Source organism: Streptomyces sp. NPDC104106 (genome assembly GCF_055584345.1).
On record NZ_JBVJMF010000013.1, the window covers coordinates 1 to 54,700 of the forward strand.

The 54,700-nt window shown below is 71.5% G+C and carries 57 protein-coding genes, 1 tRNA gene and 2 pseudogenes (1 of these 60 cut by a window edge); 26 read left to right on the forward strand and 34 right to left on the reverse strand.

The window, feature by feature from the left end:
• The 4 genes from ACZ60X_RS27345 to ACZ60X_RS27360 all read left to right on the forward strand — a co-directional run.
• Positions 1-533, forward strand: a 533-nt coding sequence (locus ACZ60X_RS27345) for an FAD-dependent oxidoreductase (RefSeq protein ID WP_469603678.1), incomplete at its 5' end; no start/stop codon positions are given.
• A 139-nt stretch (positions 534-672) separates the two neighbouring features.
• On the forward strand, positions 673-1,149 hold the full coding sequence (locus ACZ60X_RS27350; RefSeq protein WP_469603681.1) for a helix-turn-helix domain-containing protein: 477 nt from the start codon (positions 673-675) through the stop codon (positions 1,147-1,149).
• Between the two features lie 78 nt (positions 1,150-1,227).
• Complete coding sequence (locus ACZ60X_RS27355) at positions 1,228-1,821, forward strand: hypothetical protein (protein WP_469603685.1); 594 nt, start codon at positions 1,228-1,230, stop codon at positions 1,819-1,821.
• 130 nt (positions 1,822-1,951) lie between these two features.
• Positions 1,952-2,269 carry a DUF2516 family protein gene (locus ACZ60X_RS27360; protein WP_469604323.1) on the forward strand — a complete coding sequence of 106 codons (318 nt, stop codon included), beginning with the start codon at positions 1,952-1,954 and terminating at the stop codon, positions 2,267-2,269.
• Between the two features lie 93 nt (positions 2,270-2,362).
• Here the strand turns inward: ACZ60X_RS27360 and ACZ60X_RS27365 are convergent, their stop codons facing one another.
• From ACZ60X_RS27365 to ACZ60X_RS27380, 4 genes are all read right to left on the reverse strand, one after another.
• Positions 2,363-3,664: a PP2C family protein-serine/threonine phosphatase gene (locus ACZ60X_RS27365; protein WP_469603688.1), complete on the reverse strand. Its 1,302-nt coding sequence runs from the start codon at positions 3,662-3,664 to the stop codon at positions 2,363-2,365.
• A gap of 380 nt (positions 3,665-4,044) precedes the next feature.
• Complete coding sequence (locus ACZ60X_RS27370) at positions 4,045-5,136, reverse strand: C40 family peptidase (protein ID WP_469604326.1); 1,092 nt, start codon at positions 5,134-5,136, stop codon at positions 4,045-4,047.
• 259 nt (positions 5,137-5,395) lie between these two features.
• Positions 5,396-6,244, reverse strand: coding sequence for a class I SAM-dependent methyltransferase (locus ACZ60X_RS27375; protein ID WP_469603692.1), 849 nt, complete (start codon positions 6,242-6,244; stop codon positions 5,396-5,398).
• 191 nt (positions 6,245-6,435) lie between these two features.
• Positions 6,436-6,804 carry a hypothetical protein gene (locus ACZ60X_RS27380; RefSeq protein WP_469603695.1) on the reverse strand — a complete coding sequence of 123 codons (369 nt, stop codon included), beginning with the start codon at positions 6,802-6,804 and terminating at the stop codon, positions 6,436-6,438.
• Between the two features lie 225 nt (positions 6,805-7,029).
• On the opposite strand from ACZ60X_RS27380, the gene mshA reads away from it, so the two are divergent.
• Positions 7,030-8,367, forward strand: coding sequence for a D-inositol-3-phosphate glycosyltransferase (gene mshA, locus ACZ60X_RS27385; protein WP_469603698.1), 1,338 nt, complete (start codon positions 7,030-7,032; stop codon positions 8,365-8,367).
• On the forward strand, positions 8,360-8,905 hold the full coding sequence (locus ACZ60X_RS27390) for a type III secretion system chaperone family protein (protein WP_469603700.1): 546 nt from the start codon (positions 8,360-8,362) through the stop codon (positions 8,903-8,905). Before mshA ends, ACZ60X_RS27390 begins: the two co-directional genes overlap by 8 nt.
• Positions 8,906-9,531: 626 nt before the next feature.
• On the opposite strand, the gene ACZ60X_RS27395 is transcribed toward ACZ60X_RS27390, so the two are convergent.
• Positions 9,532-10,341, reverse strand: a complete 810-nt coding sequence (locus ACZ60X_RS27395) for a helix-turn-helix transcriptional regulator (RefSeq protein ID WP_469603704.1) — start codon at positions 10,339-10,341, stop codon at positions 9,532-9,534.
• A gap of 49 nt (positions 10,342-10,390) precedes the next feature.
• Here ACZ60X_RS27395 and ACZ60X_RS27400 point away from each other — a divergent pair, with 49 nt between their 5' ends.
• Positions 10,391-10,834: a DUF2000 family protein gene (locus tag ACZ60X_RS27400; RefSeq protein WP_469603707.1), complete on the forward strand. Its 444-nt coding sequence runs from the start codon at positions 10,391-10,393 to the stop codon at positions 10,832-10,834.
• Positions 10,835-10,871: 37 nt separating this feature from the next.
• On the opposite strand, the gene ACZ60X_RS27405 is transcribed toward ACZ60X_RS27400, so the two are convergent.
• Entirely contained in the window at positions 10,872-11,348 is a 477-nt protein-coding gene (locus ACZ60X_RS27405; protein ID WP_469603710.1) for a carboxymuconolactone decarboxylase family protein, read from the reverse strand.
• A 537-nt stretch (positions 11,349-11,885) separates the two neighbouring features.
• On the opposite strand from ACZ60X_RS27405, the gene ACZ60X_RS27410 reads away from it, so the two are divergent.
• Complete coding sequence (locus ACZ60X_RS27410) at positions 11,886-12,095, forward strand: hypothetical protein (protein ID WP_469603713.1); 210 nt, start codon at positions 11,886-11,888, stop codon at positions 12,093-12,095.
• 181 nt (positions 12,096-12,276) lie between these two features.
• Here ACZ60X_RS27410 and ACZ60X_RS27415 read toward each other — a convergent pair whose 3' ends face one another.
• Positions 12,277-13,533, reverse strand: coding sequence for an MDR family MFS transporter (locus ACZ60X_RS27415; protein ID WP_469603716.1), 1,257 nt, complete (start codon positions 13,531-13,533; stop codon positions 12,277-12,279).
• A gap of 150 nt (positions 13,534-13,683) precedes the next feature.
• On the opposite strand from ACZ60X_RS27415, the gene ACZ60X_RS27420 reads away from it, so the two are divergent.
• The gene (locus ACZ60X_RS27420) at positions 13,684-14,445 is read left to right on the forward strand and encodes a phosphoglyceromutase (RefSeq protein WP_469603718.1); all 762 of its coding nucleotides are present in this window, start codon (positions 13,684-13,686) and stop codon (positions 14,443-14,445) included.
• A gap of 78 nt (positions 14,446-14,523) precedes the next feature.
• On the opposite strand, the pseudogene ACZ60X_RS27425 reads toward ACZ60X_RS27420, so the two are convergent.
• Positions 14,524-15,329, reverse strand: a pseudogene (locus tag ACZ60X_RS27425) (tyrosine-type recombinase/integrase); the annotation flags it as partial.
• 361 nt (positions 15,330-15,690) lie between these two features.
• Between ACZ60X_RS27425 and ACZ60X_RS27430 the strand changes: the two are divergent.
• Positions 15,691-16,395 (forward strand): type 1 glutamine amidotransferase domain-containing protein, encoded by a 705-nt coding sequence (locus ACZ60X_RS27430; protein ID WP_469603720.1) that lies wholly within the window; start codon positions 15,691-15,693, stop codon positions 16,393-16,395.
• Positions 16,396-17,023: 628 nt separating this feature from the next.
• Positions 17,024-17,503 (forward strand): hypothetical protein, encoded by a 480-nt coding sequence (locus ACZ60X_RS27435; RefSeq protein WP_469603723.1) that lies wholly within the window; start codon positions 17,024-17,026, stop codon positions 17,501-17,503.
• A 379-nt stretch (positions 17,504-17,882) separates the two neighbouring features.
• Here the strand turns inward: ACZ60X_RS27435 and ACZ60X_RS27440 are convergent, their stop codons facing one another.
• The 3 genes from ACZ60X_RS27440 to phoU all read right to left on the reverse strand — a co-directional run bounded on the left by ACZ60X_RS27440 (position 17,883) and on the right by phoU (position 19,947).
• A complete protein-coding gene (locus tag ACZ60X_RS27440) occupies positions 17,883-18,116 on the reverse strand; it encodes a hypothetical protein (RefSeq protein ID WP_469603726.1) in 234 nt (77 codons plus the stop codon).
• A gap of 407 nt (positions 18,117-18,523) precedes the next feature.
• Positions 18,524-18,679, reverse strand: coding sequence for a hypothetical protein (locus tag ACZ60X_RS27445; protein WP_469603729.1), 156 nt, complete (start codon positions 18,677-18,679; stop codon positions 18,524-18,526).
• Between the two features lie 590 nt (positions 18,680-19,269).
• A complete protein-coding gene (gene phoU, locus ACZ60X_RS27450) occupies positions 19,270-19,947 on the reverse strand; it encodes a phosphate signaling complex protein PhoU (RefSeq protein ID WP_469603730.1) in 678 nt (225 codons plus the stop codon).
• Positions 19,948-20,127: 180 nt separating this feature from the next.
• On the opposite strand from phoU, the gene phoR reads away from it, so the two are divergent.
• Entirely contained in the window at positions 20,128-21,438 is a 1,311-nt protein-coding gene (gene phoR, locus ACZ60X_RS27455) for a two-component system sensor histidine kinase PhoR (RefSeq protein WP_469603731.1), read from the forward strand.
• Between the two features lie 5 nt (positions 21,439-21,443).
• Complete coding sequence (gene phoP / locus ACZ60X_RS27460) at positions 21,444-22,115, forward strand: two-component system response regulator PhoP (protein ID WP_466437636.1); 672 nt, start codon at positions 21,444-21,446, stop codon at positions 22,113-22,115.
• 86 nt (positions 22,116-22,201) lie between these two features.
• Here the strand turns inward: phoP and ACZ60X_RS27465 are convergent, their stop codons facing one another.
• On the reverse strand, positions 22,202-22,903 hold the full coding sequence (locus ACZ60X_RS27465; RefSeq protein WP_469603734.1) for a copper chaperone PCu(A)C: 702 nt from the start codon (positions 22,901-22,903) through the stop codon (positions 22,202-22,204).
• Positions 22,904-23,532: 629 nt separating this feature from the next.
• On the opposite strand from ACZ60X_RS27465, the gene ACZ60X_RS27470 reads away from it, so the two are divergent.
• The 7 genes from ACZ60X_RS27470 (at position 23,533) to ACZ60X_RS27500 (ending at position 30,735) form a co-directional block, all read left to right on the forward strand.
• Positions 23,533-24,015 (forward strand): CarD family transcriptional regulator, encoded by a 483-nt coding sequence (locus ACZ60X_RS27470; RefSeq protein ID WP_003953493.1) that lies wholly within the window; start codon positions 23,533-23,535, stop codon positions 24,013-24,015.
• Positions 24,016-24,410: 395 nt separating this feature from the next.
• Positions 24,411-25,163, forward strand: a complete 753-nt coding sequence (gene ispD / locus ACZ60X_RS27475; RefSeq protein WP_469603737.1) for a 2-C-methyl-D-erythritol 4-phosphate cytidylyltransferase — start codon at positions 24,411-24,413, stop codon at positions 25,161-25,163.
• On the forward strand, positions 25,153-25,683 hold the full coding sequence (gene ispF / locus ACZ60X_RS27480) for a 2-C-methyl-D-erythritol 2,4-cyclodiphosphate synthase (RefSeq protein WP_469603739.1): 531 nt from the start codon (positions 25,153-25,155) through the stop codon (positions 25,681-25,683). Before ispD ends, ispF begins: the two co-directional genes overlap by 11 nt.
• A gap of 134 nt (positions 25,684-25,817) precedes the next feature.
• On the forward strand, positions 25,818-26,222 hold the full coding sequence (locus ACZ60X_RS27485) for a PPOX class F420-dependent oxidoreductase (protein ID WP_469603742.1): 405 nt from the start codon (positions 25,818-25,820) through the stop codon (positions 26,220-26,222).
• Positions 26,223-26,316: 94 nt separating this feature from the next.
• Complete coding sequence (gene cysS, locus ACZ60X_RS27490) at positions 26,317-27,717, forward strand: cysteine--tRNA ligase (RefSeq protein WP_469603745.1); 1,401 nt, start codon at positions 26,317-26,319, stop codon at positions 27,715-27,717.
• A gap of 99 nt (positions 27,718-27,816) precedes the next feature.
• Positions 27,817-28,758: a 23S rRNA (guanosine(2251)-2'-O)-methyltransferase RlmB gene (gene rlmB / locus ACZ60X_RS27495; RefSeq protein ID WP_469603747.1), complete on the forward strand. Its 942-nt coding sequence runs from the start codon at positions 27,817-27,819 to the stop codon at positions 28,756-28,758.
• Between the two features lie 210 nt (positions 28,759-28,968).
• Positions 28,969-30,735 carry a DoxX family protein gene (locus tag ACZ60X_RS27500; protein ID WP_469603750.1) on the forward strand — a complete coding sequence of 589 codons (1,767 nt, stop codon included), beginning with the start codon at positions 28,969-28,971 and terminating at the stop codon, positions 30,733-30,735.
• Between the two features lie 106 nt (positions 30,736-30,841).
• On the opposite strand, the gene ACZ60X_RS27505 is transcribed toward ACZ60X_RS27500, so the two are convergent.
• The 3 genes from ACZ60X_RS27505 to msiK all read right to left on the reverse strand — a co-directional run bounded on the left by ACZ60X_RS27505 (position 30,842) and on the right by msiK (position 34,094).
• Positions 30,842-31,573 (reverse strand): nucleotidyltransferase family protein, encoded by a 732-nt coding sequence (locus ACZ60X_RS27505; RefSeq protein WP_469603752.1) that lies wholly within the window; start codon positions 31,571-31,573, stop codon positions 30,842-30,844.
• 713 nt (positions 31,574-32,286) lie between these two features.
• Entirely contained in the window at positions 32,287-32,748 is a 462-nt protein-coding gene (locus ACZ60X_RS27510; RefSeq protein ID WP_469603755.1) for a hypothetical protein, read from the reverse strand.
• 209 nt (positions 32,749-32,957) lie between these two features.
• Positions 32,958-34,094: a diacetylchitobiose ABC transporter ATP-binding protein MsiK gene (gene msiK / locus ACZ60X_RS27515; RefSeq protein ID WP_469603758.1), complete on the reverse strand. Its 1,137-nt coding sequence runs from the start codon at positions 34,092-34,094 to the stop codon at positions 32,958-32,960.
• A 220-nt stretch (positions 34,095-34,314) separates the two neighbouring features.
• Between msiK and ACZ60X_RS27520 the strand changes: the two genes are divergently transcribed.
• A tRNA-Thr gene (locus ACZ60X_RS27520) sits at positions 34,315-34,388 on the forward strand.
• A gap of 77 nt (positions 34,389-34,465) precedes the next feature.
• Here ACZ60X_RS27520 and ACZ60X_RS27525 read toward each other — a convergent pair.
• The 14 genes from ACZ60X_RS27525 to ACZ60X_RS27590 form a co-directional block, all read right to left on the reverse strand.
• Positions 34,466-35,605 (reverse strand): site-specific integrase, encoded by a 1,140-nt coding sequence (locus tag ACZ60X_RS27525; RefSeq protein WP_469603761.1) that lies wholly within the window; start codon positions 35,603-35,605, stop codon positions 34,466-34,468.
• Positions 35,605-35,805 (reverse strand): helix-turn-helix domain-containing protein, encoded by a 201-nt coding sequence (locus ACZ60X_RS27530; protein WP_469603763.1) that lies wholly within the window; start codon positions 35,803-35,805, stop codon positions 35,605-35,607. Before ACZ60X_RS27530 ends, ACZ60X_RS27525 begins: the two co-directional genes overlap by 1 nt.
• A gap of 185 nt (positions 35,806-35,990) precedes the next feature.
• Positions 35,991-37,139, reverse strand: coding sequence for a DUF3631 domain-containing protein (locus tag ACZ60X_RS27535; RefSeq protein WP_469603766.1), 1,149 nt, complete (start codon positions 37,137-37,139; stop codon positions 35,991-35,993).
• 349 nt (positions 37,140-37,488) lie between these two features.
• Positions 37,489-38,412, reverse strand: coding sequence for a bifunctional DNA primase/polymerase (locus tag ACZ60X_RS27540; protein ID WP_469603768.1), 924 nt, complete (start codon positions 38,410-38,412; stop codon positions 37,489-37,491).
• A 149-nt stretch (positions 38,413-38,561) separates the two neighbouring features.
• Positions 38,562-39,218, reverse strand: a complete 657-nt coding sequence (locus ACZ60X_RS27545; RefSeq protein ID WP_469603771.1) for an XF1762 family protein — start codon at positions 39,216-39,218, stop codon at positions 38,562-38,564.
• A gap of 12 nt (positions 39,219-39,230) precedes the next feature.
• Positions 39,231-39,716, reverse strand: coding sequence for a hypothetical protein (locus ACZ60X_RS27550; RefSeq protein WP_469603774.1), 486 nt, complete (start codon positions 39,714-39,716; stop codon positions 39,231-39,233).
• A 239-nt stretch (positions 39,717-39,955) separates the two neighbouring features.
• Positions 39,956-42,127, reverse strand: a complete 2,172-nt coding sequence (locus ACZ60X_RS27555) for an FtsK/SpoIIIE domain-containing protein (protein WP_469603777.1) — start codon at positions 42,125-42,127, stop codon at positions 39,956-39,958.
• 127 nt (positions 42,128-42,254) lie between these two features.
• Positions 42,255-42,572, reverse strand: a complete 318-nt coding sequence (locus tag ACZ60X_RS27560; RefSeq protein ID WP_469603779.1) for a hypothetical protein — start codon at positions 42,570-42,572, stop codon at positions 42,255-42,257.
• Position 42,573: 1 nt separating this feature from the next.
• Positions 42,574-42,921, reverse strand: a complete 348-nt coding sequence (locus ACZ60X_RS27565) for an RRQRL motif-containing zinc-binding protein (RefSeq protein ID WP_469603781.1) — start codon at positions 42,919-42,921, stop codon at positions 42,574-42,576.
• On the reverse strand, positions 42,921-43,778 hold the full coding sequence (locus tag ACZ60X_RS27570; protein WP_469603784.1) for a protein spdB: 858 nt from the start codon (positions 43,776-43,778) through the stop codon (positions 42,921-42,923). The genes ACZ60X_RS27565 and ACZ60X_RS27570 overlap by 1 nt, the downstream gene beginning before the upstream one ends.
• The gene (locus ACZ60X_RS27575) at positions 43,775-44,059 is read right to left on the reverse strand and encodes a hypothetical protein (RefSeq protein WP_469603787.1); all 285 of its coding nucleotides are present in this window, start codon (positions 44,057-44,059) and stop codon (positions 43,775-43,777) included. The genes ACZ60X_RS27570 and ACZ60X_RS27575 overlap by 4 nt, the downstream gene beginning before the upstream one ends.
• Complete coding sequence (locus ACZ60X_RS27580; protein ID WP_469603790.1) at positions 44,056-44,505, reverse strand: Pycsar system effector family protein; 450 nt, start codon at positions 44,503-44,505, stop codon at positions 44,056-44,058. Before ACZ60X_RS27580 ends, ACZ60X_RS27575 begins: the two co-directional genes overlap by 4 nt.
• The gene (locus ACZ60X_RS27585) at positions 44,502-44,771 is read right to left on the reverse strand and encodes a DUF6284 family protein (RefSeq protein WP_469603793.1); all 270 of its coding nucleotides are present in this window, start codon (positions 44,769-44,771) and stop codon (positions 44,502-44,504) included. The genes ACZ60X_RS27580 and ACZ60X_RS27585 overlap by 4 nt, the downstream gene beginning before the upstream one ends.
• A 118-nt stretch (positions 44,772-44,889) precedes the next feature.
• Complete coding sequence (locus ACZ60X_RS27590; RefSeq protein WP_469603795.1) at positions 44,890-45,048, reverse strand: hypothetical protein; 159 nt, start codon at positions 45,046-45,048, stop codon at positions 44,890-44,892.
• Positions 45,049-45,776: 728 nt separating this feature from the next.
• Here ACZ60X_RS27590 and ACZ60X_RS27595 point away from each other — a divergent pair.
• The 3 genes and pseudogenes from ACZ60X_RS27595 to ACZ60X_RS27605 all read left to right on the forward strand — a co-directional run.
• A complete protein-coding gene (locus ACZ60X_RS27595; RefSeq protein ID WP_469603798.1) occupies positions 45,777-46,550 on the forward strand; it encodes a GntR family transcriptional regulator in 774 nt (257 codons plus the stop codon).
• A complete protein-coding gene (locus ACZ60X_RS27600; RefSeq protein ID WP_469603801.1) occupies positions 46,547-47,107 on the forward strand; it encodes a GNAT family N-acetyltransferase in 561 nt (186 codons plus the stop codon). The genes ACZ60X_RS27595 and ACZ60X_RS27600 overlap by 4 nt, the downstream gene beginning before the upstream one ends.
• 495 nt (positions 47,108-47,602) lie before the next feature.
• Positions 47,603-48,188: pseudogene (locus tag ACZ60X_RS27605) on the forward strand (mobilization protein); the annotation flags it as partial.
• Positions 48,189-48,311: 123 nt separating this feature from the next.
• Here the strand turns inward: ACZ60X_RS27605 and ACZ60X_RS27610 are convergent.
• Positions 48,312-49,538, reverse strand: coding sequence for a hypothetical protein (locus tag ACZ60X_RS27610; protein ID WP_469603803.1), 1,227 nt, complete (start codon positions 49,536-49,538; stop codon positions 48,312-48,314).
• A gap of 287 nt (positions 49,539-49,825) precedes the next feature.
• Between ACZ60X_RS27610 and ACZ60X_RS27615 the strand changes: the two genes are divergently transcribed.
• A complete protein-coding gene (locus ACZ60X_RS27615; RefSeq protein WP_469603805.1) occupies positions 49,826-50,161 on the forward strand; it encodes an STAS domain-containing protein in 336 nt (111 codons plus the stop codon).
• Positions 50,162-50,461: 300 nt separating this feature from the next.
• On the opposite strand, the gene ACZ60X_RS27620 is transcribed toward ACZ60X_RS27615, so the two are convergent.
• Positions 50,462-50,722, reverse strand: a complete 261-nt coding sequence (locus ACZ60X_RS27620) for a hypothetical protein (protein ID WP_469603808.1) — start codon at positions 50,720-50,722, stop codon at positions 50,462-50,464.
• Positions 50,723-50,967: 245 nt separating this feature from the next.
• Between ACZ60X_RS27620 and ACZ60X_RS27625 the strand changes: the two genes are divergently transcribed.
• The gene (locus ACZ60X_RS27625; protein WP_469603811.1) at positions 50,968-52,209 is read left to right on the forward strand and encodes a PP2C family protein-serine/threonine phosphatase; all 1,242 of its coding nucleotides are present in this window, start codon (positions 50,968-50,970) and stop codon (positions 52,207-52,209) included.
• Here the strand turns inward: ACZ60X_RS27625 and ACZ60X_RS27630 are convergent.
• The 3 genes from ACZ60X_RS27630 to ACZ60X_RS27640 form a co-directional block, all read right to left on the reverse strand.
• Positions 52,160-53,425, reverse strand: coding sequence for a cation:proton antiporter domain-containing protein (locus ACZ60X_RS27630; protein WP_469603813.1), 1,266 nt, complete (start codon positions 53,423-53,425; stop codon positions 52,160-52,162). The two genes, ACZ60X_RS27625 and ACZ60X_RS27630, sit on opposite strands and share 50 nt — an antisense overlap.
• 27 nt (positions 53,426-53,452) lie before the next feature.
• Positions 53,453-54,088, reverse strand: coding sequence for an HdeD family acid-resistance protein (locus ACZ60X_RS27635; protein ID WP_469603816.1), 636 nt, complete (start codon positions 54,086-54,088; stop codon positions 53,453-53,455).
• Between the two features lie 272 nt (positions 54,089-54,360).
• Positions 54,361-54,700, reverse strand: partial view of a hypothetical protein gene (locus ACZ60X_RS27640; protein WP_469603819.1) — the 3' end only. Its footprint extends 1,634 nt past the window's final position; 340 of the gene's 1,974 nt are visible here — the last part of the coding sequence; its start codon lies off the right edge, out of view; it ends in the stop codon at positions 54,361-54,363.

Here is a 54,700-nt window from a genome sequence, read left to right on the forward strand (position 1 = left end):
CCGTGGCCGTGTACGGCGTGAACCGGAACCTCGTCGCCCAACGCAACAGCGGCGGCCACGTCAAGGTGTACGCCCAGTTCCGCGCCCCACTGGACTGGCACGCACACCTGGACCCGGCCGACGCCGACGCCGTGCGAGCGAGCCTGCTCGCCCTGTTCGACGGCTGGGCCGCTTCCGTCCTCGACCTCCTCCGCCACGGCACCTCTTTCGTCCACCGCCCCCTCCACGGCCTGCCCGTGTCCCACACCTGGACCCACGTCCCCGGGGTGACGCTCCTGGGTGACGCCGCCCACCTGATGCCCCCACTGGGGGCGGGCGCGAACCTCGCGATGCTGGAAGGCGCCGAACTCGCCGAGGCCATCGCCGCCGCCCCGGGCCCTGGAGACCTGGACGAGGCCGTCCGCGCCTTCGAGGAACGGATGTGGGCACGGGCCGGTACGTGGGCGAAGATCACGACGGCCGGTCTGGAACGCCTCGTGAGCCCCGACCCCGCCGAAGCCCTCGCCCTCTTCGACCAGGTCCAGCCGTCCTGACCGCCGAGTCGAACCCGGGGGCGCCCGCACCGAACCGCCCCTCGGCCCGCTACCGGGGAAACGGCGGGCAACCGCAGGCGACACACTTTTGCAAGCGGGGTGCTTGCAATTGTTAGCGAAGGTGGGGCAAGGTGGAGGCATGGCATCGCTGAACGTCGGCAATCTCGGTGAGTACTTGCGCGAACAGCGGCGGAACGCCCAGCTGTCGCTGCGGCAACTCGCCGACGCCGCCGGGGTGTCCAATCCGTACCTGAGTCAGATCGAGCGCGGGCTGCGCAAGCCGAGCGCGGAGGTGCTCCAGCAGGTCGCCAAGGCCCTGCGCATCTCCGCCGAGACGCTGTACGTCCGCGCCGGCATCCTCGACGCCGAGCGGGACCTGGACGAGGTGGAGACCCGGGCGGTCATCCTCGCCGATCCCTCGCTCAACGAGCGGCAGAAGCAGGTGCTGCTCCAGATCTACGAGTCCTTCCGCAAGGAGAACGGATTCGGGGTCGGCGAGCCCCTCGCGGGCGAGGACGGCGCGGGCGGTGCGGACCACGACACCGGCGGCGCCGGCGGCCCGGGTGCGGCCGGCGGCGGCGATGCCGACACGGGTCCGCGGCGGACGGCCGGGTAACCGGACCAGGGCACCGGCCGCCGCACCGCGGACCACACCAACCTCAGCCGAACGCGAATCCGGGAGGACCAGATCACCATGGCCATCAGCGACGACCTGCGCAAGACCCTCAGCGACCCGACTCCGCTCTACTTCGCCGCCGGCACCGCCGACCTCGCCCTCCAGCAGGCCCGGAAGGTGCCCGCCCTGGTCGAGCAGCTGCGCTCCGAGGCCCCGGCCCGCATCGAGGCCGTGCGCAACACCGACCCGAAGGCCGTGCAGGAGAGGGCCGCCGCCCGCGCCAAGGAGGCGCAGGAGACGATCCAGACCAAGGTCAACGATTTCCTCGGCACGCTCGACGTCGACCTCAAGAAGCTCGGCGAGCAGGCGCAGGACCTCGCCCTGCGCGGCGTCGGCGTCGCCGCCGAGTACGCCGTCAAGGCCCGGGAGACCTACGAGAAGGTCGCCGAGCACGGCGAGCAGGCCGTGAAGACCTGGCGCGGCGAGGCCGCCGAGGACATCGAGGAACTCGCGATCGCCGTCGAGGGCAAGCCCGAGCCGGCCGGGGCCGAGGAGGAGGAGCCGAAGCCCGCTGACGCCGACGCCGACGCCGAGAAGAAGCCGGCCGCCAAGAAGGCTCCGGCCCCGCGCAGGACCACCCCCGCGAAGAAGACCACCCCGCCCGCGAAGTGAGCACGGGCGACGAGTCGGCAACGGGCCGGGCACCTTCGGGGTGTCCGGCCCGTTGTATGGGTACGGTGGCTGTACGGACGACGTGACTTGGGTGGTGGGTACTGTGCTGACGACGGCAATCGGCGGAGTGATGTGGCTGATCTTCACCGCCATGCTGGCCCTCGCCATCGTGGCGTTCGTGATGGCCGCGATCTACCGCGAGGACGCCTACCGCGCCGCGAACAAGAACAACAAGGGCTTCTGGCTGATCATCCTCGGCCTCGCGGTCGCGGTGAACCTGTTCGTTCCGTGGCTGTTCCTCCAGCTCGCGGGCCTGGTCGCCACGATCGTCTTCTTCGTGGACGTACGGCCCGCGCTCCAGCAGGTCGGAGGCGGACGAGGCTTCCGCCGCCGCGGCCGCGGAAGCAGCAGCGACGGTCCGTACGGGCCCTGGAACGGCGGCCGTTGACCGCCGTCGGCACCGCGGGCACCGTCCCGCCGCCGACCGGCGCGCCCCGGGGCGGCCCACACCGCCTGTGACGCCCCGCCTGTGACGCTCCGGCTATGACGCCCGGTCCAGCAGCACGACGGCCACGTCGTCGGTCAGCTCGCCGCCGTTCAGCTCGCGGACCTCGGTGACCGCGGCCCGCAGCAGCGCCTCGCCCCGCAGCCCTGCCGAGAGCTGCCGGCGGATCATCTCCACCATCCCGTCCTGGCCCAGCCGCTCCCCGCCGTCGCCGATGCGCCCCTCGATCAGCCCGTCGGTGTAGAGCATCAGGCTCCACTCGGCCCCCAACTGCACCTGCATCCGCGGCCACCGAGCCCCCGGCAGCAGCCCGAGCGCGGGGCCGTTGTTGTCGTACGGCAGCAGTCGCGCCTCCCGCCCGGGACGGGCGAGCAGCGGCGCCGGGTGTCCGGCCAGGCACAGGCCCGCGCTGCGGCCGTCGGGCGCTATGTCGACCGTGCACAGCGTCGCGAAGATCTCCTCGTCGGCGCGTTCGTGCTCCAGCACCTGCTGCAGCGTGCCCAGCAGCTCGTCCCCGCACAGCCCGGCCAGCGTCAGCGCCCGCCAGGCGATGCGCAGCTCCACGCCGAGCGCGGCCTCGTCCGGGCCGTGGCCGCAGACGTCACCGATCATGGCGTGCACGGTGCCGTCGGGCGTGCGGACGGCGTCGTAGAAGTCACCGCCGAGCAGCGCCCGGGAGCGGCCGGGGCGGTAGCGGGCGGCGAAGCGCAGCTCGGAGCCGTCCAGCAGGGGCGTGGGCAGCAGGCCGCGCTCCAGCCGGCGGTTCTCCTGCGCGCGCAGCCGGCCCTCCGCGAGGCGCCGCTCGGCGGTGTCGGAGCGCTTGCGCTCGACCGCGTACCGGATGGCGCGGCTCAGCAGCCGGCCGTCCAGCTCGTCCCGGAAGAGATAGTCCTGGGCGCCCACGCGCACGGCCTCGGCGCCGCGCTCGGCGTCCGCGGAGGCGGTCAGCGCGAGCACGGCGTGCCGGGGCGCGAGCCGGAGCACGTGCTTGAGCACGGCCAGCTCGTCGTCCGCGCTGCCGCCCGGCGCGGGCAGCGCGAGGTCCAGCAGGATGCAGTGGACGTCGTCGGTGAGCAGCCGCTCGGCCTCCGTGAGGTTACGGGCGGTGCGCACGCGGATCGGCTTGCCGGCCGGGTCCAGCAACTCGGGCACGATCGGCGAGCCTGCCGGATCGTCCTCGATCAGCAGCAGTGTGAGAGTGGCGCCGGTGCCGCTCGTGGGCGTGGCGTCGCGGTGGGCCTCTTCCTTGAGGGGGCCGCCGACTGCGGAGACGGCGGCCTCAGCCTGACCACTCTCCACGGCCGGGATCGCTCTCTGCCGCGGTACGGGTACGGGCATCGTCTTGGGTTCCTTCCCTCCCCCCGAGGGCACGGCGGCATCGAGGGTCTTCAAGGCCACCGACGGGTGACCATAGCGGCATTGCCCACCTGGACGGAATGGTGTGAGCCGCGTCGCTCCCGCGCAGGCCGCTGTCATATGCCGCGTTCCGTACGACAGTTGGACACCGTGACGCGGCTTCCGGGATGACGAAGCTCACGTCCCCGCGGGTTCGGGCGGGGAGGGGGTGCCGTGCGTCACATGCGGGGCGTCACATGACGTGGGTCACGCGGACTCCCTGACGGGGCGCGGGAACTGCGCGAGCGACCACGCCGGACCGGCACCCGACGCACGAGCGCCGAGCCCGGCGACGCCACACCGCCCGCGCGGCCGCCGGAGGCCTACGCGTCGGGCCGTACGACGCCCAGGATCGGCATCGAGCCGGCGCCCGCGACGGTCACGTTCCGGCCCGGGCGCGGGGCCTGGATGATCGCGCCGTCGCCGATGTAGAGGGCGACGTGGCTGGCGTCGTCGAAGTAGATGATGAGGTCGCCGGGCCGCATGTCCTTGATGTCGACGTGCTTGAGCTGCTGCCACTGCTCCTGCGAGGTGCGCGGGATGGGGCGGCCGGCCGCCGCCCAGGCCTGGGAGGTCAGGCCCGAGCAGTCGAAGGAGTCGGGGCCCTCGGCGCCCCACACGTACGGCTTGCCGAGCTGGGCGGTGGCGAACGCGACGGCCTTCTTGCCCTGCTCGGTGGCCTTGCCGTTGATCTCCTTGAGGATGCCGGTGTCCAGCCAGGAGGTCTGTGCCTTCAGCGCGGCCTGGTCCTCCAGTTGCCTGAGCCGCTCCTGGTCCCTCTTCGCCAGCTCGGACTCCAGCTTCTTGGCGGCGGAGATCTGCTGCTCGATCTTCTTCTTGGCCGCCGCCTTGGCCGTGCGCTCGGCGTCCAGCTTCTTCCACTGGGCGGCGGCGTCGTCGGCGTAGTCCCGCAAGTCCCGCTGGATGCCGGTCAGTTCGCCGATGAGGCTCTTCGTCGCGCGCTGGCCCTGGAGCACCAGCCCGGCGCCGTCCAGCACCTGGCCCGGGTCGTCGCTGAGCAGGAACTGGGCGGTGGGCGGGATGCCCCCGGTGCGGTACTGCTCGCGGGCCGCCGCGCCCGCCTGGTCCTTGAGCCGGTCGAGCCTGCGCTGTCCCTCGTCGATCTTCTTGGCCAGCGCGACGATCTCGGCGGACTGCTGCTTGGTCTTCTCCTCGGCCGCGTTGTAGGCGTCGGTGGCGACGGCCGCGTCGTGGTAGAGCTGGTCGAGCTTCTCGCGGACCTTCTCAAGGTCCTTGCCGGGCGCGGGAGTCGGCGAGGGGGTGGGGGAGGGCGTCGGGGACGCGCTCGGCGTGGGCGCCGGAGCGGCGAAGGCCGTGCCGGATGCCGACAGCGCGGTCACCGCGCAGACCACGGTCACGGCGGCCGCCAGGATGCCGTGCTTGCCCCAGCCCATCACACGCTCCCCCAAACTGATTTACCGTCAGTAACTTACGGTGCCTGGGGGATCGTGCCACGTGATGGCGCGAAACGACAGAGGCAGTGACAGGCGCATGGAAACGCCACAGGAAGCAATCCCCCGCACCCGTCCCCGCACTCGCCCCCTACGACGATCTCCCGCCGATGTGACGAACGACGCGGGGAGATCGTTCCCCTGCGGCTCCCGCGGTCCGGCTCCGGCTCCCCCTTCCCGTCCGGCGGCCCTGGCCCGTACGTCAGCGGCGCGGCGCCAACGCCCCCCACGCGACCGTCACTTCGCCCTGCCGCCAGCGCGCCGGGGTGTCCGTCACCGGCCAGTCGGCCGTCAGGTCCCGTACCGCGCGCAGCCAGCGCTGTCGGGCGCCGTAGGAGGCGTAGGGCGCGGCGGCGGCCCAGGCGCGGTCGAAGTCGCGCAGGAACGCGTGCACCGGCTCGCCGGGGACGTTGCGGTGGATGAGCGCCTTCGGCAGCCGCTCGGCGAGGTCGGACGGCCGCTCCAGTGAGCCCAGCCGGGTGGCGAACGTCACCGTCCTCGGCCCCTCGGGCCCGAGCGCCACCCACACGTGCCGCCGCCCGATCTCGTCACACGTCCCCTCGACCAGCAGCCCGCCGCTCGAACAGGCCCCCGCCGGGGCGAGCCGCGCGCACAGCCGCTCCCAGACGGCGGCCACCCGGTCCTCGTCGTACTGGCGCAGCACATTGGCGGCCCGGACGAGGACCGGGCGCCCCGGGACGGGGATCTCGAACCCGCCGTGCCGGAAGACGAGGCCGTCGCGCTCGTACGGCTTGGCGGCCGCGACCCGCTCCGGTTCGATCTCGACGCCGACCACACGCGTGCGTGGCGCCGCCGTCCGCAGCCGGCCGAGCAGTTCGACGGCGGTCCAGGGCGCGGCGCCGTAACCCAGGTCGACCGCCAGCGGCTCCACGGCCCGGCGCAGCTCGCCGCCGTGCGTGGCGGCGATCCACCGGTCCATACGGCGCAGCCGATTCGGATTGGTCGTCCCGCGCGTCACCGTTCCCACGATGCGGGTCCCGCCGCCGGAGGGAAGCCGAGAGTGCGGGAGGGTCGCTGCGCGGGCTGTCATGCCTACGAGGGTAAGCGGGCCCCCGACGGCGCCGGCCCGCCCGGAGCGGTCGCGGGCGGGTGGGGGCGGGTCGTGGGAGGGGCTCGGGGCGGCGCCCACCCCAGCGGCCCCAACCGGCCCCCTGACGGCGGGGCGGCGCGCCGGATCGGCCGGAGGGGAGTCCCGGGGGTCAGCCGGAGCGTCCTGCCGGCCTACGGCGCGCCGCGAGGACGCCGGTGCTCGCGGCGAGTAGGGCCGCCGCCGCGCCGGCGATCAGCGTTGTCGCCCGCCTTGGCATGGATCACGAACGTCTCCCCGGCGCCCTGCGCGCTCGCGTGCTCGACCGTCCCCCGGTCGATGTTCCGCTCCCCGCCGGGCATGCTCGGCTCCAGCTTCAGGGGGAGCGTGGCCGGAGTCCCGGACGCGTCCTTGTCGGTGACCCGGACGACGGGCTCGCCGGCGCTGTCGCAGGCGGGCGCGGCGGAGGAGGCGCTGATGTCGCAGGCGAACGCGGGCTGGGCGGCGGCTACGCGGAACGCGGCCGCGGCAGTGGACGCACGGATGGCACGAGGCGCTGTCAAAGGTTGTATTGCCGCAGGTCGAACCCCGTTTTACGGGGTGCCGGCGAGGAGTGGGGGCGCGCTGTCCGGGGACTCGGAGCGGACCCGGACGGTTGACCGCTCCAAGGTCATGATTGGGTAAAGCGGTCTGTTCGGGAAATGGCGGCCCCCCGGCCGCTGTTGCACCCCCGTGGAGGGCTCGGCGGTCCTCCGCCTGGCATGCCCGCAGCCGAGGAGGAACTCCACGTGAGCCAGTACGTCAGCAGGCTCGGGCGCCGCTCCCCCGCGGCCGCCCCCCGGCTCCGACTGCACCGCAGGCCGCGCCGGGTCGCCATGCTCTCCGTGCACACGTCCCCGCTCCACCAGCCCGGCACCGGCGACGCCGGCGGCATGAACGTCTACATCGTGGAACTGGCCCAGCGGCTCGCCGCACAGGGCATCGAGGTCGAGATCTTCACCCGCGCCACCTCCGGCGGCCTCGACCCCGCCGTCCAGCTCGCCCCCGGCGTCCTCGTCCGGCACGTCGACGCGGGCCCGTACGAAGGCCTCAACAAGGAGGACCTGCCCGCCCAGCTGTGCGCCTTCACGCACGGCGTGATGCAGGCCTGGGCCGGGCACCGCCCCGGCTACTACGACCTCGTCCACTCCCACTACTGGCTCTCCGGCCACGTCGGCTGGCTCGCCGCCCAGCGCTGGGGCGTGCCCCTCGTGCACGCCATGCACACCATGGCCAAGGTCAAGAACGCCAACCTGGCCGACGGCGACACCCCAGAGCCCCCCGCCCGCGTCATCGGCGAGACGCAGATCGTGGCCGCCGCCGACCGCCTCATCGCCAACACGGCGGAGGAGGCCGACGAGCTGGTGCGGCACTACGACGCCGACCACGCCAAGGTCGCCGTCGTCCACCCCGGCGTGAACCTGGACCGCTTCCGCCCCGCCGACGGCCGTGCCGCCGCCCGATTGCGCCTGGGCCTGCCGCAGGACGCCCTGATCCCGCTCTTCGCGGGCCGCATACAGCCCCTGAAGGCCCCGGACGTGCTGCTGCGCGCCGTCGCAGTCCTGCTCGAGGAGCGCCCGGAGCTGCGCTCGCGCATCCTCGTGCCGGTCGTCGGCGGCCCGAGCGGCAGCGGGCTCGCCAAGCCGGAGGGGCTGCAGAAGCTCGCGGCACGGCTCGGCATCGCGGACGTCGTACGGTTCCGCCCGCCGGTCGGCCAGGAACAGCTCGCGGACTGGTTCCGGGCCGCGTCCCTGCTGGTCATGCCGTCGTACAGCGAGTCCTTCGGCCTGGTGGCCATCGAGGCACAGGCCGCCGGCACCCCCGTGCTGGCCGCCGCGGTCGGCGGGCTGCCGGTGGCGGTGCGCGACGGCGAGACCGGCTTCCTGGTCCAGGGCCACGACCCCGCCGACTACGCGCGCGTGCTGGGCCGGTTCGCCGACGAGCCCGCCCTCGCCGGCACCATGGGCCGCGCCGCCGCCCGGCACGCGCAGTCCTTCGGCTGGGACACGGCGGCCGCCGCCACCGCCGACGTCTACACGGCCGCGACCCAGTCCCACCGCCGTCGCGTACGCTCGCCCCATGGGTGAAGTCGCGGGTGGCGCGCAGAAGGCGGAAAAGGCGGCCGGGCAGGTCCTGGAGGACGTCCTCAAGGACGCCGAACTGGAGTGGGAGAGCCCCGAGCCCGGGAACTACGTGGTCAAACTCCCCGGCACCCGCAAGCTCTCCACCACCGTCTCCTTCCTCGTCGGCCGCCACTCCCTCTCCCTGAACGCCTTCGTCGTCCGCCACCCCGACGAGAACGAGGCGGGCGTCCACCGCTGGCTGCTGGAGCGCAACCTCAAGCTGTACGGCGTGAGTTACGCCGTCGACCGCCTCGGCGACGTCTACGTCACCGCCCGCCTGCCGCTCGCCTCCGTCACCCCGGACGAGATCGACCGCCTCCTCGGCCAGGTCCTGGAAGCGGCCGACGGCGCCTTCAACACCCTCCTGGAGCTGGGCTTCGCCTCCTCGATCCGCAAGGAGTACGCCTGGCGGGTCTCGCGCGGCGAGTCCACACGCAACCTGGACGCCTTCCGACACCTCATCGACCGCCCCGAGGACACCTCGCCGCACCCGGCGGACTGACCAACCCTGGCGCGGGCCCATTTTTTCCCCTCGCCAAGCAACCTGCCACGCCCGGCGGGCCGCCCCCCTCACCTCGCGGCGTGACGCCCGGACGCTGCCCCACCGCCCCGCGAAGCGACCGCCCTGCCCCGCAGGCCCAGCGCCCCCTCGGCAGTCCCGCCCACCGGCGCCCGGGCGCTGCCCCGCCGCCCCGCGAAGCGACCCCCGGCCCCGCAGGCCCAGCACGCCCTCGGCAGCCCCGCGCGCCCGCGCCCGGGCGCTGCCCTGCGAAGCGACCCCCTGCCCCACCGGCCCAGCGCCCCCTCGGCAGTCCCGCCCACCGGCGCCCGGGCGCTGCCGCGCCGCCCCGCGCGACCCCCGGCCCCGCAGGCCCAGCACGCCCTCGGCAGCCCCGCGCGCCCGCGCCCGGGCGCTGCCCTGCGAAGCGACCCCCTGCCCCGCAGGCCCAGCGCGCCCCCGGCAGCCCCGCGCGCCCGCGCCCGGGCGCTGCCCCGCGAAAGCAACCCCCCGCCCCGCAGGCCCAGCACACCGCCACAGACCCCGCGCACTACCACAGGCCCAGCGCACCCCGGCAGACCAGCGCCCCGAAGACTCGCGCGCCCTGCTCACTGAACCTCGCGTCGGCCCTACGACGCTTCGCGCGTGCTGAGGCGGTAGCGGCCGGGGGTGGTTCCGACCAGCTTCTTGAAGTGCCGGGTGAGATGGGCCTGGTCACAGAATCCGGTGGCCGCCGCGACCTCGCCCGGTGCGAGCCCGTCCAGCAGCAACCGCCGGGCCCGCCCGACCCGCCGTGACATGAGGTACTGGTGCGGGGCGATGCCGTACGCCCCGCTGAACGCCCGTACCAGATGGGCGGGATGGGCGTGCAGCAGCCGCGCGGCCTCTTCCAGCGGCACTCCGTCGACGACCCGCGCGTCGAGGAGTTCGCGCAGCCGCCGGGCGAGCAGCGGATCGGCCCGGTGCGCCGCCGTCGCCTCCCGGCCCCGCAGATGGTCCCGCAACCGCTCCCCGACGAGGGTCAGCCGGCTCTCCGCCTCCAGTTCGTCACCGGGCCGGGCGAGGGCGGAGTGCAACTGCCCGACGCGCCGCCGCAACAGCGGATCGGCGAGATCGGGGCCGTCGACGGCCGGCCCGATGAGGTCGGCGCCGAGCCGGCTGGTGTCGAGGTACAGGACCCGCTTGCGGAAGCCGTGCGGGGTGGCGGGGGAGCCGTTGTGCGGGACGTGCGGCGGCAGCAGCGTCACGGTGCCGAGCGGCGTGCCGTGCTCGTGCCGGTCCAGGTCGTACCGTACGGCCCCGTCGTCCACGATGAGCAGCGTCCACACGTCGTGGACGTGCATCGGGTAGGCGTACTCCGTGAAGCGGGCGTGGAAGACCTCCACGACGCCCGGGACGCGCGGGCGCCAGGCGGAGACTTCCGGCTGAGCTGCGGCCACGCAAAGAACGTACAAGACCCGGTGTCCGCTCGCCCGGCAGTCTCACTGCATGAACAACGTGGACACCCTGGCCGCCGAACCGATCCGCTTCGACACGAAGATCGCCGTACTGCTCCGCGAGGACCTGGAACCCTGGCAGCGCCTGAACGTGACGGCGTTCCTGGTCAGCGGCCTGGGCAGCCGGCTCCCCGAGGTGATCGGCGAGGACTACGAGGACGCGGACGGGGTCGGCTACCTGCCCATGTTCCGCCAGCCGGTGCTGGTCTTCGAAGGCACGAAGGAGACTTTGACGGCGGCCCACACGAAGGCGCTGAGCCGGGCCCTGCCGCACGCGGTCTTCACCGCGGACCTGTTCACGACGGGCAACGACCGTGACAACCGCGCGGCCGTGCGCGCCGTACCCACGGCGGAGCTGGACCTGGTGGGGCTGGCGGTGTACGGCCCGCGGAGCGGGGTGGACAAGGTGCTGAGGGGGGCGCGGATGCACCCGTGAGGCGTCGGCGCCCCCGCACCTCGGAAACCATGGCCGGCTACTGCTGGAACTGGTCCGGCTGGTAGTCCCCGGCGGGCATCCGGACGATGACGTTGAGACGGTTGTAGGCGTTGATGAGGGCGATCAGCGTCATCAGGCCGAACAGCTGGTTCTCGTCGTAGTGCTTGGCGGCGTTCGCCCACACCTCGTCCGGGACGCCGCCGGCCGCGTCGGCGATCCGGGTGCCCTCCTCCACCAGCTCCAGCGCGGCCCGCTCGGCCTCCGAGAAGACCTTGGCCTCGCGCCAGGCCGCGACCAGGTTCAGCCGCTGCGCGGTCTCACCGGCGGCGGCCGCGTCCTTGGTGTGCATGTCGGTGCAGAAGCCACAGCCGTTGATCTGGCTGGCCCGGATCTTCACCAGCTCCTGCGTGGCGGCGGGCAGGCCGGACTCCGCGACCACCAGGCCGATGGCGTTCAGGTGCTTGACCGCCTTGCCGGCGAGCGGGTTGGCGAAGAGGTTCAGACGCGCTTCCATGATCGGCTCCTGTGTGGTCGTCGATGACTGCACACCTCTGACGAGGGGGACCGCCGAGATGTGACACGGGCCGAGTGTGACGGCCGCCACCTCTTGCGGCCATGTCGACTCGACGCGCTCCACGGTGTTCGTCGAGCGGAACGAAGGCGGCCGCCGGGCCGGGGCGTCCGTGAACCGAATCTGCACAGGCCGTGCGCAACTGGGGGGCGGGTGGGTTCGGTTGGTCCTGAGTTGTCCCGGTCGGGGCGGCGATGGCAAGAGCTGTGGGGTGTCTGTGTGGCGGAGTCTGTGGAGGAAACCCCGTCAACCCGTGACCGGTTACGCACGGATGAGTCACCTGGTGGCGCCAATGGACCGGGTGTGAGCGTCGGTTGACTGGCTGCCGGGAGCGCTCCGTGGTTTGATCGCTGGCGCCGCCGGGTTCGCGCCAAGGTGTCCTGAAAAGGCTGACGCCTGCCCGCGGCCGCGGCCCGTCGTCTGTCCCCAGCGGGGGCCGCTCCCCCCTTGTGGACCATCCATGCGAAGGGCAGTTTCCCCATGAACTCCGCTCCCCAGGTGCAGACCGCCGAGATCTCCGACGCCGAGCTCGACACCGTCTCCGGCGGCCTGAGCCCCGAGGCGAACATCAGCCTCGGCGCCACCAGCGTCAACAGCACCGAGCTGCTGTCCCAGGCCAACGGCGTCACGGGCGAGGCGCTGAGCGTCCTCGGCCAGTACCGCCAGGTCGGGATCAACGTCTCCTTCTGAGCGACCTGAGCGCCCCGAGCGACTTGAGCGAGCCGAGGACCTGAGTGCCTGAGTGCCTTGGGCGCTCCGATCGCCTTGATCGCCGCTCCGAGCCCCTTGCCCTGCCGAAGGGCAGGGGGCTCGGTCGCGTGTGCGGGGGAGGCCACCGCCGGGGCCCGGCCGTCGCGGGCGTGGCGCCCGCTCAGGCGGTGCGGACCTCGGCCTCGGCTTCCACCGGCGTGGCGGCCACCGCCGCGCTCTCCTTCGGCAGCCCCCGCATGAGCACCCCGTATCCCAGTCCCGCGACCGTCCCCACCGCCGCGCACATCGCCCACAGCCACCGCGCGCCCCACCGGTCGATGACCGCGCCGGACATCAGCGGGGCGACCAGCGCGGCGACGGACCAGGACAGCGTGTACACGCCCTGGTAGCGCCCGCGCCCGTGCACCGGGGAGAGCCGTACGACGAGTCCGGTCTGGGTGGGCGCGTTGACGATCTCGGCCAGGGTCCACACGCAGACGGTGACCATGAAGACGCCGACCGACCCGGCGAACGCGGTCAGCCCGAAGCCGTAGCCGGCGAGGAGCGAGGAAGCCACCAGCAGGCTGCGCGGGTCGCGGTGTTCGATGAACCGGGTGACCGGGATCTGGAGGGCGACGATCAGGACGCCGTTGACGGCGATGGCCAGGCCGTAGTCGGCGGGCGAGAACCCCGCCCGCCCCATGGCCACCGGCAGTCCCACGGACCCCTGCTGGAAGACCAGGGCCACCAGGAAGGACAGCCCGACGACGGCCATGTACCGCCCGTCGCGCAGCACGGTCCCGAGGCTGACGGCGTCCTCCGCGCGCCCGTCGCCCGTGGCCGCGGGCCGGGACTCGGGCACCCTCAGGAACACGACGAGCGCGCAGGCCAGGGTCATCCCGGCCTCGATCAGGAACCCGGCGAGGTAACTGAACTCGGCGATGAAGCCCGCGGCCGTGGAGGAGACGGCGAAGCCGAGGTTGATGGCCCAGTAGTTCAGCGAGAACGCCCGCACCCGGTCCTCGGGCCGCACGATGTCCGCCATCATCGCCTGCACCGCCGGCCGCGAGGCGTTGGAGGCCATGCCGACGAGGAAGGCGACGGCGGCGATGGCGACCGGATCGGTCATGAAGCCGAGCAGGGCGACGGAGGCGGCCGTGGCGGTCTGGGCGATGAGCAGGGTCGGCCGCCTGCCCAGCCGGTCGGCCATCACCCCGCCGCCCAGCGAGGAGACGACCCCGCCGAGGCCGTGCAGCGAGGCGACGAGACCGGCGTACGAGGCCGAATAACCTCGGTCGAGGGTGAGGTAGAGGGCCATGAAGGTGGCCACGAAGGCGCCGAGCCGGTTGACCAGGGTGCTGGTCCACAGCCACCAGAACTCGCGGGGTAGCCCGGAGACGGTCTCCCGGGCGGCATGTCGGAGACTGGTGACGGACATGACAGGAGACCCCCCGGTAAGTAGCGCAAGCGGTAAGCGCACCTTACTGGCCGGGCTTCCCGGTGGCCACTCGTTTAACAGACGCCGTCAACCGTCCACCCATCGGCCGGGCCGGGCGGTGCCCCGATCGTGTGGATTACGCTCTTTCCCATGGCCGACGCACCGTACAAGCTGATCCTCCTCCGCCACGGCGAGAGCGAGTGGAACGCGAAGAACCTGTTCACCGGCTGGGTGGACGTCAACCTCAACGAGAAGGGCGAGAAGGAGGCAGTCCGCGGTGGCGAGCTTCTGAAGGACGCCGGTCTCCTGCCCGACGTGGTCCACACGTCCCTCCAGAAGCGCGCGATCCGCACGGCCCAGCTGGCCCTCGAGGCCGCGGACCGCCACTGGATCCCGGTCCACCGCAGCTGGCGCCTGAACGAGCGGCACTACGGCGCCCTGCAGGGCAAGGACAAGGCGGCCACGCTGGCCGAGTTCGGCGAGGAGCAGTTCATGCTCTGGCGCCGCTCCTACGACACCCCGCCGCCCCCGCTCGCGGACGACTCCGAGTTCTCCCAGGCGCACGACGCGCGCTACGCGACCATCCCCCCGGAGCTGCGCCCGAACACGGAGTGCCTGAAGGACGTCGTCGTCCGGATGCTCCCCTACTGGTACGACGGGATCGTCCCCGACCTCCTGGCCGGCCGCACGGTCCTGGTCGCCGCCCACGGCAACTCGCTGCGCGCCCTGGTCAAGCACCTGGACGGCATCTCCGACGCCGACATCGCGGGCCTCAACATCCCGACGGGCATCCCGCTCTCCTACGAACTGGACGAGGACTTCCGCCCGATCACCCCCGGCGGCACCTACCTCGACCCGGAAGCCGCCGCTGCCGCGATCGAGGCGGTCAAGAACCAGGGCAAGAAGAAGTAGGTTACGTGATCATGCCTCCCACCTGCGCAGACGGCGCGGGCGGGAGGCATTTTCGTGCGCCGGAACCTCCCTGGAACCTCAGCCCGAGTGATCTTGGGGCCGGAGTGCCCTGCCGAGAGCCTTCCGGGCCCGGTCCCGACTGCTCGGCATGAGGTGCGCGTACACCTTGAGTGTCAGCCCCGGATCGGAATGCCCGAGGTACTCCGCGAGAGCCTTGATGCTCTCTCCGGCGTCCAGGAGCACGGACGCGTAGAAGTGCCTCAGGGCGTGCATGCCGTGCTCGCGGGCGGCAGCGTGCTCACGGCTCTTGGCCTTGGGAATGACGCCCGCCTTGGTGAGCGCGGGCTTCCAGTGGTCTTCGTTCAGGGACGTACGCCAGACGTGCCCGCCGTTGGGGCCCGTGATGATGAGCCGCCGGGTCACCGGCTGGCCGTTCGCTCGCATCCACGGAAGCTTGATCTCCACGGGCGGGAACCGCTTGATGTGCTCCTGTAGCGCCTCCGCCACGGGATCAGGCAGCGGCACGTCACGCAGCTTGCCGCCCCTGCGGGGGCGCGAAGACGGCCTTGCTCAGGCTCAGCCTGAGTTGCTGCACCACGTGCAGGGTGCCGCTGTCGAAGTCGATGTCATCGACGGAGAGGCCCAGGATCTCGCCTCGCCGCAGGCCGCATCCGGCGCCCACGTCGACCATGGGCCGGAAAGCGCTCGACCATGGCGGCGCGTACGGCGAAGACACGCTCAGGCTCCCAGGGGACGACGCGGCGCGTGCCCATGGCCGGCGGGGTGACCGTGCGCGAGTTGCAGGGGTTCCGGCGTAGGCATCCGTCCTCCACGGCGGCGGAGAGCACTGCGCGGACGTTGGAGAAGATGACGCGGGCGTACGAGAACGCCCGCCCGAAGGGCGGTCCTTCTTGCTCTTCCCGAGAGGGGGGCGCGCTCGGGAGCTCTCCCAACTCCGCCCGGTGGCGAGGTGTACTTGCCGCATTGCTTGTCGCCTCCCTTGTCGTGCGGCTTGTCGCTTGTCGCTTGTCGCGTCCCAGGGCAGAGCCGGTTTCGGGCGGCGGCAAGCCGACGAGTGGCCCTTGTCTTACCAGGACGACAAGGTCGGCCAGCCGCATGGAGGGAGTGTCGCGGTGCGCTGACGCGCGAGCGATAGCGGGCCCGGCCGGCGCCCCGCCGAAGGTGCCCACCGACTCCCCCAGGCCTACGGTCGAAGGGGAGGGAGACAATCGGAGGCGCGTCATTATGGCTGCAACCACAAACAAGATCCTGGTCATCGTCACCAATGTCGACGAATATCAGAAGGCCGGCATGCGGACGGGGCTCTGGCTCGGGGAGCTGACCCACTTCTGGGACGTCGCCGAGCAGCGTGGATTCACGATGGACATCGCAAGCCCATCGGGCGGCAAGGTTCCCATTGATCCGGAGAGCCTGTCGCACGAGGTCCTGGCGGAGCTGGGCACTGAAAAGCGCTACGCGGACAGGAAGTTCATGGACCTCCTTGAGGACACCAAGAAGATCTCAGAGGTGAGCAGCGAGGACTACGACGCCATCTACCTCACCGGTGGCCATGGGGTCATGTTCGACTTCCCGCAAAGCCAGGAGTTGGAAGACCTGATGGCCAGGTTCTACGAGACCGGCCGAGTCGTGTCGACCGTCTGCCACGGCGCCACCGGCCTGCTCAACGTGACTCTGAGCAACGGGGAACCCCTGGTCAAGAACAAGAGGGTCACCGGGTTCTCCTGGCCAGAAGAGGAACTGGCGCACAGGGCACAAGCGGTCCCCTACAACCTGCAAGAGGAGCTGAAGAAGCTTGGCGCCAACTACAGCACGGCCGACGAGCCGTTCGCCCCGCATGTCGTCGAGGACGGGCTCCTGATTACGGGCCAGAATCCGGGCAGCGCCAGGGCGGTGGCCGAGGCAGTCGTCAAGCAGCTGATCCCCGCGTGAGCAACCAAAACCCCGCCTCACGGCCATCACACCAACTCAGCCGCCCGTAGCAAAACGGGGAGGCCAGGGAGGGCAGCCGTGTCTTGTCGCTTGTCGCACACCCCGTGTCAGAGCCGGTTTTCAGATGGCGGCAAGCCGATGAGTGGTGCTTGTCCTCGTCAGGGGGACGAGCATCGGCCAGCCGCGAGGTAGGGAGTACCGCGGTGCGCTGACGCGCGAGCGATAGCGGGCCCCGCCGGCGCCCGCCGACGGTGCCCAACGGGCCGAATCCGGTCGACGGCACCGACAGCGTGGCTACGGCCAGTGGGGTGCAACGAGGTCCATCGGCAGCCCTGATCTGCTCCAGGCGAACCGGCTGCCCGAGTGCACCGCCACCGACCGGGAGGACGGGAGCGCACGTGCCCCGGCGTGCATAGTCGCGCAGGAGATCCGTTCACGAGTCGGCGGGAGCCGCCGCTCCGGCCTCCGGTGTGGCGTCCGAATGATGACCCGTGCTCCGGAATATGCAGGCTTCGCCCGTAGTGCTCGGGTAGGAGATAGAGACCGTATCTGGGGGTAACTCCACCGGAGCCGTGCGGCCTTGGAGCGACACTGGAATTGACATGATGCACCATCAGGGGGGTTGGCCATGGTTCAGGCCATCGGACAAGACAGCGCGCACCAGGAACAACCCGGTGACGAGCCACCCGCGCACGCCACCGATCAGGCGGTGCTCATGGGCACCGCACTCGCGGCGGTCTTCTCGGTGAACAACGAATCGAGCAGCTGGGACTTCTCCGACTTCATGATCGGATCAGCGCTGGTACTCATTCTGGCTGCCTACTACCGGCCTCAACGGCCGAGACAGCGCTGGGAGCGGCAACTGAAGGCCGGCGCATTCGCATCCGTGGCAGCCATGTGCCTGTGCGTGATGCTCGGTTATTTCGAAAGGCTGACGTTCGGCGACCACACCACCGACACCTGGCTCTTCCCGTGCGGCTGGGGCGCCTTCGCAGTGGCCCTGTATCTACTGCACTTCGTCCAGCATGGCAGCGGCGGTGTGACCAGGCGCCTCACTGAGTTCCATGGGATAGACCGCCTCTCCCGGATCGTCGTCCGGCGCAGGTGACCACGGCACCCGGCCACCGGACACCTCCACACGTATCGACCGCTACGGCCGAGGCGGCCAGATCATCACCACTGCACAGATCCACCACGCCAAGTAGCCCCCCGGCGCGGCAGGAAGCCGGGGCCGTCAACCTGGCTATCTCGAACGGTCCTCGCCAGTGAAGGCCCTTGAGGGGTGCCTGGCTAGCCCATCCCGCCGGGCGAGGATCCTGCCGTACAGCAGCCGCATACAGCAACCACAGCAACCGGCCCCACCCCGCCGCATCCCCTTGAGTCCGAAGCGCGACCTGTATGACCGTCTCCGACCGATCTCTGTAGACCTACGGCTCAGAAGGTGATGCCCTCGGTGCCGTACACGCCCAGGGCATCACCACTGGTCTTCACGCGAGTCGCGACCACGGTCCCGTGGTGTCGGACTTCGGGATCCAGAGCAGCGGTTGACTCGTACGGCAGTAGTCGTCCGCTTCGTCCTCCCAGGGGAAGCGTCCGGCCTGGCCTCCGCAGGCCCGCGGACCGGTGTTGATCGGGGCGGCGGCCATGGTGAAGGGATGCGGCAGGACAAGTGCCAGCTGCGGGTAGCGGCGCGCCAGCTCCTCCTGGCTGCCGATCCACACCAGGCCTCGCTTGCCGCACCGCGTCGCTCACCGGGGTCGCGGCCGGCAGCGGGACTCGCGCCCAGGGAGCAGCGATCCGTCCGGAGATCCCGCTCAGTACCGCGAGCCGCAGTACCCGCCCGTCCGGGGACAGTACGTAGAGGGCGCTGGCGTAGGCACCGGTCTCCCGCGCGCACCGGTCGAGGACAGCGTCCAGTGCGTCAGGGCCGAAACCCGGGGGAGTGAGCGTCAGTGGCTGTGGTGCACACGCTTCACCTCCCTGTGAAGCGCCAACCGGCGGTCCCGGTGTCTCCACTGTAGTCAGGGCCCGGTGCGTCGTTTACGACAGCGCTGGGGCGCGCTTTAGCGCAGGCAAAGGGCCGGTGTGAAGGGGCTTCACACCGGCCGGGTGTTTCGTCAGGTGTTCGTCAACCGCACTGGCAGGGGTTGCCCTGCTGGCACCCGCAGCCGCAGCCCGAGCCGCAGCCGCACGCGCCGAACAGCGGAAGGCTCCTGATCTCGGCGGGCTGGTCGGTCTCGCGCTCCTGCGTGGGGTCGGGCGTGGTGCTGGGGGATTCGGCCATCGGTCCCTCCTAGACGCTGGGGCAGGAATGCCCTCGCCTATTTCATGCCCGCTCCCCAGGGCGCATCAACGGCGCACAGAGGCGCCCGGGCGCCCACGGCGCCGCCCGCGGTCACCGCCGGAGACGGGCACGGGAGGCGCGGTCACCAGAGTCCGGGGGCCCAGGGCCCCGCAGGCCCAGGGCCCCGCAGGCCCAGAAGCCCGGGGGCCCTGAGCGAGGATTCCCGCGCCATCCCGGATGTGCTCAGTCACAGCCGGATGCCCGCCGGCCCGGATCCGCCCAGCCACAGCCGGGCACTCGCGCACGGTCCGGGGAGTGGCCCAGCCGCACCGGGAGCTTCCGCCTGGTGCTGGAGTGGCGCAGGCGCAGGTGTAGGTGCAGTCGGGGATTCCCGCGGCCGCCCGCCTGATTCGCCAGCCGCAGCCGGGGACTTCCCGCCCCAGCCTGGTGCGCGAGCCGCAGCCTCGCAGTCACCCAGGCACAGCCGTGGACTCCCGTCCCTCCCTCGTTCGCTCGCCGCAGGCGACAGCGGGGGCAGGAAGACGCCGGCCCCCGCTTCCGTCTCGTCCTCCTGTGCCGCCCCCGGAGGGTCAGGCGCCCTCGATGCCCGTCACCGACTGGATGTCGTCCGCGTGCTCGCCCGTGACCAGGTAGACCACGCGCTTGGCGACGGCCACGGCGTGGTCGGCGTAGCGCTCGTAGTAGCGGCCGAGCAGGGTGACGTCCACGGCGGTCTCGATGCCGTGCTTCCAGCGCTCGTCGATCAGGTGCTGGAAGAGCGTGCGGTGCAGCAGGTCCATCTCGTCGTCGTCCTGCTCCAGCTGCAGCGCGAGGTCGACGTCCTTCGTGATGATCACCTCGGCCGCCTTCGCCATCAGGCGCTGCGCGAGCTGGCCCATCTCCAGGATCGTGGCGTGCAGGTCGTTCGGGACCGCCCGCTCGGGGAAGCGCAGCCGGGCCAGCTTCGCCACGTGCTGCGCGAGGTCGCCGGAGCGTTCCAGGTCGGCGGACATCCGCAGCGAGGTGACGACGATCCGCAGGTCGGTCGCCACCGGCTGCTGGCGCGCGAGCAGGGCTATCGCGCGCGCCTCCAGGTCGTGCTGGAGTTCGTCGACCTTCTGGTCCGCCTCGATCACGCTCTCCGCGAGCTTCAGGTCGGCGTCCAGGATGGCCGTCGTGGCGCGCCCGATCGCCGACCCGACCAGCCGGGCCATCTCCACCAGACCGTCGCCGATCGAGTCAAGTTCCTCGTGGTACGCGTCCCGCATCAGGGTTCCCTCTCATAGGTGTGCTTGGTCCCCACGCTCCCACGTTCTGCCCCGGACGCGTCCGTTTCCGCCACCCCAAATGAACCAGTACTGGCTCCCAGGTGAACTCTGGGCGACGAGTGTTCGAGGTCGCACCTCGACGGCTGTGGGCATGTCGTACCGCCTGCTTAACCTGGATGCATGGACGTGAACGCGGCGGTCGCCGCAGCGGCAGCGATCGCCGGGGTGCTCACCGGTGTCATCGCCATGCTGGCGTTCCGCTGGAGCGAACGCGACCAGAAGCGACCGACCAGGACTTCCTTGCACACCGATCCCGTACTTCCGCCCGGCGTGGACACCGTGCTGTCCGTGCTCCGCTCCTCGGCCGTCGTCCTCGACGAGGCCGACGCCGTCGTCAAGGCCAGCTCCGCCGCCTACGCCCTCGGGCTGGTGCGCGGCGGCAAGCTCGCCGTCGAGCCGATGCTCCAGATGGCCAGGGACACCAGACGCGACGGCGAGATACGCCAGGTCGAGCTGGACCTTCCCCGGCGGGGCACCGGGCGCGGCGAGGCGCTCGCCGTCTCCGCGCGCGTGGCCCCGCTCGGCTCCCGCCTGGTCCTGCTGCTGGTCGAGGACCTGACCGAGGCCCGCCGGATCGAGGCCGTGCGGCGCGACTTCGTGGCGAACGTCAGCCATGAGCTGAAGACGCCCGTCGGCGCGCTGTCCCTCCTGTCCGAGGCCGTCATGGATGCCTCCGACGACCCCGAGGCCGTCCAGCGCTTCGCGGGCCGTATGCAGATCGAGGCGACCCGGCTGACCAATCTGGTCCAGGAGCTGATCGACCTCTCGCGCGTGCAGAACGACGATCCGCTGGAGGACGCCGAGCCGGTCCGCGTGGACGAACTCGTCGCCGAGGCCATGGACCGCTGCCGCCACCAGGCCGGTACGAAGCAGATCACCATGGCCTCGAATGTCTGGGCGCCCGAAGGGCCCGATCAGGGTGGTGGCGGGCGACGGGCGGGCGGCACCGCGGACCTGCACGTCTGGGGCAACCGGGGCCAGCTGGCCGCCGCTCTCGGCAACCTCGTCGAGAACGCCGTGAACTACTCCCCGGCCCGCACCCGCGTGGGCATAGCCGCCCGCAGGGTCTCCGCACCCGGCGGCGACATGATCGAACTCGCGGTCACGGACCAGGGCATCGGCATCTCCGACAAGGACAAGGAGCGCATCTTCGAGCGCTTCTACCGCGTGGACCCGGCCCGCTCCCGCGCCACCGGCGGGACCGGCCTGGGTCTCGCGATCGTCAAGCACGTGGTCGCCTCGCACGGCGGGGAGGTCACGGTCTGGAGCGCCGAAGGCCAGGGCTCCACGTTCACCCTCAGGCTGCCGGAGGCGGGCGCGGCACGCGACCGCGCCGGGCAGCACCCAGACCCCGACCTCGACGACGAGGCCGGCGGCTCCACCGAGTCATCCCCGTACGAACCGCTTCCCGCCCCGGAGGTCCTTCCGTGACCCGAGTGCTCGTCGTCGAGGACGAGGAGTCCTTCTCCGACGCCCTGTCGTACATGCTCCGCAAGGAGGGCTTCGAGGTCGCCGTCGCGGCCACCGGCCCCGACGGACTCGACGAGTTCGAGCGCAACGGCGCCGACCTCGTCCTCCTCGACCTGATGCTGCCGGGTCTGCCCGGCACGGAGGTGTGCCGCCAGCTGCGCGGCCGCTCCAACGTCCCGGTGATCATGGTGACCGCCAAGGACAGCGAGATCGACAAGGTCGTGGGCCTCGAAATAGGAGCCGACGACTACGTCACCAAGCCCTTCTCGTCCCGTGAGCTGGTGGCCCGCATCCGCGCCGTCCTGCGCCGCCGCGGCGAGCCGGAGGAGGTCACCCCGGCCGCGCTGGAGGCGGGCCCGGTCCGGATGGACGTCGACCGCCACGTGGTGACGGTGGCCGGCTCCAAGGTCGACCTCCCCCTGAAGGAGTTCGACCTCCTGGAGATGCTGCTGCGCAACGCCGGCCGCGTGCTGACCCGCATGCAGCTGATCGACCGCGTCTGGGGCGCCGACTACGTGGGCGACACCAAGACCCTCGACGTCCACGTCAAGCGCCTGCGCGCCAAGATCGAACCGGACCCGGGCGCCCCGCGGTACCTGGTGACGGTCCGGGGTCTGGGCTACAAGTTCGAGCCGTAAGCCGAACGCATCGGCGCGTGTGGCGCGCCGTCTGTGCGACGAAGGGCGGCACCCTCGCCGGGTGCCGCCCTCGTGCGTACGCCTGGTCAGTGGCCGGCGGCCGACTGGGAGGCGGAGCCGCTCGGGGTGGCGCCGGTGGGGGTGCCGGCCGACGTGCCGGTGCTCGCGCCGGCCGACGGGGTCGCCTTGCCGCCCTTGCCCTTGCCCTTCTCCGGCTTGCCGCCGGGGGAGGCGGAGGCACCCGGGGCGCCGGACGGGCTCGCCGGGGCGGACGGGATCGTGCTCGGGCCCCACTTGTCGAAGTAGCTGGTGGCCGGGATCACGAAGGCCTTCAGGCTCACCGGGCCGGTCTTGCTGAAGGTGAAGGTGAGCTGCTGGACGTTGCCGTCCTTGACCGCCGAGCGGCCGTTGGGCAGCTCCGCGGAGGCGTTGTCCTTGCCGCCCAGCAGCAGGGAGCCGTGTGCCGGGACGGTCAGGCTGCCGCCCTTGGCCGGGGTCAGCTTGACCGTCTCGCTGGAGCCCGGGATGGAGACGGACTGCAGCGTCTGGTCCGTGCTCCCGTCGTTGTACAGGAAGGCGGAGATCACGGCCGGGCCGGTCGACTGCAGGTCGGGCTGGGTGATGACCACGGCGTTCTGGACCTTGATGTCGCCGACGGCGGTCGCCGCGTTGTCCGGCTTGACCTGCAGCGTCTGCGAGTCACTGCCGGCGCCGCAGGCGGCGAGTGAGGCGATCGAGAAGACGATGGCGGAGGCGGCGAGGGCGCCGCGTCGAAGGCTGCTGCTCACGGCGGCGGCAACTCCTTGAACGCGCGGGCGGCTCCTCTTGTAAAGCCACCCTAAGTGTCTGTCAGCGGCCTTAGGTTACCGAGCCGTTCCCACGCCACCGCACCCGACCCTCCCCAAGGGTCCGGCTTGCCTCCGCCTGGGGGTACCGCGAGGCCGCCTCGTCACTCCAGGCACAAGCGCCTCTTCAGTCACTTTGCCGAGCGCTCGTCCGCCATTCACATAACCGCGCGCAAAATTTCCGTGAAGGAATGAAAGACGGTCCGGAGGCCGCCCTCGATATTGATCACCGGCCGCCCCCGCGGCAGCGGTTGATCAATTCCGGATTCGCGGCACATCCGTCTCCCGATCCGCCTCGGCGCACCGAACGGAGTAGCGGAAGTCGTACGCTTGGAACAGGACAAATCGGGACGTTAAGCCACTTGGAGAGGGCGCTCGGCGCGTGTGACGTACGCGTTTCACCCCGCCCGGAGAGCCCCTCCGACCTGCGAATACCCGCTTCCGCGGGCCCCTCGCAGCACGTTCCTGTCGCTGTTGTCAAGCCCCGAGATATGCCCTGACCTGCGAAAACGCCATTCAGAACCGCCGGTTTCCGTGTTACCCTGGATAGCCACGGAAGGGGTACCTGTCACATGACGTTCAAGGTTGGCGACACCGTGGTCTATCCCCATCACGGGGCCGCGCTGATCGAGGCCATCGAAACTCGCCAGATCAAAGGCGTGGACAAGACCTACTTGGTGCTGAAGGTCGCCCAGGGTGACCTGACGGTGCGTGTGCCAGCGGACAATGCTGAGTTCGTGGGCGTGCGTGATGTGGTCGGTCAGGACGGGCTGGACCGGGTCTTCGAGGTGCTGCGCGCGCCGTACGCGGAGGAGCCCACGAACTGGTCGCGTCGTTACAAGGCAAACCTGGAGAAGCTCGCCTCCGGCGATGTCATCAAGGTCGCGGAAGTCGTGCGTGACCTGTGGCGTCGTGAGCGCGAGCGCGGACTGTCCGCCGGTGAGAAGCGCATGCTCGCCAAGGCCCGCCAGATCCTGGTGAGCGAGCTGGCCCTCGCGGAGAACACGAACGAGGACAAGGCCGAGGCCCTGCTCGACGAGGTGCTCGCCTCCTGACGCGTCATGGCGGCGGTCCCCCGCTGCCGACTCGCTCAGCACACCCAGCAGCACAGTGCATGCCGCGGTGCCCGACGACACGGATCCGACACTGACCCTGTCAGGATCCTGTCGCCGGGCGCCGCGGCATGCTCATGCCTGGCGGTATGTTCACATCTGGCGCCCGCTCGCCCCGGCCCCGACGCGGTGTCCGTTCCCACCGCACGGCCACTTCGTGCGCGCGCAGCCGTGGGCCGGGAAACCTTGAGAAGAAAGCCCCCGGATACTTTGATGTGCCGGGCCCGGGCAGTCGGTCTCGACCAGGGTCACGGAAGGGTCCGGTCAAGGCGTCGCGCCCGGCACACTCCTCCAGGCCATACCCACCTAGGTCGAGCACACAAACCTGACAGGAACCGATGTCTGACGAATCGCGCCCCTCACCTGCGCAGACCCCCGTCGCAGCCGTGATTCCCGCCGCCGGCCGGGGCGTACGCCTCGGTCCGGGCGCCCCCAAGGCGCTGCGCGCGCTGAACGGCACGCCCATGCTCATCCACGCGGTCCGCGCGCTCGCCGCGTCCCGCCATGTCTCCCTCGTGGTCGTCGTCGCGCCGTCCGACGGCGCCGCCGAGGCCAAGTCCCTGCTCGACGCGCACGCGCTGCCCGACCGCACGGACTTCCTGGTCGTGCCCGGCGGAGACACCCGGCAGGAGTCGGTGCGGCTCGGCCTCGACGCCCTTCCGCCCGAGTACGGCGTCGTCCTCGTCCACGACGCGGCCCGTCCGCTCGTCCCGGTCGACACCGTCGACGCGGTCGTCGAGGCCGTGCGCGCCGGCGCACCCGCCGTCGTCCCCGCGCTGCCGCTGGCCGACACCGTCAAGGAGGTCGAGCCGGCCACCGAGGCAGGCGCCCCCGAACCGGTCGTCGCCACGCCCGAGCGTGCCCGCCTGCGCGCCGTACAGACGCCGCAGGGTTTCGACCGGGCGACGCTGGTGCGCGCGCACGAGACCGTCACCGGCGACGTGACGGACGACGCGAGCATGGTCGAGCAGCTCGGACTGCGGGTCGTGACCGTCCCCGGGCACGAGGAGGCCTTCAAGGTCACCCGCCCCCTCGACCTGGTCCTCGCCGAGGCGGTCCTGGCCCGCAGGAGGCTGAACGATGGCTTCTGAGCAGCCTTCCCCGCAGCCCGCGCAGCCGCCGCAGCCCCCCGTGGTCCTGCCCCGGGTCGGCATCGGCACCGACATCCACGCCTTCGAGGAGGGCCGCGAGCTGTGGTGCGCGGGCCTGAAGTGGGAGGGCGAGGGGCCGGGGCTGGCCGGGCACTCCGACGCGGACGTCGTCGCGCACGCGGCGTGCAACGCGCTCTTCTCCGCCGCCGGCCTCGGTGACCTGGGCCGGCACTTCGGCACGGGGCGCCCCGAGTGGTCGGGAGCCCCCGGGACGACCCTGCTGGCGGAGGCCGCCCGGATCGTCCGCGAGGCGGGCTTCGACATCGGCAACATCGCCGTCCAGGTCGTCGGCCCCCGCCCGAAGATCGGCAAGCGCCGTGACGAGGCCCAGCAGGTCCTGTCCGAGGCGGCCGGCGCTCCGGTCTCCGTCTCCGGCGCGACGACGGACGGCCTCGGTTTCCCCGGCCGCGACGAGGGGCTGATGGCGATCGCGACGGCCCTGGTGGTGCGTACGGGCTGAGGGCCGGGCCGGCCGAGCGCCGTACCGGGGCGCCGACGGCGGCCGGTGCGGGTCGCTCCTGGTGCGGGCGTGCGCAGAGCGTGCGAGGGTACCCGGAGAGTCACCGTCGCCACGGCCTTTTTTCGGAGGTACCCATGTCCGCCGCACTGTCCGACCGGCTCAAGTCCCTGCTCGACGGCAAGGTGTTCATCGTCGTCGGCACCGTCCAGCCCGACGGCAGCCCGCAGATGTCCCCGGTGTGGGTGAAGCGGGACGGCGACGATGTCCTCTTCTCCACCACCGTCGACCGCCGCAAGTACAAGAACCTGGAGCGCGACCCCCGGGCGACGGTCGTCGTCATGAACCCCGACCAGCCCTACGAGTACGCCGAGATCCGCGGCACCGCCCGGGTGACCACCGACGGCGGCCAGGACCTCATCGACGCGCTCAGCGAGAAGTACACCGGCCGGAAGTACGCCGACTTCAACCCGGACGCCGGCCGGGACGCCCAGCGGGTGGTCGTGCGGATCACGCCGAGCAAGGTGGTCGGGAGGGTGTGAGGCGCGAGCCGGGGCGGGACCGGGGGCAGGGCCGGGCGTGGGATTCGTCACCGGAAGGGACCAGGCACGGGCCCGCGCCCACTACCCTGGAGTGGTGACTATTCGCCTGTACGACACCAGCGCCCGGCAGATCCGTGACTTCACCCCGCTCAAGCCGGGTTGTGTCTCGATCTACCTGTGTGGCGCCACGGTGCAGGCGGCACCGCACATCGGGCACATCCGCTCGGGTCTCAACTTCGACATCATGCGCCGCTGGTTCACGTACCGCGGCTATGACGTGACGTTCGTCCGGAACGTCACGGACATCGACGACAAGATCATCGCCAAGGCCCGTGAGCAGGGCCGGCCGTGGTGGTCGATCGGGTACGAGAACGAGCGCGCGTTCAACGAGGGCTACACGGCGCTGGGTTGCCTGCCCCCGACCTACGAGCCGCGTGCCACCGGCCACGTCACCGAGATGGTCGAGATGATGCGGCGCCTGATCGAGCGCGGGCACGCCTACGCGGCCGACGGCAACGTCTACTTCGACGTGCGGTCCTTCCCGCGGTACCTGGAGCTGTCCCGGCAGGAGCTGGACAATCTGCTGCAGCCGTCCGGGGAGGGCGAGACGGGCAAGCGGGATCCGCGGGACTTCGCCATGTGGAAGGCGGCCAAGCCCGGCGAGCCGACGTGGCCGACGCCGTGGGGGGAGGGCCGGCCGGGCTGGCACCTGGAGTGCTCGGCGATGGCGCACAAGTACCTGGGCTCCGCCTTCGACGTGCACGGCGGCGGGCTGGACCTGATCTTCCCGCATCACGAGAACGAGATCGCCCAGGCCAAGGCCTACGGTGACGAGTTCGCCCGGTACTGGGTGCACAACGCCTGGGTGACCATGGCCGGTGACAAGATGTCCAAGTCGCTCGGCAACAGTGTGCTGGTGTCGGAGATGGTCAGGCGCTGGCGGCCGATCGTGCTGCGCTACTACCTCGGTACGCCGCACTACCGGTCGATGATCGAGTACAGCGAGGAGTCGCTGCGCGAGGCCGAGTCGGCGTTCGCCCGGATCGAGGGTTTCGTGCAGCGGGTCACCGAGCTGACCGGCGAGAGCGTCGAGCCGGCCGCCGAGGTCCCGCCCGCCTTCGCCGAGGCGATGGACGACGACCTGGGTGTGCCGCAGGCCCTGGCGGTGGTGCACACCACGGTCCGGCAGGGAAACAGCGCGCTGGCCGCCGACGACAAGGAGGCCGCCGTGGCCCGGCTCGCCGAGGTGCGGGCCATGCTCGGCGTCCTCGGCCTCGACCCGCTGGACGAGTTCTGGGCGGGGGAGTCGGAGCAGAGCGGGGACCTGAACGGCGTGGTCGACAGCCTCGTCCGCCTGGTCCTCGACCAGCGCGAGTCCGCCCGTGCCCGCAAGGACTGGGCCACCGCCGACGCCATCCGCGACCAGCTCAACCAGTCGGGTCTCGTCATCGAGGACAGCCCGCAGGGCCCGCGCTGGACCATCGGGTCCAGGTAGCCCCGGCCCTTGATCGATTGTGCCGCCCGGCCCCCCGGGCGGCACACTGCATAGACGTACGCACACTTTTCCGCACAGCACGCAGAGAACAGGTAGGTCATGGCCGCGAACAACCGCCGCATGTCCGGCAAGAAGGGCGCGCAGGTCGGCAGCGGCGGCCAGCGGCGCCGGGGCCTGGAGGGCAAGGGTCCGACCCCGCCCGCCGAGATGCGCAAGGGGCACGCCAAGCAGCGCGCCGCCGCCGCGAAGGCCCGCCGCGCGCAGGGACGCACGCAAGCGCGCCGGGGCGGCGGCAGGTCGACGTCCGAGATGGTCGTGGGCCGCAACCCGGTGGTCGAGGCGCTCCGCGAGGGCGTCCCGGCCACGACCCTCTACGTCCAGCAGTTCATCGACAACGACGAGCGCGTCCGCGAGGCCCTGCAGCTCACCGCCGAGCGCGGTGGCATCAACCTGATGGAGGCCCCGCGCCCCGAGCTGGACCGGATGACGAACGGCCTCAACCACCAGGGTCTCGTCCTGCAGGTCCCCCCGTACGAGTACGCGCACCCCGAGGACCTGCTCGACGCGGCGGCCGACGAGGGCGAGGACCCGCTGGTCGTCGCGCTCGACGGGGTCACCGACCCGCGCAACCTCGGCGCGGTCGTCCGCTCCGTCTCCGCCTTCGGCGGCCACGGCGTCGTCGTGCCCGAGCGCCGCTCGGCCGGTATGACCGCCGGCGCCTGGAAGACCTCCGCCGGTACGGCCGCCCGCACCCCGGTCGCCCGCGCCACCAACCTCACGCGCACCCTGGAGCAGTACAAGAAGGCCGGCGTCGCGGTCGTGGGCCTCGCGGCGGACGGCGAGGTCGAACTGGGCGAGCTGGAGGCACTGGACGGCCCGGTCGTCATCGTGGTCGGCAGCGAGGGCAAGGGCCTGTCCCGCCTGGTCGGCGAGACCTGCGACTTCCGTGTCCGCATCCCCATGCCGGGTGGCGCCGAGTCCCTCAACGCCGGTGTGGCGGCGGGAATCGTGCTGTACGAGGCGGCGCGCAGGCGGTCCTGAGGCGCGTCGCCCGGGCGGGCGGGGGGAGCCGTGCGGGCGGCCCTGGGGCGGCGCGCGGGCGATCGCGGGATCGGTCGCCTGAACACCCGTCCGGCATCTCACCTGTTCGGGTTAATTCCGGTGTTCATGCGGTGCTCCGGACCACTTTGACGGGGTCCGGACATATCCGGGCGGTCAAGGCAGTGTCCTAACTCCACGCCACTCGGTTAGATGAGCGTGGACACCAGAACACCCCGCACACCCACGGGGGACCGCTCGTCGGGATTCGCCTCCGGATTCACCTCCGGCCCCGATGACGCTCCCGCGCTGAGCATGGTGAAGGTGCCGAGCGATCCGGCGCAGGTCATCGTCAATCACGCCAGCTTCCGCGTGCAGCTCGGCGCGTCGGCGAGGCGGACCCAATCCCCGCGGATCGCCCGGCATCTGAGTGCCGCCCAGAACGCCGCCGGGATGCCCGCGCCGGGCCCGGCGCGGGCGGGTGCCGCCGGCCGCCGCCGTCCCGTCGTGTGGAGCGGCAAGTCCGCCCCCGACGACACCGGCGCCCACCGGCTCCTCCAGGCCGTGCGGGGCAGCGTCCGCCGGGCCGAGGAGTCCGAGGCCGGCGCCACCCGGGTCATCCCGCGCGTCGAGACGGGCTACGGCGACAGCTACGGCGACACCTACGACGCGCTGGAGCAGACGGTCGAGACCCCGGTCGTCGGCCACCAGCGCAGCGCCCCCGGCACCCCCGACGCCGCCGACGGCACCCGCCTGCTGCCGCACATGCGCAGCGTCACCGGCGCCTACGACGAACCGCCGTACGCGCGGGACGACTTCGCGCACCACGGCGGATACGGCGACTACGACGGCTACGACGACGACCACGACGAGCACGCGCGCTACGCGGACTACGCGGACCACCGCGACCCGTCCGACGCCGACGCCGCCCGCCCGCTGCGGCGCCAGGGCGACGACCCGGCCCGGCACGCCTACTACCCCGGCCGCCGGATGAACCTCGGGGTGGTCCTCCTCCCCCTGCGCATCTTCCTCGGCTTCATCTCCATCTACGCCGGCATGGGCAAGCTGTGCGACCCCGTCTACTTCGACGGCGGCAAGCGCGGCTCGATGGTCAAGTGGCTCAACACCCTGCACCCGTGGGACGTGGCCGAGCCGATGCGCCAGCTCGCCCTGCACCACCCGGTCGGCTCCGGTCTGGTCATCGCCTTCCTCCAGGTGGTCGTCGGCGTCCTGACGATCCTCGGCTGCTGGCAGCGTGTGGCCGCCGTCGTCGGCGCCCTGCTCTCGGCCGCCCTGATCGTCACGGTCAGCTGGAAGTCGGTCCCGGCCTACGACGCGCCCGACATCATCTACCTCGCCGCCTGGTCGCCGCTGATCATCGCCGGCGCACCTGTCTACTCCGTGGACGGCCGGCTCGCGGCGGGCGCCTGGCGCCGGCTCGGCCCCCGCTCCGACATCTGGGAGCTGCGCCGGTACGTCCTGCGCCGCGGCGCCCTGATCACCGCGATCACGGTCGGGCTCACCCTGCTCGTCGGCTCCCTGCTGGGCGGTGCCGTACGCGACTCCAGCCGCGTCGTCGTCCCCGGCCCCGGCGAGGCCCCCCGCAACAACCTCCCCGGCTCCCCGCTCCCGCAGGAGCCGGGCCAGCGGCACCGCACCACCCCGTCGGCCTCCACGCCCCCGAAGGGCGGTGCGACGGGCGGTGCCACGGCCGGTGCGAGCCCGTCCGGCGCGGCGACGACGCCGGGCGCCACCCGGGGCGCGGGCGGTACGGCCATCACCCCCAGCCAGACCCAAGGGACCACGGGCCAGCTCCCGCCCCGGCACTCGGCCCCGGTCGGCGGTTCCCCGAGCACCTCGGCGGGCCCGACGAGCACCGGCGGCACGGGGGGCACCGGCGGCCCGACGTCCTCGGGCGGCACGGGCGGCACGTCGTCCTCCGGCCAGCCGGGGCTGGTGGGCGGCCTGCTGGGCGGCTGACCGACCGACGGATCACGGCAGGGCCCCGTACCCGAGGGAGGTACGGGGCCCTTCCGCTGCGCGAAGTGCTGCTGCGCGCTGCCCGCTGCCGTACTGCCGCCGCGAACTACCGCCCCAGGGCCGCCAGTTCCTTGGCCGCCTCGGTCAGGTCCTTGGCGGTGTCGATGGCCCGCCAGTACGCCCCCTGCGGGATCGGGAACCCGAAGAGCCGCTGCTCCCGGGCCAGTTTGGGGAACGTGGTCCGCTCGTGATCCCCGCGCTCGGGCAGCAGGGAGGCGAACTCCGGCGAGAACACGTAGACGCCGGCGTTGATCTCGGACGTGGACGGCGGGGCCTCGATGAAGTCGGTGATGTGCCCGAACCCGTCGGTCTTCACAGCGCCCCAGGGGATGCGCGGCCGCGCCAGGGCCAGGGTCGCGACGGCGTCCCGCTCGTTGTGGAAGTCGGCCATGTCCCGCAGGGAGAAGCGGGTCCAGATGTCGCCGTTGGTGGCGTACCAGGGCCGGTCGGGGTGGGGCAGGTGCGCGGCGGCGTACCTGAGGCCGCCGCCGCGGCCGAGGGGCTCGGTCTCCACGACGGTGGTGACGGAGACCGGCAGGTCGGCGGAGTCCAGCCACTTCTGGAGGACCTCGGCGAGGTGCCCGCAGGAGACCACCACGTCGGTCACGCCTTCCTCGGCGAGCCAGGACAGCTGATGGCCGATGATCGGGGTGCCCGTGCCGGGGATCTCGACCATCGGCTTGGGCCGGTCGTCGGTGTACGGGCGCAGCCGGGAGCCCTGGCCACCGGCGAGGACCACGGCTTGGGTGGGGCGCGACGCGGCGTTGGGATGGGTCATGCCCGCACTGTACGCGGCTCCGCGGCCGCCAACGAGGCACTTCCCCGGTGTCCCGGCCGACTCGGCGTCCGGCGGGTTCCGGTGGCGCGGCAGCCCAGAGCCCCCAGACCCCGCCCCCCCCCGGAGCCGGTCGGGCGGCCCTGCCCAACCGGCTCCCGCCGGGCCGCACGCCTCAACCGGCCGGCGCCAGCCCCTCCGGCCTCAACGAGGCCCCCGGACCCGACCGGACCCACCCGGTCTCCGCCGGACCCGTCCGGACCCACCCGGTCTCCGCCGGACCCGTCCGGACCCACCAGGGCTGCGCAAACGCGCGCGGTCGATCCGGCTCAACCGGCTTACGCCGGTCCGTCCGGCTCGGTCGGCTCGGGCCGGAACGTCCAGTCCACCCGGCTCACGTCGACCTGTCCGGCCAACCGGCCTGCGCGGACGCGCCCGGACCCACCTGGCCTGCGTGGACGCGCGCGGTCGATCCGGCTCAACTGGCTTACGTCGGATCTGCCCGGACCCACCTGGCTCACGTCGGATCTGGGCCGGACTCACCCGGCTCACGTCGACCCGCCCCGACCGGCCTTGCCCGCCTGGCCCGCGCCGACCCGCGCGGTCGATCCGGCTCAATCGGCTTACGCCGGTCCGTCCGGCTCGGTCGGCTCGGGTCGGACCCGTCCAGCCGACCGCCGCTCGTCGGGGCGCATGGTGTCGCCGGGGCGGTGGTGTCAGCCGTGTGCCGCGAGGATGCCGGAGGCGAATGACGTGTCGCACACCGGGCGGGCGTAGGACTGGGCGTGGGCGGCGCCGTAGATGCGGGCGGCCGCCTGGCCCAGGGCGCGGGCGATGGAGGAGCAGTGCTCGGCCAGCGACGGGTGGTCGTTGACGGCCTGCTGGAGGTGGGTCAGGACCACCCCGGGGTTCTCGTCCTGCAGCTCGCCCATCAGCCGGTCGCGGAGCTGGTCCTGGGGCGCTTGGGAGACCGTCTTGGAGGAAACCTCCGCCGAGGACACGTCCGAGGCGGCCAGCACCGAGCTGCGGGGGCTCCCGGTCCAGTTGACCCGGGTGACCGCGAGAGTCCCCGAGAGCACCAGGACGACGGGCAGGACAAGGGCGAGGGAGCGGCCGATCCGGCGGGCAGGGCCGCCCCGGTGGCCGCGTCGCGTCTGAGTGATGGTGGAGTGCTTCACGCGTGTGAGGGTAGCGCCCGGTAGTGATTTGGCGACATTCAGTCACTCTTATGGGGGATGAGGTCACACCGTTTTCTGGGTAAGGGGTTGACGCTGTTCGCCCGAAATGATCGCTGTGCCGGGGTATATCCGTCCGTACATACGACGCGAAAGGGGCCCCGCGGCACTCCGCGGGGCCCCTTTCGTCAACTCGGCGGCAAACGCCCAGCTCAGTCGGAGAGGCGCTCGCCCGTCGACGTGGAGAACACGTGGGTCTCGCCCGGCCGCGGCACGACGTGCAGCGTGGAGCCCTTCTCCGGCACGGCACGGCTGCTGACGCGGACCACGAGGTCCCTGCGCTCGCCGCCGACCTCGACGGTGCCGTAGACGTAGCCGTCGGCGCCGGTCTCCTCGACCACGTTCACCGAGACGGCGAGACCGGCCGGGGCGTCGGCGCTGTCCTTGCTCAGGGAGGCCGCCGTGCCGCCGTCGTGCTCGACGACGTCGAAGTGCTCGGGGCGCACGCCCACGGTCACCGTCTTGTCGCCCTTGTCGGTGGCGGCCTTCAGCGCCTCGCGGTTGATGGGGACGACGCTGTTGCCGAACTTCACGCCGCCGTCGGTGATCGGGACCTCGACCAGGTTCATGGCGGGGGAGCCGATGAAGCCGGCGACGAAGAGGTTCGCGGGCTTGTCGTACATGTTGCGCGGTGAGTCGACCTGCTGGAGCAGACCGTCCTTGAGCACCGCCACGCGGTCGCCCATCGTCATGGCCTCGACCTGGTCGTGGGTGACGTAGACGGTGGTGATGCCGAGGCGGCGCTGGAGGGACGCGATCTGCGTGCGGGTGGAGACACGGAGCTTGGCGTCCAGGTTGGACAGCGGCTCGTCCATGAGGAAGACCTGCGGCTCACGGACGATCGCGCGGCCCATGGCGACACGCTGGCGCTGACCGCCGGAGAGCGCCTTCGGCTTGCGGTCGAGGTACTCGGTGAGGTCGAGGATCTTCGCGGCCTCCTCGACCTTCTGCCGGATCTCCGCCTTGTTGACGCCGGCGATCTTCAGGGCGAAGCCCATGTTGTCGGCGACCGTCATGTGCGGGTAGAGGGCGTAGTTCTGGAACACCATGGCGATGTCCCGGTCCTTGGGCGGCAGGTGGGTGACGTCGCGGTCACCGATGCGGATGGCACCGGCGTTGACGTCCTCCAGGCCCGCGAGCATCCGCAGGGAGGTGGACTTTCCGCAACCGGACGGGCCGACCAGGACGAGGAACTCGCCGTCCTCGATCGCGATGTCGAGACCGTCGACGGCGGGCTTGGTGGAACCCGGGTAGATCCGGGTCGCCTTGTCGAACGTGACAGTGGCCATGGTGATGGGCCCCCTTCTACCGGCAGGAACGTGCCGGACGATCCGTTGTAGGAAGGTGGTTGGTGGCGTCCACGCGCTGTAACCCACGCGGGTGAACTGGATCAGGACGGTACCTGGCGTTCACTCGGTCTGTCAGTACCCCGGAGACAGTGAACTTCGCGGAAATTTTCGACAGGGTCGGGCCCGGACCTGGGTACACTGCACGGGCGTGCAGACGCAGGCCTCCTTAGCTCAGCTGGTCAGAGCGCCGCTCTTGTAAAGCGAAGGTCGTCGGTTCGAATCCGACAGGGGGCTCTAGCTCTACCTGCATCAACGCCCTCACGGTCCATGATCGTGAGGGCGTTGACGGCAGTTCTTGACGGCAGTCCCGCCTAACGGCGTCGCCTGAGCAGGCGATCCATGTGCCCCATGGCCTCTCGCCGGTCACCGTCGCTCACGTGGGTGTACACGTTCATCGTCACCGCGATCTGAGAGTGACCCAAGATCTCCATCACGGTCCGGGGCGCGATCCCCGCCGCGAACAACAGCGACGCGCAGCCGTGGCGGGTGTCGTGCAACCGGATCTGCGGCAGGCTGGCGGAGGACGCGATCCGGAGGAATGACCGGTACAGATTCCGCGGCTCGATCGGCCGACCACTGCGTGTCGTGAACACGTGATCACTCTCATGCCACTCCGCGCCGGCAGCGGCTCGCCGGTCCGCCTGCCGCAGCCGCTGCCACCGGAGCGGCGCCACGCACATCAGCGGAATCGGGATCACCCGCGCTCGCCGGTTCTTGGTCGTGTCGAGGTACAGCTCCTTGCCGCCACGGTGCAGCGTGGTCCGGACCGTGAGAGTGCGCCGGTCGAGGTCCACGTCCTTCCACTGCAATCCCAGGATCTCGCCGCGTCGCAAGCCGAGTGCGACCGCGAGGACGAACGCCGTGTAGAGCGGGTCGGTCCGCGCGGCCTCCAGGAACGTCAGGGTCTCATCCAGCGACCAGGGGTGCAGCTCGCGCGGCTCGACTCTGGGGGCAGGGACCAACTGCACGACGTTGCGGCTGATCAGCTCCTCACGACATGCGGCTGTCAGAGCTGTGCGGAGCACACGGTGAGACTCCTTCGCGGTTGCCGCCGATGACTGCTTGGTGACTTCCGAGAGCATCCGGCGGACGTTCGCCGTGGTGAGCGACTCCAGGCGCCTGGTACCGAGCAAGGGCACGAGATAGAGCCGTACATGCATCTCGTACTTGATGTACGTGGTGCGCTTCCGGTTGGGCTTGATGTGCTCCTCCAGCCAGTACGGCAGCCACTCGGAGAGCTTCGCGGACCGGGAGGGCGTCGGGATTCCCTGGCGGTCTCGGCGAACGAGTTCCTGACGCTTCTCGTCACACTCGTCCCAAGTTGCGCCGTAGACCGTCTTGCGCTTTCGGGTGCCGTCGGGCTGAGGGACGTAAACGCGTGCTTCGAAGCGTCCGTCCTTCCGCTGCCAGATGCTGCCGGCACCGTTTGGGTTCCTCTTTCGGCTTGCCATCAGGCCGCGTTCTCCTTGATTCGTTCCTGCATAAATGCGCGCAAACTGTCCGGGGCCACGCGGCGTGCGCGCCCGATGGTGAAGCTCGCCAACTGGCGCGAGCGGATGAGGTCATAGACCTTGCTTCGACTCAGGCGCAGGGCAGTCATGACTTCCGGGACGGTGAAGGCTTCGGGCGTTTCGGGCACGGCGGTGCGCACGTCGAACCTCCAGGAATTGAGCGGGGCCTTTCTGGGCCCCCTTCTGAGGACCGCTACTTCCGCTACCGCCGCTACCGCGCAGGTCAGGGGCCTGTGCGGGGTAGCGGGAAGGGGTAGCGGTAGCGGATGGGTAGCGGCGGGGTAGCGGCTCGCAGTGCTGCGAGCCGCTACCGGATTGCTGCTGGTCAGGCCGCGTTTTCCGTACCGGGTAGCGGAGGTAGCGGACTTTCCGGGGGAGGGGGGCAGTAGCGGGCCCACGCGTCCCGGAGATCGGCGGCGTAGTAGCCCTTGAGGACGCTTCCGGCGGTCTTGATGTTGCGGGAGGTGATCGGCTCGACGTCGGCCGTCATGTACTCGGCGAGCATCTTGGACAGGCGCCGGTTGTCGAGGGGCTTGCCCCCCAGGTCGGCCCATGGGGCGTCGTCCATGGCGTTGAGCCGGTCCAGGATGGCCACAGTGGGAAGGCGATCGATGCCGACCATGACGTGGTCGCGCAGGTCGGTCAGCAGCCGCACACCGAGGCTGCCTTTGTCGTTGACCTTGGACGCGGTCACCAGGGCAACGCAGGCTTCTCGGGCCCGGTCTGGCCAGCCCCCACCGGCAGCGTCCGCGACGGCGAGCAGCGGTTCCCAGACGTCGGCGGGCCGGTCGGTGATGCCGTCGGGCATCTCGGGCCAGGCACCCATGACGCGCTCGGTGACCTGTTCGGCCCATACGGCGAGCCGGTCACGCAGGGCGAACCCTTCCTTTTCGTGGATGCGGGTGCGGTAAGGCTCGATCTTCTCGTTGCGGGCCCTGCGGCGCATGCGGATGTTGACGGAGCGGTCCCGGATGGTGTCGGGCAGGGAGCCGAGTCCGGCCACGGCTACGGCGGTGTAGGAGTGGAAGGCCTGCACGGTCTGGTTGGCACCGTCGCCCACGCAGCGGAACATCGGCCGATTGCGGCGGTGTCCTGCGTTGATGAATCCCCGTAGCTGCTCGTTCTCCCCGGCCTTGGGGCCGAAGATGGTGTCGATCTCGTCGAAGAGGATCGTTGGCCGCTTGCCGTCGACCCCGGACACCGCGCGGAAGAGTGCGGCGGCGGACGCGTCGACGGCGGCCATCGGGTTGGGCACGAGCGTTTCCACGATCTCCAACGCCCGAGACTTCCCCGAGCCCGGCTCAGGGGACAGGAAGGCCAGTCGCGGAGTCGACTCGAAGCAGTCGAGCAGGTGAGCGTGTGCGTCCCACAGCACGACGGCGACGTAGGCGGCCTCGGTGGGGAAGACGTTGAAGCGCCGGTGGAAGGCTTCCACCTCGTCCAGCAGCGCGGCCCCGTCGATGGTGGGGGTCATGCGGCGGCCCTTCCTTCCTGGGAGTTGCGAAGCGGGCAGGTGTCGCGGTGGGCGGTGTGAGCTTCGATCAGGGCGAGCACCCTGGGTTTGCCGACGGCGCTTCGGTCCCAGCCGCACCGGCATTTCGAGGTGGCCGTGGGCACGGTGCCGCGCGGGGCCCGGATGTGCAGCCACGCGACGGGGTAGCGGCCGTCGCCGGCCTGCGGGGCAGGGCGAAGAGCAGAGGGGACGCCCTTGCGGGCGGCGCCTTTCGGCTCGCCTACGGCCGCGGTGTCCACAGGTTGTGGGGCGGCGTGTGGCCTGGTGGCGGCGGGGGGTAAGCAATCCAGGCGGGGGGAGTTGGGGCCGCTCACGCTGCCTCCCGTGGTGTGGCGTTCGCGATGACCCACTCCATGGCGCTGCGGATCGTCGTGCGGCACTCGGCCGGCGGCAGTCCGGTAGCCTCCCCCGCCGCCTGGATTGCCTGTTCTGCCGCGTTCCGGGGGAGGTGGCCCCACGCGACGAAGCGCGCGACCTTGCAGGCGCTGCGGTGAAGGGTGTTGTTGCGGCCGTTCGGTCCGCCCTCGGTGGCGGCCATGATGACCGCGCATTCGCGTTCGAGGGCGACTCGTGCGGCGCGGGTGCCGTCCCGGACGGGCGCGAGGGCGACGGTCGCGGGCTTGGGCTGCTCGGTGAGCAGCGCGGTCAGCCACGCGGGCAGCGGGGCCACGGGGGCGTCGTCGGTCACCTCGTAGGCGCCGTCGGGGGTGGTGCTGCCGGGGGCGACGACGTATCCGCCCCATGCGCGAGTGTCGATGTGCGGGCCGAGCCGGTTCGCGCTGCACTTGAGCCGCATTCCGGCGGGGGCGGTGAAGTACAGGTGCTCTCCGCCGCGTGCGGTCCGCACCCGGTAGGTGGCGGGGACGGTCTGCCCGGTGCGCTCGCAGAGCGCCGCAAGGGAAGTTGCGCCGTCAGGCGCTCCTTTCGGCTCTTCGGGCTTGCACACGTCCAGGTCGACCACGAGCAGCCCGGCCGGGCCGGTGGCGATCCCGACGTTGTACGGGCGCATCGCCCACGTGGCGTGGATGAGTGCGGGGTCGGTGGTGGCGCGCTGCTCGGGCTTGCGGTGCCCGTCCGCACAGCGTCCGGTGCCGGGGCAGTCCCGTTCGGGGTGCCCGGCCGGCCACTTGGCGCGCGGGTGCAGGGGGATGACGGGCCATCCGCGCTCTGCTGCGGTGAGGGCGGAGGCGAGCAGCGGGAGGCAGGACAGATCAGCGGTCAGCACGCTGCTCATACAGCCACCCCCAGCGCGGGGGCGTTGGCCTGTACTCGTCGGATGTCGGTGGGTTGGGTCATCCTGGGTGTCTCCAGTTCGTCATCAGCGTGCTGGAAGGTCAGGGCGGCCCCGGCTCTTGGCGGAATGGGGGGCCGCCCTTGGCGTAGCTAGCGGCTGTGGGTGCGGCGTCGGTAGGCGCGTTGGCGGCATGCTGGTGAGCAGTACCGCGGGGGCCGCCCTGTGGCAGCTGCCGTGATCGGCTTCCTGCACTCTGGGCAGCGGTTTCGACGTCCGCGAGCGCGGGTTTCGTCACGTGTTTCGTCACTCGGTTCGGGCAGGGATGACGCGTCGTGGGTGGTGATCTCCCACAGGGCACGAGCCACGTTTTCGGTGCCGAGCGTGCGCCGGGGACGGCTGGGAGCGTCCCAGCCGGGGCGGGCAGGCAGGTCAGCGACCTTGACCCAGCCCGCGGCGCGCAGGCTCGCGCCGCTTTCGCCGTCTTGGGTGTAGGTGATGGCGCGGCGGTAGCCAGCGCTGCGCGCGGTACGCCATGCAGCTGCGTACAGGGCAGAGCAGGCGTTCGTGGTGCCGTCGGTGGCGACGCGGGTGACCTCGATGGTCAATCCATTGTCGAAGTTGCGGTTGACGGGTCGACCCACGATGGCCACGCCGACCAGGGCACCGTTATCGGTGTGGACCCCGAGCGAGAACTGATGGCCTTGCGGGGGGTCGTGGTGGCGGTGGTGTTGGTCGACGTAGGCGCAGGCGGCTTTCCACTTCATCGGACGGATGTGCAGCCGCTTCGCATTCGGCGGCGCGGTCACGGAACGTCCGCCCTAGCGCTGCTGGTTGTTGGTCTTGGCCCACACGCCGCGCGTGGTGGTGGTGACGTTGCGCTGGTCCTGGTAGACGGGGCCGGTGTAGTGCTGGTGGATCTCGGGCGGCAGGACGTCCTTGGCGCGGCGCAGCATGCGGGCGATGGCGAGGATCGGTGCGGCCACGGCGGCGGGGGCGGCGCAGATCATGCCGACCACGGTGGGGTCGGCCTGCCCGGACGCGAGCAGGACCCCGATGGCGACGGCCCCGACGGGCAGGGAGGCGGCGCCGGCGGACAGCATCAGCGTGCTGGCGTCCACGGCCCGCTGCGACATCGGCGGCCGGCCGGGCTGGGCCACGGGCGGCGCGGCGCCGATGACGGCCTTAGGGCTGGCGTCGTGCAGACGTGCTTGCTGAATGGCGTTGTCGACGGCCGCTTGCATGACGGCGTCCGCGAGCGGGTTGACGGCCTGCCCGACGGTGTCGGCGGTGGTCTCGGTGTGCATGCGGAAGTCCCTTCCGAAGAGCTGTCCGGGGACGGGGAAGACCCCTTGAAACGGGGTGTGGAGGGGGTGCGGGCAGGGGGCGCCGGGCCCCCTTTACCGGCCTTACCTTGCAGGTCAGGGGCCTCTACCGCCCCCTCTACCGGGGTAAAGAGCCCCCGCTACCCGGCCGCGGTCACGGAAGGACCGCCAGCCGGGGCACGGAGGGGTGCCGGGTGAGGGGTTGGTAGAGGGGGAGGGCTTTACCTGCCGGTGCTGAGGAGGATCTCGGCGGGGACGGCGGCTTCGATGTCGCGCCGCTGGTATCCGGCGCCGTTCGCACCGCTGATCTTCACCTGCTTGCTGGTCCGCTTCACGCCCGCGGCTTCCAGTTCGGCGGCAAGGCGTTCGGCGTTGAAGTCGCCGTAGACGTCCTCGTCCAGGTTGACCAGGCCGTTGAGGAGGTCGGTGGTGAACATGCGCGGGGAGTGCCGCATGACCTCCAGCACGTCGGAGACGATCGCGGGCACGCTCAGCCCGGCGGCGTCCGCGGCGGCGGTGACGTCGCCGGCCGCGTCGCCGGTGAGTTGTCCGGCGGCCTCCCGCAGCGCGCGGCCCTTGCGGCACAGCGCCGCAAAGCCGGGCCCGTCGAGGTAGTCGGCGCGTACGGTCACGAACGAGGCCGGGCCGGTGACCAGGACACCGACGCCCTGGTGTTCCTCGGACAGCACGGAGGCGTCCGCGCCCTGGGCGGCCTTGCCCTTGCCGAGAACCATGTCGGAGCTGGTGCGGTCCACGACCTGGGTCGAGTAGCGGATGGTGATGATCTCCCGCAGCTTCGGCGGCACCGACTCCGCATCCGGGCGCTGGGAGGCGAAGTTGCAGATGAACCCGGCGGCGGGTCCCCGGCGGGCGATGCGGCACAGGTCGTTGATGACCTGCTCGCGGTCCTCGCGCTCCATCGCGGTGAAGTACTCCTGCAGCTCGTCGATGGTGACGAAGATGACCGGCAGGTTGTACTTGACCATGATGTCGGGGGTGAGCTTGCCCTCCGGGCACACCGAGGTGGGCAGGTCCCGCAGGAGTGCGAAGCGGCGTTCCATCTCTGCGAGGAGTTCTTGCAGCATGGCCTTGAGTGCTTCGATCGCGTCGTCCTCGGCGCCCATGACCAGGCGGTGGGCGACGGCCTTCATGGCCTTCCAGTCGGCGCCGCCCTTGCCGTCGGCGACGTAGTGGCGCACGTAGGCGTCCAGCAGGCCGGCCGCGGTCAGCAGCCGCTGCGAGAACGTCTTGCCCCGGCGGGGCAGGCCGCCGAAGAACATCGACTGCCACATGACGGGGACGTTGACGCGGTTGCCGCGGGCGTCCTGCCCGAAGGGGATCGCGTCCCAGATGGAGAACTTCTCTGCCTTCTCCAGCGGGGAGGGGTTCGGGGTGCCCAGGTAGGGGTCGTCGTCGGCGACCCACATCGAGACCCGGCCGGCGTTGCCGCCCTTGGCCGCGCGGACGCGGGACATGATGACCTGGATCTCATCGACCCCGAGTTCCTGGGCGATGACCTCACGCTTGGCCAGCACGTCGGACGCGGTCTTGCCGCCCCCGCGGGGCATGTCGAAGATCACGGACCAGCCGCGGCCGTCACGGACCGGGCCCATCGTGCAGTGCACCTTCGGAAGGTCCTTGTCGTCCTTGCCGCTGCCGCTTTTGAGGAGGCCCGCGGCGCGCAACGCGTCGTTGAGCTGCTGCGCGGACATGTCGACCTTCAGCGGCGGCGCCGCCTGGTCCAGGAGGTGGGTCTCCTTGCCGCGGCCCAGGTGGGCGAGCGGGGTGATGACGGCGACGGCCGCGGCGGCCTGGAGCATCGGCGGTGCCAGCGCCAGTCCCAGCGCGGCGGCGGCCACGGCCACGGCGGCGGCTCCGAACCGCCAACGGCGGGTCTGGGTACGGGCGTAGTGGGCGGCCTGCAACCGGGTGGCAAGCTCGACGTCTTCCGGGCGGGCCTTGACCTGCGCCCTGAGTGCCTTCACGGCCGCGGAGTGGTCCTGCGCCGACAGGGTGGGCCACAGGCCGGCCGCGGCCCGGTAGAAGCCGCGCGCGGCCAACAGCACGGTCTTGAACAGGTACTTGGGGGTGCGGATGCCGTGATAGCGGGTGTGCCACCACGTCAGCCGGCCGAACGCGCGGACGTTGGCCAGCACCGACGCACGCGAGCGCGCCCACACGGGCAGAAGCGGCGCGTCGGGCACGGTGAGCCAGTCGGCAAGCGGGTTGTCGGCCCGGTCGACGGCCTCACCCGCGATGTCGGCGGTGTCCGCGGCGGTGGGCAGGACCACCAGAGCAGGTGCCTTGGCCAGATCGACCGGCGCCGTTTCGGCGGACGGCTCGGAGTCCGGGTCGGGGTCGGGCTTGTGGAGAGGGATGACGTTGCCGCTCATGCGGGATCTCCTGAACTGCCCCGGAACCGGGGCGGGAAGTCGAGGGAGCCCCGCCCGGCGTCACGGCGCGGGCGGGGCGGTGCGCGGGATCAGCGCCCGTGGTGGGGGCAACGGTGGTGGTCCATGCTCACCACCACCCGGTGGACTTCTTGGCGGCCTTGGCCTGCGCTTCCTCGGTCACGATGCGCTGCCGCTCGGTCTCCAGGGCGGAGATCTCCGCAACGAGCCGGGTCTCCGCCGAAGCGAAAATGGTGTCGATCCGGTTGTCCGCGCGGGCGGTGCCGTTGCCCCGGTGCAGGCTGTAGGCGCCGCCGGCCGCGGCCCGCAGCACGGCGCGGCGCTCGCGGCCCTCCAGCGGCCACATGTCCTGATTGCGCACGGCCGTCAGCTTGTTCTTGGCGTTCTGGATCGCCCTGTCCAGGGCGCGGGTGTCGGGCTTGCCCATGTCAGGCACTCCTCGGCTCGTCAGAAGGTTCGGGGAAGGCGCAGGGCGTGCACATGCCGAGCGAGGGCGGGATGACGTATCCGGCATCCCGCCTGCAGGCGGGGCAGACGCGGCGCGCCGTGTTGGCCTTGGCCAGGGCCGCCCACCTGGCCGGGGTCATCGGCCGTACGGGCTGGGCCAGGTCGACGCGGTAGAGGTAGGCGACCAGGGGGCCGCGTCGGCGGCGGGGGCGTTCGAGCTGGGCGGCCACCGGCTGGCCGCCGGGGCGCAGCCCTTGCGCCCGGAGTTGGCGGTAGGTGGCGTATCCGTCCGGGGCGAGGCGCCACCGGAACACCGGCAGCGCCGCCATCACACGACGCGCTTCCAGGCGGCCCTAAGGCGGACCTCGGAAGCGGAGTGCCCGGCGGCCCGGAAACGGGAGGACATCTCCCGGTATGACAGGGCCGGGTCCTCGCTGTGACGGATCTCGTCAACGAGAGCATCCAGCGCGTCATCCGAGAGAGCGGGCCCCTCGATCGCGGGCGCCGCCACGGGCTCCACCGGGCCCCACACGGGCAGTTCCCATCGGGGCGTGACACCGGGTGTGACGCGGGCCGTCACGCTGGTCAGCGCCCTGCCGGTCTCCTCGGCGGCGCGGGCCGTCTCCAGGGTTGCCCACGCCCCCGCCAGGGTCTTGGCGGTCTTGGCTGTGACGCGTGCGACGCGGGCCCCCGCCCCTGTCACGGCCGCAAGCCGGGTCTCCTCGGTGGCCGCTTCAGCACGGAGCCGGGCGCGGGCCACGGCTGCTTCGTCGCGGGCTTCCTGTTGGATGCCCCGGATCGCGTCCAGCGCGGCCGGCGTGAGCGCGGTGCGCTCCCACAGTCCGTGGACCAGCCACAGCGCCTTCGCTGCGAGCGGAAACCAGGCCACGGCCAGCCACGCGGCGGCATAGCCGTCGGCGGTGAGGGCGTGGGCGACCAGGACGCCGGCCGCGATGAGGCCGAAGGACCAGCCGACACCGGTGACGGCGTTGCTGTGGTCGCCCTGGGCGGCGAGGCGGCGCTCATAGGCGAGGGTGGCCAGCCATCCGCCGTCGATCCCGAGACCGACGATGAGCGCGATGGGCCCCGGCACCGCAGTGCCCAGCCACATCACCACCACGGCCAACGTCAGGACCATCGACACCGCCGTCATCGCGACGGCGGGCAGCGCGGTCTTGGCCTTCACGCCGCACCCCCTTCATTGGGCCAGGGGGTGTAGGTGAGCGGGTGCTGTGCCGTCCAGGTGCGCAGCGACTCGGCGGCGCCGGTCAGGCCGTGGTTTTCGTCCAGGACACCGGCGAGGATGACCCGCACGTCGGACACCCTGCGCTCAATCAAGGTGGTGTACGCGCGTTCGTCGGCGTCGGTCAGGCCCGGAAGGGGGATGTTCAGCGCGTCGCGGACCGCGCGCAGCAGCGCCACGGCCCCGTCGGGCAGGCCGTCCGGACGGGCGGGGGACTCGCTCATGCCGCACCCCCGAACGCCAGCAGGACAGCGAGGACCAGCAGGGCGCCGCCGGTCAGGGTGAGATCGACCGCGCGGCGCAGGCAGGTGAACTTTGCGACCGCCAGCCGGGACAGCCCGACGACGTCGGCGGCCAGGTCCGCCGAGAGAGTGTCGGTGATCTGCTCGGGGGTCAGGGTGGCCCACAGGGGGAAGCCGTGCCCGCCGCCCAGGTTCGGGCGGACCGAGCGCAGCAGCATCCCGGCCGCCGCCACCAGCAGCACCATCCCGGCGCCGCCGACGACGAGTGCGGGGCGGGTGAGCGTCATGCCGTGGCCGACGCTCCACGCGCCGGCGAGAACGGCGCCGACGAACGCCAGCAGCAGACTCGTCTTGCCGTCCGTTCGGGCAATCTCCGCCTTCACCTCCGCGTGCGCGGCCGTCAGGGCCTGTCCGGTGGTGGGGTTCATGCCGCACCGCCCGGCAGGCTCGCCGTGGCCGTGCGGTTGGCCAGCGCCGCCCGCTCGGCCAGGACCCGGCGGCGGGCCCGGCGCAGGCGGCGGGCGTCCAGTTCGCTCGGGACGCGGTCGAGTGTGATGATCTGCGCGTCCAACAGGTCGCGCTCCGCCAGGATCAGCGGAAGTTCCTGCTCGATCGCGTCCAGTTCCGCGTCCGTCGGCTCCATGAAGTCGCCGAACGCGGTAACAGCGTCCTGAACAGTGACGATGGGTTCCATGGGTCGTGCTCTCCCTTGCCGGTGGAACGGCCCGAACAGCACCCCCGGAGCGGCTACTCCGGGGGTGCGCGCCGTTGTGGTGTGGATCAGGCCCCGGTGGGGCCTGGGAGGAAGTCGTCTAGCGGCCGTTGGCCTTGAGCGCCTTGTGCCGGTCGCCCATCTGCTTGGCGCGGAAGGAGCTGCCGGTCACCACGCCCGTGGCGCCGCAAGTGCAGGAGTACTGGTAGCCCCGGCCGCGAGGGCCGGGGACGACGCTGACGTCGTGCTTGCCGAACATGCGGTGTCCTCCAAGGTGATGCGCCGTTGGAGTCGGCGGATCGCGGCTCCCCGCACTCCCGCCCGTACGGACCCGTTGACGGCGGGCCCGGACGGGCGGGAGAGGCAGCCGGCCGCAGCGTCAGACGCTGCGAAACCAGAGAGCGGACCGGGAGAGCTGAACGGGCGCCGCCGACCGGTCCGCGTGGCCGGTGGCGCTGGGTATGTCGTCGGTTCACACCGACCTCCCGCGAGATCGCAGGGACACGGCTTCACCGGCGCACCGTTGCCACGGCAACACCGGCCCCGAGCCGGGAAAGTCGGGCGCGTCATCGTCACTGCTCTGACGCCAGCAGGGCGGCGCGTACCAGGTGGCGCGCAAGGGGTCGGTTCCCACCGATCCCTTGGCGTTTCTCCAGAGCCGATACGCAGGACAGGACACGTTCGCCTGCCACGAAGTGGCCGCCGGCGGCCGTCACCCGGGCCGTTGCGGGGACAGGGACTGAGCCCTGCCGAACTTGGCACACTGTTGAATTCTCAAGTAACTGACGCTTCCTTCGCACTCACCCCTGACGGGGCTTTCCTCCGGGCGCAGTGGGCGCAAGTGGGCACCGCTTAGGGGTGTTGCACCACCTGCTCAGCTTGTTGGTACGAGCTGATGCAGTGATGCTGCACCCACGGACAGTGAGCCGTCAAGCGATCGGGGCCAACATGTACCAACGAGTTGCGCGAGTGCGTCATCATGGGGGCATGACCAAGCAGCCGAAGTACCGGCAAGTCGCCGATGTCCTGCGCCGAGAGATCGCCAACGGGGCCTTCCCGCCGGGATCGCGGCTGCCCTCCGAGAACGACCTTCAACAGCGGTTCGACGCGTCACGCAACACGGTGCGCAACGGGCTGAGTCTGCTGGTCAGTGAGGGGTTGATTACGTCGAGCCAGGGGCTCGGCTACGACGTCAGGTCTCATGAGGTGTTCCGGCTGAACGCTTCGAAGTTCGAGAACCTGAACTTCCCGCAGAACGGTGACGCGTACAACACGGACGTGACCAACGCGGGCCGCCGACCTCATCAAACCTTCCGCGTCGAGGTGCTGCCGGCGCCGGAAGATATCGCCAAGCGTCTGGGCGTTGCCGCAGGTGCTAAGGCGGTATTGCGGTTTTGTCATCGCTACGTGGACGACGTCCCTTGGTCAACCCAGGCGACCTACTATCCGTCGTGGCTGGTGGACGAGTCGCCGCGTCTGGCCGAGCCGGGAGACATCGAGGAGGGGACGACCCGGTACCTCGCTTCCAGGGGAATCGAGCAGGTGGGGTATTTCGATGAGATCGCAGCACGCATGCCCACCCCCGAGGAGTCACACCTACTGGAGGTCGGGGCGGGGGTCCCTGTGCTGCTTTGGACGCGTACCGGCTACTCGGCGGACCGTCCCATTCGCTGCACCATCACGACGTTTCGGGGTGACCTGAACCAGATGAACTACGAGATCGGCGACCTTTCCGCCCGAAGCGAGAACGAGCCCCAGTGATAATCACTCCAGCTCAGCGGCACGACGTCTCCAAGCTGTTGGCCTTCCGAGAGGAAGCCGCAGCTTGGCTCACCCGACTCGGCACCGATCAGTGGCAGCGTCCATATCCGGCAGACAAGCTGCTGGAGACGATCGAGGCGGGCACGGTTTTCATGGTGAAGGACGGTGACGCCACGGCGGCCACCATCACAGTCACCCCTGAGGCGGAGGCCGGTCTTTGGACAGACGAGGAGCTGACCGAGCCTTCGCTGTTCATCAATAAGCTGACGGTCGCGCGTACCCATGCGGGCCAGAACGTGGGTGGTCGCCTCCTTGATTGGGCCGGTAACAGGGCCTTTCAAGCAGGGGCCAAGTGGCTCCGCCTGGACGCCTGGACGACGAACGTGGGCTTGCAGCAGTACTACCTTCGCCAAGGGTTCGAGCACGTTCGCACGGTTGTCGAGGGGAACGCAGTGAACGGTGGGCCGCGCGTATCCGGATGGCTTGCCCAGCGTGCCGCACGGCCGACGGAACACGGATTCGTAGACGAAACCGCAGCTCCCAGGCCGCTGATCTGACGGCAGACGTTGACGGCAACACCGGCGCACGTTGCCGTACCGCAGTGCCTATCAGCGGACCCCGCGCGGCGGGCTGACGAGTCGCCTCGCAGCCCGCAAAGGCGGGGGGTGGAACTTGTAAAGCGAAGGTCGTCGGTTCGAATCCGACAGGGGGCTCTGGAAAACCAGCTCTGACCTGGGGTTTATCCCAGGCGAGCCGCTCTATTCGGCCTCGGACTCCGCGTCCGGGGCCGTTTGCGTGAGCGGTTGCGCCGCCACGGCCCGGCTGGGCGGCGGATTCCTCGGCATCCGCCGGCATCTCGTCGGTGCCGGATTTCCCGGCGTCAGCCCCCTCTCGCTCGGCTTCGGGCTTCTCGGCATCACTCGCCCGGCGGGCGCGCGGTACGAGCCGCGCTGCGGTCTCGGCGATCGCCAGGTCCGCCTCGGGCAGCAGGCTCGTGTACGTGTCGGCCGTGATGGCGATCGAGGAGTGGCCGAGCATCTCCTGGATGTCTGGCACGCGACATCGTCCACACCGCCGCCGGCCCCGACGGCAGCACACTCGCCGCCTCGCAGCCCTCCTCTGGGCAACCATCGTCGCCAGGCGCTGGCATGAAGCGAAGAATCACGCTCACCAGGCTGGTGCTGCCCGGCAGGCTGCGCAGCACCTGCAGACAGCTGCGGACCGTGCCCTCGCCGCCACGCTTGCCGAACTCACAGTCCGGCCGTCCAGGGAAGAAGCCCGTCGTGTTTCGGGAACGACGTACGGGCAGCTGTCCCCGACCACGCCGAGCGGATCCTCGCCGACCCGGCTTGGCCCGCGCTCGCCACCGTCCTCGCCGACGCCGAAGCCCGTGGTCACTCACCCCACCAGCTCCTCCGGGAAGCCGCCGACCAGCGCGAGCTGACCACCGCCCGCCGGCCCGCCCGGGTCCCGATCACCCGTATCCAGCACACCGGCCGAAACCCGGCTCCCAACCGGCGCGCCGAAGCCGCCCGCCGGCGCTCGACCATCGCAGGGGCGCGCACCCCCCGAAGCCGTGAGGTCCAGACACCAATTGCTGCGCCGAAACCAGAACAGCAGCACCGACAGCGTCGGTAGCCGCCCAAGTTCCATGGCCGCTCGGAAAGGCCGAACGGGTTTCTTGCAGACGAGGGCGCTCCTTTTGAGGAGGCGCACCTCCCGGCCTGGCGGGGCGGGAGGTGTCCGTGCCACTTCCGGAGGTCAGGCCCGGGTGCGGCGGCGGCGCAGGGCCACGACGCCCAGTGCCCCGGCTCCGGCCAGCAGGAAGGCGCCGGCCGCCGCGGCGAGCGTGGCCGTCCCGCTGCTTCCGGTCCTGGCCAGCTGCGAGCCGGTCCCGGACGTGCCGGAGGTCGTGCCCGAGGTCGCGGACGGGGCCTCGGCCGAGGTGGACGGCGAGGCGGAGGGGGCCGAAGTCGCGGAGGCGCTCGGAGCCGGCGTGGGCGTGCCGCCGGTGGATCCGGTGGAGCCCGCCGCGCGCACCGTCAAGGTCGCGTGGTCTCCGCAGGAGGTGGTGCCGCTGAACGGCATCGACCCCTCGTTGACGAAGACGCAGGGTTGCACGGTGGCCTTCCCGGCGGGCGTGTCCTTGCGGTAGGTCACCCGGACCCTGGCGACCGTGCTGCTGTGCGCGGCGAGGGAGGCGTCCTTGCCGATCACGTCGAACCCGTACACGTCGGCCTCGGCGTTCGAGGTGAGGGGCGTGAGGGTCTTCCAGGTCCCGGAGCGCAGCACCTGCACGGAGGCGTACCTGTTGGTGATCAGCGTGTCGGTGACGTTCTCGTACCTCGACGCGGTGGGGTTGGTCACCGTGGCCTCGAAGCCGACGGCGGGGCCGCCGGCGGTCACGGTGGCGGGGAGGCCGGACAGTCCGGTGCCGAGACCGTCGACCTTGATGGTGTCGTGGTCGGTGCCGGTGGCTGCTCCGGCGGCGCCGTAGGAGACGAGAGTGGTCAGCTTCAGCTGCTGGGTGCCGCCGTTGCTGTCGCCGTTGTGCGGGGTGCCCATGGGTACCCCGATGCGCAGCTGCACGGTGCGGGAGTGGCCCGCGGCGAGCGGGAAGGTCTCGGGAACCTCGCCGGAGAACTTCTCGTCGGCGTACGTCAGCGGCACCGTCTTCCACGCCGTGCCGCTGAGCCGGTACTGCAGGGTGACGGCGTTCGGCGGCAGGCCGGCTCCGCCGTCGATCCGGTAGATCAGCCGCGCCGACGAGGTGTCGTACGCGCCGGTGTTGGAGGCCTTGGTGGTGAAGGCGACCGGCTGGCCGGCCAGGCCCACCTCCGCGGGCGCGGCGGTGGCGACCGCCAGCGTCGGCGGCTGCGATCCGTCCGCGGAAGCGGCCGGCGCGAGGCCGAAGCCCGCGACGGCCAGCAGCAGGGCGGTCCCCGAGACCGCCACCGACGAACGGACCTTGTGCGCAAGCGTGTTCAACGTATCCCCCGGGTGCGTGTGTCGCGCGGTGCCGCCGCGCTCGGTGACGGCGGGCGGTGTGCCGTCGTCACACCCAGTCGGACCCACCGGCCCGGCGGCCAGTTGTGCTGTGCCGTGTGACAGTTCTGTCACCGAGAGGCTGACGGGCATGGAGCGCCGAGGACCCCGGGAGCGATCACCGCGGGTGCTGTGCGGCAGGGCCTCGCGGTGGAAGCAGACCTGGCCTGGACAGGACCGGGCGGCCGGGGTTCTCCTGGAGGCAAGGGCCCCGGGTGGAGGGGATACCGGTGAACGGTGCGATCACGGTGGCACTCCAGACCACCGGCCCCGGCAGTTGCCGGGTGCGCGTGGCCGGGGAACTCGACGTCCTCACCGCGCCCGAGGTCCGTACGGCCTTGCGTACCGCCCTGACCGGCCACCGGCACGTGGTGATCGACCTGAGCGAGCTGCGGTTCTGCGACTGCTCGGGGCTGACCGTGCTGCTGTCGGCCGCGCGCACCGCCGGCCGTCACGGCGTGGACCTGCGCCTGTCCGCCGTCCCCCGCTTCCTCGCGCGCATCATGCGCCTGACCGGCACGCGCGGCACGTTCGCCATCGACCCCGCCTCGCAGTCCGGGCAGTGATCCGCACGCTCATGCGGTCCGACCGTGGCACCGGTTACCTGAACAGATCCTGACTGCCGCCGTGGATCACCGGCGCCGCCCGTCGTTGCGCGCACCATGGCTCCATGCGCCCGCACGCACATGGTCTTCGTAGCGGTCTTCCGTCCCGCACCTGCCCCCGCGACGGAAGAAGACCGCCATGCACGCATCCGCCATGCACGCATCCGCCATGCACGCGCCCGCTCCGACGGCCGTGCCGGCGCCCCCTGACCGCGCCACCGCCTGGCTGCGGCGCCGTCTGGGCCGGGCCGTCGTCCTGTCCTACGTCGCGGCCCTGCTCGTGCCGGGCCCCGGCCTGTGGCTGCGCCACACCCACGCGCTGCCGCTCGGACCGCTGATCCGTCGCTCGGCCGCGCCCGCTGCTGCTGGGCGCGCGCTGGTCGTGGCCGCAGTGGTCTGCCAGCTGTCGTTCGTGCTGGGCCGGTGCGCGGCGCGGCTGCTGCGCCTGGACCCGCCCGCCGCCTCCTCGCTCACCCTCGCCTGCGGCATGAACAACAGCAGCGCCGGCGCCGTGCTGATCACCGCCGCGCTCCCGGACACGCCCCACCTGCTGCTCCCGGTCCTCGCCTACGGCCTGCTCCAGAAGACAGCCGCCGACCGAGTCGTACGGATCCGGCCCCCACGGCGTTGCGTTCCCTCGCTTCGCACAGCTGACGCGGCCTGTTCCCAAGGTGCGACGCCGCGCCCGCCGCCCGCTCGCGTGGCGATCAGCAGCACATGGTGGGACACCGGAGAGGGGGCCCTCGGAGAGGAACGGGAGAGCGCCTGTGACCACGCCGCCGATCGACTACCACGCGCTGTTCACCGCCACTCCCAGCCCCTACCTGGTACTGGGCCCCGATCTCGTGATCACCGATGTGAACGCGGCCTACTGCCGGGCCACCGGCTGCACGCCGAAGGACCTCGTCGGGCAGTACCTCTTCGACGCGTTCCCCGACAACCCGGCGGACCCCACCGCCGACGGGGTACGGAACCTCGGCGCCTCCCTGCACCGGGTCCTGCGCTCGAAGGAGCCGGACACGATGGCCGTGCAGAAGTACGACATCCCCGTACCCGGCCACCCGGGATCGTTCGAGGAGCGGTGGTGGTCTCCGATCAACACCCCCGTGCTCGGGCACGACGGGCAGGTCGCCTGGATCATCCACCGGGTGGAGGACGTCACCGGCTTCGTGCTGTCCCACGCCACCCGTGCACAGCCGGGCCAGACGCTCAGTGCACGCGAGGCGATGGAGGCCGAACTGTACGCGCGGGCCCGGGAGCTCCAGCTGGTCAACGAGCAGTTGCGGCAGGCCCACGCCCGGGAACGGAAGGTCGCCGTCACCCTCCAGGAGGCGATGATGCAGTCGCCGGACCTGGCCCTGCACCCGGACATCGCGGTGCGTTACCTGCCCGCGGCCAAGGGGCTCAACGTATGCGGCGACTGGTACGACGTCGTGAACCTGCCCGACGACGCCTTCTCCGTCGCGGTGGGCGACGTGGTCGGCCACGGCCTGGAGGCGGCCGCCGCCATGGGCATGCTGCGCAGCGCCCTGTCCGCCGCCGTCCGCGCTCTGCACGAGCCGGCCAAGGCGATGGAGGTCCTGGGCCTGTACGCCCGCTCGGTGGAAGGAGCCCTCGCCACCACCGCGGTCGAGGCGGTCGTCGACACCCGCGGCCGGCACATCACCTACAGCAGCGCCGGCCACCCCCCACCCGTCCTGGTCCGCCCCGACGGCACCTTCATCCTGCTCGACCAGGCCACCGACCCACCCCTGGGAGCCCGCCCCCGGCACGTCCCGCGCCCCCAGGCCGCCGTTCCCTACACACCCGGCGACACCCTCGTCCTGTACACCGACGGGCTCATCGAACGCCGCGACGAGGACATCGACCTCGGGTTGCACCGGCTCACCCAGACCCTCACCGACAACCCCCGGCTCGGTCCTGAGCACCTGGCCGACGTCCTGCTCTCCCGCATGGGCGTCAGCAGCGGCGGACACGACGACATCGCCTTGATCGTCGCCCGCCTGTAGTGGTCGCCGGCTGTTCGGCGGAGGCGTCGCGCGGGCGGCAGAGCCGGGCGCCCCAGGGTGCCGTGAGGCTGTGCAGCACGATGCTCAGGATCACCGTCAGGACCGCGGCCTGCCTCATCAGCGTCGTCTGCTGGGCCTTGCCCTCCTCCAGGACGAGCTGACCCAGGACGAGCGTGGCGATGCCCCGGGGGCCGAACCACCCCAGGAACAGCGTGCTCCGGCCCGGCGACCCGCTGCCGGTCATGGCCACCACGACGGCCCCGACGCGTACGGCGGTCAGGGCCAGGACGGCGAACAGCCAGACGCGCCAGTCGGCGTGCCGTACCGCCGGTACGACGGCGACCGCGCCGAACAGCGCGAACACGAGGAGTCCCAGCAGCTCACCGGCCGCGTCGGTCATGTGCGCCGCCCCGACCCCCTGCCCGTGCCCGGGTGCCACGCTCGCGTACGCCAGGCCGCCGGCGAAGGCGGCGACGAAGCCGCTGCCGTGGAACGCCTCGGCCACGCCGAAGCAGAGCACCGCGAGGGCCAGGGGCGCCAACTGCACCCACGCCCCGGTCATCCACCGGCGGGACCGGGCGGCGGCCATCGCCCTGCCGCCGGCCAGGCCCAGCGCGAGCCCGGCGGCCAGCGAGGCGAGCACGGTCCGCAGCGCGAAGAGGACCCAGTGCGCCGCCAGGGGCCGGACCTGGGAGGAGGCGACGGCCAGGGCGGCCAGCAGGGCGGCCAGCGCGATCCCGTCGTACAGGCCGCTCTCGACGTAGAGGCTCTCGCGCAGGCGCAGCGGCACGCGCCGGTCCGTCAGCAGGGACTCGACCAGCGATGCCTCGGGCGGCGCCACGACGATCGCCAGGCACACGGCCTCCCAGAACGGCAGGGCGGGCAGGAGGGCCAGCGCGGTGACCGTGCCGAGTACCACGGCCACCGGCATCCCGACGCTCAGCAGGCGACGCGCCGGCGCCCCGCGCCGCAGCACCGTGCGCAGATCCAGCCGTACCGCCTGGCCGAACAGGAGGAACAGGAGCGCCAGCTGCGCGAGGATCCGGAAGCCCTGGTGCCGCAGGCCGACGTCGACCCAGCCCAGCGCGTACGGACCGAGCGCCAGGCCGAGGCCGAGAAAGGCCAGTGCCGGTGACAGCCCGACCCGGGTGATGCGCGCGGAGAAGAGCGCGTAGCCGAGGACCACCGCCGTGAGGACGAAGACGGTCCCGGGCATCGGGACGGGCGGCCGGGGCTGCCGGTGTCAGTGCTGGGGGTGGGGGTGCGCGTGGAACAGGGACCGGCGCGGCCGGGCCGTGGTGCCCCGGGTGAGGCGGCCCGCGTCGACGCGCAGCCGGACGGCGTGGAACACCTCGCCGACGCCCAGGACGATGGCCATGATGCCCGCCACCAGGGTGAGCGCGCCGATCGAGCCGAACGGCATGACGATCACCACGGCGCCCGCGAAAAGGGTGATGAGCCCCAGGGCCAGCAGTCGGCCGCGTCCCGGGACGTCGCGGGACGAGGCCGCGGCCGCCGTCATCATGACGCCCCGCAGCAGCCACCCGAAGCCGATCCAGAGGGCGAGCAGCAGGATCGACTCCAGAGCGCCCCGGAAGCAGACGAGCCCGAGGAGCACGCACAGCGCGCCGGTGATGAAGTGGAGTGCGCGCAGATGCGCGGGCACATGCGTGCCGAACGTCGCGGCCAGCTGGAAGACGCCGGTGGCCAGCAGGTAGACGCCGAAGGCGATACCGACGACGCGCAGCGTGCCGCCCGGCCATGCCAGGACGACCACGCCCAGGGCCACCGATGCCAGACCGATGGTGAGCAGGGCCTGCCAGCCGAGGTTCGCCATGGCTGCCACGCCGTTGTTCGGAGATGCGGAGGGGGATGTCATGGGGGCCACCTGATTCTCAGGGGGGTGAGACGACTTCGTCACCGCGACGCCGAGGGCGCCACGCCGGCTCCGGCACGCGGCCAGGCCAAGTCCGTGCGCCCGTCGGCCCGTTGCACAACGGTGCGCTCCGGCGGCGAAGCCACCCTCCGAGTCTAGTGGGGGTCGTGCGCCGTCGCAGCCTCTGGGGAGACGCCTGGCAGTGCAGGGCGTGAGAGACGCCGGTGACCCGGGAGGTTCCCGGGTCACCGGCGCGTCTCAGGAGCGGGTACGGCTCAGGGCACGTACGAGCGGGTGTTGCTCGCCCACAGGGCGCCGCCCGTGCCGGGGCCGCCGGTGCTCGTGTAGACGACGAAGTTGGCGTCGCTCTGCAGCAGGGCGTACGCGCCGGAGTGGCCGTTGGTGCGGGTGGACCACAGGGCGGTGCCGGTGCTGGAGTAGACGACGAGGTTGCCGTCGGCCTGCATGTACGCGTAGGCGCCGGAGTGGCCGGAGGTGCCGGTGGACCAGATGGCCTTGCCGTCGCGCTGGCGGTACATCACGAAGTTGCCGTCCGGCTGCATCACCAGGCGGACGTACTGGGTCTGCGTCCACGAGCCGCCCGTGAGCTTCTGG

What these genes read in the sequence shown, in the direction of transcription:
- msiK (WP_469603758.1), bottom strand. Translation starts at nt 34,094, where the DNA reads ATGGCCACTGTCACGTTCGACAAGGCGACCCGGATCTACCCGGGTTCC.
- ACZ60X_RS27445 (WP_469603729.1), bottom strand. Translation starts at nt 18,679, where the DNA reads ATGGCCGAATCCCCCAGCACCACGCCCGACCCCACGCAGGAGCGCGAG.
- phoR (WP_469603731.1), top strand. Translation starts at nt 20,128, where the DNA reads ATGGACGTGAACGCGGCGGTCGCCGCAGCGGCAGCGATCGCCGGGGTG.
- ACZ60X_RS27500 (WP_469603750.1), top strand. Translation starts at nt 28,969, where the DNA reads ATGAGCGTGGACACCAGAACACCCCGCACACCCACGGGGGACCGCTCG.
- phoU (WP_469603730.1), bottom strand. Translation starts at nt 19,947, where the DNA reads ATGCGGGACGCGTACCACGAGGAACTTGACTCGATCGGCGACGGTCTG.
- ACZ60X_RS27400 (WP_469603707.1), top strand. Translation starts at nt 10,391, where the DNA reads ATGAACAACGTGGACACCCTGGCCGCCGAACCGATCCGCTTCGACACG.
- ACZ60X_RS27360 (WP_469604323.1), top strand. Translation starts at nt 1,952, where the DNA reads ATGTGGCTGATCTTCACCGCCATGCTGGCCCTCGCCATCGTGGCGTTC.
- ispF (WP_469603739.1), top strand. Translation starts at nt 25,153, where the DNA reads ATGGCTTCTGAGCAGCCTTCCCCGCAGCCCGCGCAGCCGCCGCAGCCC.
- ACZ60X_RS27540 (WP_469603768.1), bottom strand. Translation starts at nt 38,412, where the DNA reads ATGAGCAGCGTGCTGACCGCTGATCTGTCCTGCCTCCCGCTGCTCGCC.
- ACZ60X_RS27405 (WP_469603710.1), bottom strand. Translation starts at nt 11,348, where the DNA reads ATGGAAGCGCGTCTGAACCTCTTCGCCAACCCGCTCGCCGGCAAGGCG.
- ACZ60X_RS27370 (WP_469604326.1), bottom strand. Translation starts at nt 5,136, where the DNA reads ATGGGCTGGGGCAAGCACGGCATCCTGGCGGCCGCCGTGACCGTGGTC.
- ACZ60X_RS27420 (WP_469603718.1), top strand. Translation starts at nt 13,684, where the DNA reads ATGGCCGACGCACCGTACAAGCTGATCCTCCTCCGCCACGGCGAGAGC.
- ACZ60X_RS27350 (WP_469603681.1), top strand. Translation starts at nt 673, where the DNA reads ATGGCATCGCTGAACGTCGGCAATCTCGGTGAGTACTTGCGCGAACAG.
- ACZ60X_RS27555 (WP_469603777.1), bottom strand. Translation starts at nt 42,127, where the DNA reads ATGAGCGGCAACGTCATCCCTCTCCACAAGCCCGACCCCGACCCGGAC.
- ACZ60X_RS27410 (WP_469603713.1), top strand. Translation starts at nt 11,886, where the DNA reads ATGAACTCCGCTCCCCAGGTGCAGACCGCCGAGATCTCCGACGCCGAG.
- ACZ60X_RS27580 (WP_469603790.1), bottom strand. Translation starts at nt 44,505, where the DNA reads ATGAACCCCACCACCGGACAGGCCCTGACGGCCGCGCACGCGGAGGTG.
- ACZ60X_RS27590 (WP_469603795.1), bottom strand. Translation starts at nt 45,048, where the DNA reads ATGTTCGGCAAGCACGACGTCAGCGTCGTCCCCGGCCCTCGCGGCCGG.
- ACZ60X_RS27470 (WP_003953493.1), top strand. Translation starts at nt 23,533, where the DNA reads ATGACGTTCAAGGTTGGCGACACCGTGGTCTATCCCCATCACGGGGCC.
- ACZ60X_RS27415 (WP_469603716.1), bottom strand. Translation starts at nt 13,533, where the DNA reads ATGTCCGTCACCAGTCTCCGACATGCCGCCCGGGAGACCGTCTCCGGG.
- ACZ60X_RS27355 (WP_469603685.1), top strand. Translation starts at nt 1,228, where the DNA reads ATGGCCATCAGCGACGACCTGCGCAAGACCCTCAGCGACCCGACTCCG.
- ACZ60X_RS27365 (WP_469603688.1), bottom strand. Translation starts at nt 3,664, where the DNA reads ATGCCCGTACCCGTACCGCGGCAGAGAGCGATCCCGGCCGTGGAGAGT.
- ispD (WP_469603737.1), top strand. Translation starts at nt 24,411, where the DNA reads ATGTCTGACGAATCGCGCCCCTCACCTGCGCAGACCCCCGTCGCAGCC.
- ACZ60X_RS27535 (WP_469603766.1), bottom strand. Translation starts at nt 37,139, where the DNA reads ATGACCCCCACCATCGACGGGGCCGCGCTGCTGGACGAGGTGGAAGCC.
- ACZ60X_RS27390 (WP_469603700.1), top strand. Translation starts at nt 8,360, where the DNA reads ATGGGTGAAGTCGCGGGTGGCGCGCAGAAGGCGGAAAAGGCGGCCGGG.
- ACZ60X_RS27635 (WP_469603816.1), bottom strand. Translation starts at nt 54,088, where the DNA reads ATGACATCCCCCTCCGCATCTCCGAACAACGGCGTGGCAGCCATGGCG.
- ACZ60X_RS27595 (WP_469603798.1), top strand. Translation starts at nt 45,777, where the DNA reads ATGACCAAGCAGCCGAAGTACCGGCAAGTCGCCGATGTCCTGCGCCGA.
- ACZ60X_RS27585 (WP_469603793.1), bottom strand. Translation starts at nt 44,771, where the DNA reads ATGGAACCCATCGTCACTGTTCAGGACGCTGTTACCGCGTTCGGCGAC.
- ACZ60X_RS27575 (WP_469603787.1), bottom strand. Translation starts at nt 44,059, where the DNA reads ATGAGCGAGTCCCCCGCCCGTCCGGACGGCCTGCCCGACGGGGCCGTG.
- ACZ60X_RS27505 (WP_469603752.1), bottom strand. Translation starts at nt 31,573, where the DNA reads ATGACCCATCCCAACGCCGCGTCGCGCCCCACCCAAGCCGTGGTCCTC.
- ACZ60X_RS27375 (WP_469603692.1), bottom strand. Translation starts at nt 6,244, where the DNA reads ATGACAGCCCGCGCAGCGACCCTCCCGCACTCTCGGCTTCCCTCCGGC.
- ACZ60X_RS27630 (WP_469603813.1), bottom strand. Translation starts at nt 53,425, where the DNA reads ATGCCCGGGACCGTCTTCGTCCTCACGGCGGTGGTCCTCGGCTACGCG.
- ACZ60X_RS27435 (WP_469603723.1), top strand. Translation starts at nt 17,024, where the DNA reads ATGGTTCAGGCCATCGGACAAGACAGCGCGCACCAGGAACAACCCGGT.
- ACZ60X_RS27485 (WP_469603742.1), top strand. Translation starts at nt 25,818, where the DNA reads ATGTCCGCCGCACTGTCCGACCGGCTCAAGTCCCTGCTCGACGGCAAG.
- ACZ60X_RS27560 (WP_469603779.1), bottom strand. Translation starts at nt 42,572, where the DNA reads ATGGGCAAGCCCGACACCCGCGCCCTGGACAGGGCGATCCAGAACGCC.
- ACZ60X_RS27550 (WP_469603774.1), bottom strand. Translation starts at nt 39,716, where the DNA reads ATGCACACCGAGACCACCGCCGACACCGTCGGGCAGGCCGTCAACCCG.
- ACZ60X_RS27565 (WP_469603781.1), bottom strand. Translation starts at nt 42,921, where the DNA reads ATGGCGGCGCTGCCGGTGTTCCGGTGGCGCCTCGCCCCGGACGGATAC.
- ACZ60X_RS27525 (WP_469603761.1), bottom strand. Translation starts at nt 35,605, where the DNA reads ATGGCAAGCCGAAAGAGGAACCCAAACGGTGCCGGCAGCATCTGGCAG.
- ACZ60X_RS27430 (WP_469603720.1), top strand. Translation starts at nt 15,691, where the DNA reads ATGGCTGCAACCACAAACAAGATCCTGGTCATCGTCACCAATGTCGAC.
- rlmB (WP_469603747.1), top strand. Translation starts at nt 27,817, where the DNA reads ATGGCCGCGAACAACCGCCGCATGTCCGGCAAGAAGGGCGCGCAGGTC.